The 56380-nt window shown below is 69.9% G+C and carries 50 protein-coding genes, 5 pseudogenes and 1 riboswitch (2 of these 56 only partly in view); of the genes and pseudogenes, 32 read left to right on the top strand and 23 right to left on the bottom strand.

All coding sequences use genetic code 11. The features are described 5' to 3' along the window. Positions 1-714, bottom strand: partial view of a MerR family transcriptional regulator gene (locus tag ACZ3IC_RS20870; RefSeq protein ID WP_467418068.1) — the 5' portion only. It extends 18 nt beyond the left edge of the window; the window shows 714 of its 732 coding nt (coding positions 1-714); it begins with the start codon at positions 712-714; its stop codon lies off the left edge, out of view. A 350-nt stretch (positions 715-1064) separates the two neighbouring features. On the opposite strand from ACZ3IC_RS20870, the gene ACZ3IC_RS20865 reads away from it, so the two are divergent. After that, the gene (locus ACZ3IC_RS20865) at positions 1065-1553 is read left to right on the top strand and encodes a macro domain-containing protein (protein ID WP_467418067.1); all 489 of its coding nucleotides are present in this window, start codon (positions 1065-1067) and stop codon (positions 1551-1553) included. 387 nt (positions 1554-1940) lie between these two features. Beyond that, on the top strand, positions 1941-2798 hold the full coding sequence (locus ACZ3IC_RS20860; RefSeq protein ID WP_467418066.1) for an oxygenase MpaB family protein: 858 nt from the start codon (positions 1941-1943) through the stop codon (positions 2796-2798). Between the two features lie 144 nt (positions 2799-2942). On the opposite strand, the gene ACZ3IC_RS20855 is transcribed toward ACZ3IC_RS20860, so the two are convergent. After that, positions 2943-4427: a M1 family metallopeptidase gene (locus ACZ3IC_RS20855; protein ID WP_467418064.1), complete on the bottom strand. Its 1485-nt coding sequence runs from the start codon at positions 4425-4427 to the stop codon at positions 2943-2945. A 273-nt stretch (positions 4428-4700) separates the two neighbouring features. Here ACZ3IC_RS20855 and ACZ3IC_RS20850 point away from each other — a divergent pair. From ACZ3IC_RS20850 to ACZ3IC_RS20835, 4 genes and pseudogenes are all read left to right on the top strand, one after another. Further along, positions 4701-5114 (top strand): annotated as a pseudogene (locus tag ACZ3IC_RS20850) (CocE/NonD family hydrolase C-terminal non-catalytic domain-containing protein); the annotation flags it as partial. A 117-nt stretch (positions 5115-5231) separates the two neighbouring features. Then, positions 5232-5909: pseudogene (locus tag ACZ3IC_RS20845) on the top strand (M14 family metallopeptidase); the annotation flags it as partial. 74 nt (positions 5910-5983) lie between these two features. Continuing rightward, positions 5984-7750: a BCCT family transporter gene (locus ACZ3IC_RS20840; protein WP_467418063.1), complete on the top strand. Its 1767-nt coding sequence runs from the start codon at positions 5984-5986 to the stop codon at positions 7748-7750. A 143-nt stretch (positions 7751-7893) separates the two neighbouring features. Beyond that, complete coding sequence (locus ACZ3IC_RS20835) at positions 7894-9534, top strand: ABC-F family ATP-binding cassette domain-containing protein (protein WP_467418061.1); 1641 nt, start codon at positions 7894-7896, stop codon at positions 9532-9534. A gap of 223 nt (positions 9535-9757) precedes the next feature. Here ACZ3IC_RS20835 and ACZ3IC_RS20830 read toward each other — a convergent pair whose 3' ends face one another. Both ACZ3IC_RS20830 and ACZ3IC_RS20825 read right to left on the bottom strand, forming a co-directional pair. Then, positions 9758-12151, bottom strand: a complete 2394-nt coding sequence (locus tag ACZ3IC_RS20830; protein WP_467418059.1) for a Tex family protein — start codon at positions 12149-12151, stop codon at positions 9758-9760. A gap of 134 nt (positions 12152-12285) precedes the next feature. Further along, positions 12286-13149 carry an SCO6745 family protein gene (locus ACZ3IC_RS20825; RefSeq protein WP_467418058.1) on the bottom strand — a complete coding sequence of 288 codons (864 nt, stop codon included), beginning with the start codon at positions 13147-13149 and terminating at the stop codon, positions 12286-12288. A gap of 63 nt (positions 13150-13212) precedes the next feature. Here ACZ3IC_RS20825 and ACZ3IC_RS20820 point away from each other — a divergent pair, with 63 nt between their 5' ends. After that, positions 13213-13368, top strand: coding sequence for a hypothetical protein (locus ACZ3IC_RS20820; protein WP_467418176.1), 156 nt, complete (start codon positions 13213-13215; stop codon positions 13366-13368). Here ACZ3IC_RS20820 and ACZ3IC_RS20815 read toward each other — a convergent pair. Beyond that, complete coding sequence (locus ACZ3IC_RS20815) at positions 13343-14104, bottom strand: enoyl-CoA hydratase/isomerase family protein (protein WP_467418057.1); 762 nt, start codon at positions 14102-14104, stop codon at positions 13343-13345. The genes ACZ3IC_RS20820 and ACZ3IC_RS20815 overlap by 26 nt on opposite strands. Before the next feature lie 80 nt (positions 14105-14184). Between ACZ3IC_RS20815 and ACZ3IC_RS20810 the strand changes: the two genes are divergently transcribed. Both ACZ3IC_RS20810 and ACZ3IC_RS20805 read left to right on the top strand, forming a co-directional pair. Further along, positions 14185-14814, top strand: coding sequence for an HdeD family acid-resistance protein (locus ACZ3IC_RS20810; protein WP_467418056.1), 630 nt, complete (start codon positions 14185-14187; stop codon positions 14812-14814). Positions 14815-14948: 134 nt separating this feature from the next. Continuing rightward, the gene (locus ACZ3IC_RS20805) at positions 14949-15404 is read left to right on the top strand and encodes an ATP-binding protein (protein ID WP_467418054.1); all 456 of its coding nucleotides are present in this window, start codon (positions 14949-14951) and stop codon (positions 15402-15404) included. Positions 15405-15437: 33 nt separating this feature from the next. Here ACZ3IC_RS20805 and idi read toward each other — a convergent pair whose 3' ends face one another. The 4 genes and pseudogenes from idi to galE form a co-directional block, all read right to left on the bottom strand. After that, entirely contained in the window at positions 15438-16031 is a 594-nt protein-coding gene (idi, locus tag ACZ3IC_RS20800; protein ID WP_467418052.1) for an isopentenyl-diphosphate Delta-isomerase, read from the bottom strand. A gap of 147 nt (positions 16032-16178) precedes the next feature. Further along, positions 16179-16703, bottom strand: a pseudogene (locus ACZ3IC_RS20795) (GNAT family N-acetyltransferase); the annotation flags it as partial. Between the two features lie 368 nt (positions 16704-17071). Beyond that, on the bottom strand, positions 17072-18013 hold the full coding sequence (locus ACZ3IC_RS20790) for a cation diffusion facilitator family transporter (protein ID WP_467418051.1): 942 nt from the start codon (positions 18011-18013) through the stop codon (positions 17072-17074). A gap of 166 nt (positions 18014-18179) precedes the next feature. Further along, the gene (gene galE / locus ACZ3IC_RS20785) at positions 18180-19160 is read right to left on the bottom strand and encodes a UDP-glucose 4-epimerase GalE (RefSeq protein ID WP_467418049.1); all 981 of its coding nucleotides are present in this window, start codon (positions 19158-19160) and stop codon (positions 18180-18182) included. A 275-nt stretch (positions 19161-19435) separates the two neighbouring features. Here galE and ACZ3IC_RS20780 point away from each other — a divergent pair, with 275 nt between their 5' ends. From ACZ3IC_RS20780 to ACZ3IC_RS20700, 17 genes are all read left to right on the top strand, one after another. Beyond that, the gene (locus tag ACZ3IC_RS20780) at positions 19436-21220 is read left to right on the top strand and encodes a DUF5941 domain-containing protein (RefSeq protein WP_467418048.1); all 1785 of its coding nucleotides are present in this window, start codon (positions 19436-19438) and stop codon (positions 21218-21220) included. Next, positions 21217-21969 carry a phosphocholine cytidylyltransferase family protein gene (locus ACZ3IC_RS20775; RefSeq protein WP_467418046.1) on the top strand — a complete coding sequence of 251 codons (753 nt, stop codon included), beginning with the start codon at positions 21217-21219 and terminating at the stop codon, positions 21967-21969. The genes ACZ3IC_RS20780 and ACZ3IC_RS20775 overlap by 4 nt, the downstream gene beginning before the upstream one ends. Beyond that, positions 21957-23018, top strand: coding sequence for an iron-containing alcohol dehydrogenase family protein (locus tag ACZ3IC_RS20770; RefSeq protein WP_467418045.1), 1062 nt, complete (start codon positions 21957-21959; stop codon positions 23016-23018). Before ACZ3IC_RS20775 ends, ACZ3IC_RS20770 begins: the two co-directional genes overlap by 13 nt. Next, complete coding sequence (locus ACZ3IC_RS20765; RefSeq protein WP_467418044.1) at positions 22996-23775, top strand: CDP-alcohol phosphatidyltransferase family protein; 780 nt, start codon at positions 22996-22998, stop codon at positions 23773-23775. Before ACZ3IC_RS20770 ends, ACZ3IC_RS20765 begins: the two co-directional genes overlap by 23 nt. An 8-nt stretch (positions 23776-23783) precedes the next feature. Beyond that, complete coding sequence (locus ACZ3IC_RS20760) at positions 23784-24656, top strand: glycosyltransferase family 2 protein (RefSeq protein WP_467418165.1); 873 nt, start codon at positions 23784-23786, stop codon at positions 24654-24656. Positions 24657-24763: 107 nt separating this feature from the next. After that, on the top strand, positions 24764-25696 hold the full coding sequence (locus ACZ3IC_RS20755) for an ABC transporter permease (RefSeq protein WP_467418042.1): 933 nt from the start codon (positions 24764-24766) through the stop codon (positions 25694-25696). Continuing rightward, entirely contained in the window at positions 25689-26474 is a 786-nt protein-coding gene (locus tag ACZ3IC_RS20750; protein ID WP_467418040.1) for an ABC transporter ATP-binding protein, read from the top strand. Before ACZ3IC_RS20755 ends, ACZ3IC_RS20750 begins: the two co-directional genes overlap by 8 nt. A gap of 444 nt (positions 26475-26918) precedes the next feature. After that, entirely contained in the window at positions 26919-27839 is a 921-nt protein-coding gene (hpnC, locus tag ACZ3IC_RS20745) for a squalene synthase HpnC (RefSeq protein ID WP_467418038.1), read from the top strand. Positions 27840-27847: 8 nt separating this feature from the next. Continuing rightward, positions 27848-28789 (top strand): presqualene diphosphate synthase HpnD, encoded by a 942-nt coding sequence (hpnD, locus tag ACZ3IC_RS20740; RefSeq protein ID WP_467418036.1) that lies wholly within the window; start codon positions 27848-27850, stop codon positions 28787-28789. Between the two features lie 118 nt (positions 28790-28907). Continuing rightward, positions 28908-30296, top strand: a complete 1389-nt coding sequence (gene hpnE, locus ACZ3IC_RS20735; protein WP_467418034.1) for a hydroxysqualene dehydroxylase HpnE — start codon at positions 28908-28910, stop codon at positions 30294-30296. Continuing rightward, complete coding sequence (locus ACZ3IC_RS20730; RefSeq protein ID WP_467418033.1) at positions 30293-31396, top strand: polyprenyl synthetase family protein; 1104 nt, start codon at positions 30293-30295, stop codon at positions 31394-31396. Before hpnE ends, ACZ3IC_RS20730 begins: the two co-directional genes overlap by 4 nt. Positions 31397-31503: 107 nt before the next feature. Continuing rightward, a complete protein-coding gene (gene shc / locus ACZ3IC_RS20725) occupies positions 31504-33504 on the top strand; it encodes a squalene--hopene cyclase (protein WP_467418031.1) in 2001 nt (666 codons plus the stop codon). Beyond that, complete coding sequence (locus ACZ3IC_RS20720) at positions 33504-34163, top strand: phosphorylase family protein (protein ID WP_467418030.1); 660 nt, start codon at positions 33504-33506, stop codon at positions 34161-34163. The genes shc and ACZ3IC_RS20720 overlap by 1 nt, the downstream gene beginning before the upstream one ends. A 5-nt stretch (positions 34164-34168) precedes the next feature. Continuing rightward, positions 34169-35188: an adenosyl-hopene transferase HpnH gene (gene hpnH, locus ACZ3IC_RS20715; protein ID WP_467418029.1), complete on the top strand. Its 1020-nt coding sequence runs from the start codon at positions 34169-34171 to the stop codon at positions 35186-35188. A 143-nt stretch (positions 35189-35331) separates the two neighbouring features. Continuing rightward, on the top strand, positions 35332-36729 hold the full coding sequence (locus ACZ3IC_RS20710; protein WP_467418027.1) for an aspartate aminotransferase family protein: 1398 nt from the start codon (positions 35332-35334) through the stop codon (positions 36727-36729). 86 nt (positions 36730-36815) lie between these two features. Then, on the top strand, positions 36816-37424 hold the full coding sequence (locus ACZ3IC_RS20705; RefSeq protein ID WP_467418025.1) for a helix-turn-helix domain-containing protein: 609 nt from the start codon (positions 36816-36818) through the stop codon (positions 37422-37424). 33 nt (positions 37425-37457) lie between these two features. Next, positions 37458-37625, top strand: coding sequence for a DUF6126 family protein (locus ACZ3IC_RS20700; RefSeq protein ID WP_467418023.1), 168 nt, complete (start codon positions 37458-37460; stop codon positions 37623-37625). A gap of 23 nt (positions 37626-37648) precedes the next feature. Here ACZ3IC_RS20700 and ACZ3IC_RS20695 read toward each other — a convergent pair whose 3' ends face one another. Next, complete coding sequence (locus tag ACZ3IC_RS20695; RefSeq protein WP_467418022.1) at positions 37649-38461, bottom strand: tyrosine-protein phosphatase; 813 nt, start codon at positions 38459-38461, stop codon at positions 37649-37651. 224 nt (positions 38462-38685) lie between these two features. Between ACZ3IC_RS20695 and ACZ3IC_RS20690 the strand changes: the two are divergent. The 3 genes and pseudogenes from ACZ3IC_RS20690 to ACZ3IC_RS20680 all read left to right on the top strand — a co-directional run. Next, positions 38686-39478, top strand: a pseudogene (locus ACZ3IC_RS20690) (alpha-galactosidase); the annotation flags it as partial. Between the two features lie 322 nt (positions 39479-39800). Continuing rightward, a riboswitch (cyclic di-AMP (ydaO/yuaA leader) is annotated at positions 39801-39957 on the top strand. Positions 39958-39960: 3 nt separating this feature from the next. Further along, entirely contained in the window at positions 39961-40908 is a 948-nt protein-coding gene (locus ACZ3IC_RS20685; RefSeq protein ID WP_467418020.1) for a M23 family metallopeptidase, read from the top strand. 187 nt (positions 40909-41095) lie between these two features. After that, positions 41096-41941 (top strand): SGNH/GDSL hydrolase family protein, encoded by an 846-nt coding sequence (locus ACZ3IC_RS20680; protein ID WP_467418019.1) that lies wholly within the window; start codon positions 41096-41098, stop codon positions 41939-41941. Between the two features lie 74 nt (positions 41942-42015). Here the strand turns inward: ACZ3IC_RS20680 and ACZ3IC_RS20675 are convergent, their stop codons facing one another. The 6 genes from ACZ3IC_RS20675 to ACZ3IC_RS20650 are packed head-to-tail and all read right to left on the bottom strand — an operon-like array spanning position 42016 to position 48185. Further along, on the bottom strand, positions 42016-42894 hold the full coding sequence (locus tag ACZ3IC_RS20675; protein ID WP_467418018.1) for an STM4011 family radical SAM protein: 879 nt from the start codon (positions 42892-42894) through the stop codon (positions 42016-42018). A 7-nt stretch (positions 42895-42901) separates the two neighbouring features. Continuing rightward, positions 42902-44266 (bottom strand): STM4012 family radical SAM protein, encoded by a 1365-nt coding sequence (locus ACZ3IC_RS20670; RefSeq protein WP_467418016.1) that lies wholly within the window; start codon positions 44264-44266, stop codon positions 42902-42904. Next, positions 44263-45078, bottom strand: coding sequence for an STM4013/SEN3800 family hydrolase (locus ACZ3IC_RS20665; protein WP_467418164.1), 816 nt, complete (start codon positions 45076-45078; stop codon positions 44263-44265). Before ACZ3IC_RS20665 ends, ACZ3IC_RS20670 begins: the two co-directional genes overlap by 4 nt. A 37-nt stretch (positions 45079-45115) precedes the next feature. Continuing rightward, complete coding sequence (locus tag ACZ3IC_RS20660) at positions 45116-46270, bottom strand: STM4014 family protein (protein WP_467418014.1); 1155 nt, start codon at positions 46268-46270, stop codon at positions 45116-45118. After that, positions 46251-47222, bottom strand: a complete 972-nt coding sequence (locus ACZ3IC_RS20655) for an STM4015 family protein (protein WP_467418013.1) — start codon at positions 47220-47222, stop codon at positions 46251-46253. The genes ACZ3IC_RS20660 and ACZ3IC_RS20655 overlap by 20 nt, the downstream gene beginning before the upstream one ends. Before the next feature lie 6 nt (positions 47223-47228). Then, positions 47229-48185, bottom strand: coding sequence for an STM4015 family protein (locus ACZ3IC_RS20650; RefSeq protein ID WP_467418012.1), 957 nt, complete (start codon positions 48183-48185; stop codon positions 47229-47231). A gap of 200 nt (positions 48186-48385) precedes the next feature. Between ACZ3IC_RS20650 and ACZ3IC_RS20645 the strand changes: the two genes are divergently transcribed. Next, positions 48386-48712 (top strand): hypothetical protein, encoded by a 327-nt coding sequence (locus ACZ3IC_RS20645; RefSeq protein ID WP_114247858.1) that lies wholly within the window; start codon positions 48386-48388, stop codon positions 48710-48712. Positions 48713-48798: 86 nt separating this feature from the next. Next, entirely contained in the window at positions 48799-49800 is a 1002-nt protein-coding gene (locus tag ACZ3IC_RS20640; protein ID WP_467418009.1) for a DUF6745 domain-containing protein, read from the top strand. Positions 49801-49830: 30 nt separating this feature from the next. Here the strand turns inward: ACZ3IC_RS20640 and ACZ3IC_RS20635 are convergent, their stop codons facing one another. The 7 genes and pseudogenes from ACZ3IC_RS20635 to ACZ3IC_RS20605 form a co-directional block, all read right to left on the bottom strand. Next, entirely contained in the window at positions 49831-49962 is a 132-nt protein-coding gene (locus tag ACZ3IC_RS20635; RefSeq protein ID WP_467418007.1) for a hypothetical protein, read from the bottom strand. A 223-nt stretch (positions 49963-50185) separates the two neighbouring features. Beyond that, the gene (locus ACZ3IC_RS20630) at positions 50186-50776 is read right to left on the bottom strand and encodes a TetR/AcrR family transcriptional regulator (protein WP_093893283.1); all 591 of its coding nucleotides are present in this window, start codon (positions 50774-50776) and stop codon (positions 50186-50188) included. A 160-nt stretch (positions 50777-50936) separates the two neighbouring features. Beyond that, positions 50937-51338: a hypothetical protein gene (locus ACZ3IC_RS20625; RefSeq protein WP_467418006.1), complete on the bottom strand. Its 402-nt coding sequence runs from the start codon at positions 51336-51338 to the stop codon at positions 50937-50939. A gap of 238 nt (positions 51339-51576) precedes the next feature. Then, a pseudogene (locus tag ACZ3IC_RS20620) lies at positions 51577-51654 on the bottom strand (hypothetical protein); the annotation flags it as partial. Further along, positions 51651-52001, bottom strand: a complete 351-nt coding sequence (locus tag ACZ3IC_RS20615; RefSeq protein WP_467418004.1) for a hypothetical protein — start codon at positions 51999-52001, stop codon at positions 51651-51653. The gene ACZ3IC_RS20615 and the pseudogene ACZ3IC_RS20620, both read right to left, overlap by 4 nt. 166 nt (positions 52002-52167) lie before the next feature. Next, entirely contained in the window at positions 52168-53388 is a 1221-nt protein-coding gene (locus ACZ3IC_RS20610) for a Glu/Leu/Phe/Val dehydrogenase dimerization domain-containing protein (protein WP_467418003.1), read from the bottom strand. Beyond that, positions 53385-55007 (bottom strand): thiamine pyrophosphate-binding protein, encoded by a 1623-nt coding sequence (locus tag ACZ3IC_RS20605; RefSeq protein ID WP_467418002.1) that lies wholly within the window; start codon positions 55005-55007, stop codon positions 53385-53387. Before ACZ3IC_RS20605 ends, ACZ3IC_RS20610 begins: the two co-directional genes overlap by 4 nt. Before the next feature lie 477 nt (positions 55008-55484). Here ACZ3IC_RS20605 and ACZ3IC_RS20600 point away from each other — a divergent pair, with 477 nt between their 5' ends. Further along, positions 55485-56380 carry the 5' portion of an MBL fold metallo-hydrolase gene (locus tag ACZ3IC_RS20600; protein ID WP_467418001.1) on the top strand. Its footprint extends 346 nt past the window's final position, so 896 of the gene's 1242 nt are visible here — the first part of the coding sequence; it begins with the start codon at positions 55485-55487; its stop codon lies beyond the right edge, outside the window.

The raw sequence follows: 56380 nt of genomic DNA, 5'->3' as shown, positions 1-56380 counted from the left end.
GGCCCGCAGTTCTTCCTTCAGCGACCGCTGGAAGGCGGTCACCAGGGCCTGCAGCACCATCGGCTGCATATGGGCCGACAGTGACTTCATCGCCGCCACATGCTCCGGGTCCGACTCCCGTTCCCGGTACGGATTCCACACCTCGTCCCTAAACAGCCGGGTCAATTCCTGCGCCGCGGACCGGGAGTGCTCCAGCAGAACCGTGCGAGCGGCCAGAATCGTCTCGTGCGCGATCGGTACGCCGAGCAACTCGACCCCGAGCCGCAGCAGCCCCGGGTCCACCCGGTAGCTGCCGTCGGCCGACTCCGCACGCTCCAGCACGCCCAACGCGGCCAGCCGCGCCATGTCCTGTTCGGTCAGCGCCCGGCCCGCACGCCGCTCCAGCTCCCCCCGCGTCACGTCCTCCGCCGAATCGGGCGCCCAGGACGCCACCAGCGCCCGGTGAATCGCCAGATCGTGCGCACTCAGATCCGGCGGCAACTGCTCCAGATAGCGTTCGATCGCGGCCAGCGTCATGCCCTGGAGCTGGAGCTCCTCGATGAGCGCGAGCCGGGACAGATGCTCAGGCCCGTAGTGCCCGACGCGACGCGGCCCGATCACCGGAGGCGGCAGCAGACCCCGGGTGCTGTAGAAGCGCACGGTGCGTACGGTGACACCGGCGCGCGCCGCCAACTCGTCGACGGTGAGCGTCGGCTCCTGGGTCCCGGTCGCCATGGCTGCTCCTCGCATTCCGACCCAGCGGTGAACTGCTGCGTCTGCACCGATCAGGTTCAACAGTATTGCTGTCTCACCACTGTTGTGAAAGTGTCCGGCACCATCCAAGCGCAGTCCCACTCCGGTACGGACCCGCACGGTCCGGCCGATGACGACAGGAGGCGGCCATGACCCCGGCTGCTGTCGGAGGAATGGGGCCCCGAGACGGGCGAACTGACCCCCTCGCTGAAACTGCGCCGACGCGTGATCCGCGACAAGTGCGATGAGTTGATCGAGGCGCAGTACGGGGTGGACGACCAGGACTGACCGGGCTCGGCACAGTTGTCGGTGGTGGCTCCTACGCTGGTGTCATGTCGGAGATCACGTACGTACGGGGCGACGCCACCGCCCCACAGGGCAAGGGCGTCAAGCTGATCGCGCATGTCTGCAACGACCTGGGCGGCTGGGGCAAGGGCTTCGTCCTGGCCGTCTCGCGTCGCTGGCCCGAACCGGAGACGGCCTACCGCCACTGGCACAGGGAGCGCGCGGGTAACGACTTCGGTCTGGGCGCGACGCAGTTCGTCCAGGTCAGCCCGTACATCTGGGTGGCGAACATGGTGGGCCAGCGGGGGATGCGTACGGGCAGCAAGGGAGCACCGGTGCGCTACGAGGCGATCGACACGGCCCTGGGAGCCGTGGCCGACCGGGCTGTCGAGCTGGGGGCTTCGGTCCATATGCCGCGGATCGGCTGCGGGCTGGCGGGCGGCAAGTGGTCCCGAATCGAGCCGCTGATAGAGAAGCGGCTGCTGAGCCGCGGGATAGCGGTGACGGTGTACGACTACGACCAGGGAGGCGACTAGGGTCCGCCGGCAGGTCGTGTGACCGGCCTTTTCCGCCCTGCCCGTGTCGCACGCATCCGTTCGGGTCCGCCCCGGCGCGCAGGCGGCGTCCGCGTGTCCTCCTCCGCTCCGGGCACCCCCTGCCGGGTGCAGCTCCCGGAGGGCAATCCACGACCGTGGTCGCGAGGACACAGCGGAAGTCCTCGTTCGGGCTGCGGTACTTGCCGTGGATCCGGTTGAGACGACGCGCCGGTTTGTTTCATCGACCGCGTCAACACCGGCGGTGCGGATGCGCGGAGGAAGGCGTCGCAGGGGGGCGCTGCGCACCGGCCCGGAAGCGATCGCATACTGGATCACACAAGGGTCGGGCACCGAGCCGCGCGCCCCGCCGATCGCCGGGAGCACCGCATGAGCACCGAAGCAGTCAGAGCCGGCACTCCCGCCCCGCCGCCGCCCGGCGGTGTGCTCTGGAGCCTCTCCGGCGACATCCGCGCCCTGTTGATGCTGCCTGCCGCGCTCACCCTGCAGGTCGCCCACCCGGCCGTCGGCGCGGGTGTCGACGAACACTCCGTCTTCCGTACGGACCCGTGGGGGCGCGGCGAGAGGTCCCTGCGCTCGCTCCAGCTCTGGGTGTACGGGGGCGAGGCGGCCGCCGAGGAAGGACGCAGGCTCCGCAAGCTGCACCGCACCATCCAGGGCACCGACACCCGTGGGCGCCGTTACCATGCGCTGTCGCCCGCGAACTATGCGTGGGTGCATGCCACAGGTTTCCCGATCTACCAGCACGCTGCGCGCTATCTCGTCCGTCCGCTCACCGCGGCGCAGGAGCGCGCCCTGTACCGGGAGTGGCTCCAGGTCGGCAGGATTCTCGGCATCCACGACCGGGACATGCCCCAGACGATCGAGGAGTTCTGGCCGTACTTCCGCAAGGTGCTCGCCGACGAGATCGAGCTGACCGTCGTCGTCGAGGACCTGATCGCCACCGACCGCCCCGTACCGCCGCCGGACCGGGGACCCCTGCCCCTACGGCTGCTGCTGAAAGCGCTGTGGCCGGTGCTGTTTCCTCCGTTGGCCAGGTTCCGCCGCTTCGTGACCATCGGGCTGATGCCGCCCGAGGCGCGGGAGGCGATCGGACTGGAGTGGACGGATGCGCAGGAGCGGAAACTGCGCCGGTTCTGCGGGGTGGTGCGACGCATCGTGCCCGTGCTCCCCGAGCGGCTGCGCTATCTGCCGTACGCGCGCAGAGCGCGGGCGGCGCATCGCTGAGGCTGTCCGGGGCGACGGGAGGCTAAGGTGCAACCCCGGCGCACCAGTTCGGTCAGCCCGACCGGCGTCCCCGGCCGTACGCCGGGCACCGTCGCCCCACGGAGGGGAGGGAGACGACGGAACCCGTACCCGATCCGCGGACCGTCAGCGGTGGTCGTGAATCGTGTTCGTCGCCGCGATCCGCTTCCACGACGTGGGCTGTGCGGGTTGCGCGGTCGCGTGCGTCCCGGCCGCCGCGGGTGTCTGAGGCCGCGTCGGCTGGTACAGCCAGGTGTCGAAGAAGTCGGCGAGCGGCCGGCCCGAGACCCGTTCCGCGTACGTCACAAAGTCCCCCACGCTCGCGTTCCCGTACGCGTGCTCGGCCGGCCATCCCTTCAGCAGCTCGAAGAACGTCTCGTCGCCCACCTTGTTGCGCAGCGCCTGGATGGCCAGCGCGCCCCGGTCGTATACGGCCGCGTCGAACTGGTTCTCGGGGCCGGGGTCGCCCGGCTTCACCGTCCAGAAGGCGTCGTCCGCCGGATGCTGGGCGTAGGTGTAGTCCGCCAGCTCCTGCGCGGTGCCCTCGCCCTCCTTCTCCGACCACAGCCACTGGCTGTAGCGGGCAAAGCCCTCGTTGATCCAGATGTCCTTCCAGCCCTTGAGGGACACGCTGTCGCCGTACCACTGGTGCGCCAGCTCATGGACGACGACCGAGACGTTCGCACCGTTCGCGAACTGCTTCGGGCTGTAGAACGGCCTGGTCTGCGTCTCCAGCGCGAACCCACTGGTCACATTGGGGGAGTATCCGCCGAGCGCGTCGAAGGGATACGGTCCGAAGACCTCCGTCAGCCACTCGGCGACCTCGGTGGTCCGCTCGATGCTGGCGCGCGCCGCACCGCCGTTGGCGCCGAGGTCCTTGCTGTACGCGTTGACGACCGGCAGCCCGTCCGACGTGGTGTCCGTGGTGATGTCGAACTTACCGATGGCCAGGGTGGTCAGATACGTCGCCTGCGGCTTGCCCGAGCGCCAGTTGAACCGGGTCCAGCCGAGCTTCGAACTCTGCGACTGGAGCACGCCGTTGCTGATCGCCTGGGTTCCGTCCGGCACGGACACCGAGATGTCGTATGTGGCCTTGTCCAGCGGGTGGTCATTGCCGGGAAACCACCACACGGCCGACTCCGGCTCCTGCGCGGCCACCGCGCCGTCCGGGGTGCGGACCCAGGAGGTCCAGCCGTTGATCTCCAGCTCGGACGGCTTCCCGGCGTACCGCACGACCACTGAGACGGCCTTGCCCTTCGCCAGAGGTGCCGCCGGGGTGATCTCGAGTTCCTGGTCGCCACTCTTGTTGTGACCGGCCTTCTTGCCGTTCACCCGCACCTCGGAGACGTCCAGCCCGAAGTCGAGGTTGAAACGGGAGAGTTCCTGGGTGGTCGTGGCGAGGATCGTCGCCGTGCCCTCCAGCAGATCGGTGGCGGGCTGATACTTCAGCCGCAGGTCGTAGTGGGACACGTCGTAGCCGCCGTTGCCGCTGGCCGGGTAGTAGGGGTCGCCGATGCCCGGGGCGCCTGCGGTGCCTTCGGCGGCCGAGGCCGGGATCGCCACCAGCAGGGAGGCCGCGAGTGCGCTCGGGACGATGAATCTGCGGTGCACGAATGCTCCAAGTCGTCGGGGCGAATGATCTTTCGAACCGTCACGTCGACGCTATTCAGCGACTGCCGCATCGGTCGTGTCCACGGCCGCAGCTGTCACACGATCGCCATGCGGCCGACATGGCACACGGTGATCATTGCGTCATGGGCACGCCATGTCCACCAGTGATCGCCCCCTGTTGCCCAGGAGTTGACCGGGTACCTTCCGCCCATGCCGATACGTGCGCGGAGCACCCGCTTGACGTACAGATCGCTGGTGGCGGCCGTCGCCACCCAGGAGACCCGGGCGAGCACCGCCGCGGTGGAACGGACCGTCGTCAGCCGCGCCCGGACCGACCTCGGCACCCACACCCGGGCCGAACACGGCCGGCCCCTCACCCCGGGCAGGGCCTACACGATCACCATCGGCCCGGCGGCCACCGACCATGTCGTCCCGGCCGGGCACCGCCTTGCCCTGATCGTCGCCGGCACCGACCGGGACCTGACCGATCCGCCGGACTCCACGCCCACACTCACCCTCGACCTGGCCCGTACGTCCGCGAAGCTGCCGTTCGTCGGCGGCGCCGGAGCATTCGTACGTGCCACCGCGGGTTCCGCGCCCGCTACAGCAACTCCCCGCGCAGTCCACTTCGAGGACGTGGCGCCGCCTCGTCCCGCCCACCGCATCCCGGGAGGCAGCCGCTCATGACGCCCCGTATCCCGACCGCCCGCCGGCCCATTCGCCGCCACCTGATCCTGACGGCCGCAGCCGCCGTCCTCGCCATCCCCCTGGTCACCGTGCCCGCCGAGGCCGCGCACACCCAGCCCCGGACCGGACAAGGACCTCTTCGTCCTGTGGCCCCGCAACCTCAACGCCTCCGACCAGGTACACGGCGAATCACAGACCCTGGCCGAACACCAGGAGGCCGGCTTCAGCAGCGGCCTCTACGGCATCTGGACCGACCCGGTCACCGGCGATCCGATCAAGCAGACAGCGGGTGACGGGCAGGAACGCATCCTGCGCAACACCTCCGGCATCAAGCACGCCGTCGGCCTGCTCATCGAATCCCGTGTCGATGCGCTCACCGGCGCTGAAAAGGCCGATCCGGCACTCAACAGCCGACGTCGCGTCCACTCGCAACTCGCCGCACTCGACTGCCTGTTCGCCTTCACCGAACAACGGCGCGGCCGGATCGAGGCCGCCACCTCCGCATCCCGCGCCGCGGGGTTCAAGGACCGCGGTCCCGTCTATCTCGGTGGCGCCGACAACGAGGCACCCGAAGCCGGCCAGGTCCTCCAGGACCCGCCGTGCGGATACCGGCTCACCAAGGCCCAGTCCGACGATGTCAAGGACGAACTCGCCCTGCACGGCGTCACCTCCCGGCGCGACGGTGACGGAGCGTATGTACCGCTGCGACAGTCGGCCCGGAATCTGATCCCGCTGCTCCTGGACGAGCGGGCGGCATATCACCTCGTAAATGGGCAAGCCGATACCGCTTGTTGATCCCATGAGATGAGCGGGGCGTGTGGTACTGCCTACGGAGAGCGAAATCAGAGCTTCCGTGAAAGGTGCCATTCATGTCGCAGGACGAACAGAGAACGGGTGGCCGGGGGGATCTGCCGGTGACGGCGGGCCTCCCCGGTGACTCGACCCAAGACCGGCACCCCACGACCGACCGGGTGGTGTTCGGAGTCACCGCCGTCCTCACCCTCGCCTTCGTGGCCTGGGGAGCCATCGCCACCGACTCGCTGGAGAAGGTCTCCAGCTCCATGCTCAACGGGCTCATCCACAACGGTGGTTGGGCCTTCGTGCTCGCCGCGTCCGGCTTTGTGGTCTTCGCTCTGTGGCTCGCCATCAGCCGCTACGGGAAGATCACCCTCGGCCAGGAGGGGGAGGAGCCGGAATTCCATACCGTTTCCTGGGTCGCCATGATGTTCAGCGCCGGTATGGGCATCGGCCTGATGTTCTACGGAGTCGGTGAACCCCTCGCCCATTTCACCAGCCCGCCGCCCGGCACGCACCCCGTCGACGCCGCCGAGGCGATGCAGACGGCGATGGCAACCACCCTGTTCCACTGGACCCTCCACCCCTGGGGGATCTACGCCGTGGTCGGCCTGGCCATCGCGTACAGCGCCTTCCGGCGCCGCAGAAGGCAGACGATCAGCGCCGTCTTCGAGCCGCTCATCGGTTCCCGGCGCGCCCACGGCGGTCTCGGCCGGCTGATCGACATCCTCGCCATCTTCGCCACCCTCTTCGGCTCCGCCACATCGCTGGGCCTCGGCGCCCTCCAGATCGGCAGCGGCTTCCATGTACTGCACTGGAAGGAGAAGACCAGTACCGGATTCCTGGTCCTGATCATCGGGGTTCTGACCGTCGCCTTCGTCGCCTCGGCGATCTCCGGCATCGAGAAGGGCATCCAGTGGCTCTCCAACACCAATATGGTGCTCGCCCTGACCCTTGCCGTCTTCGTCTTCATCGCGGGCCCCACCATCATCGTGCTCGACCTGCTGCCCACCTCGATCGCCGCCTACTTCGGCAATCTGGCCCAGCTCGCCGGGCGCACAGAGGCGACGGGCAAGGGCGAAGTGGCCGAATGGCTCGGCAACTGGACCGTCTTCTACTGGGCCTGGTGGATCTCCTGGACGCCCTTCGTGGGCATGTTCATCGCCCGCATCAGCCGCGGCCGGACGATCCGGCAGTTCATCGGCGGAGTCATCCTGGTGCCCAGCACCGTGAGCCTGGTCTGGTTCGCGATCTTCGGTGGCACGGCGATCAAACTGCAGGAGGCCGGCAAGCTCGGCACCGCCGTCACCCAGGAGGCCCAGCTCTTCGGAGTGCTGGAGCAGTTCCCGATCGCCACGGTGATGAGCCTGCTGGTGATGATCCTGGTCAGCATCTTCTTCGTCTCGGGCGCGGACGCCGCCTCCATCGTGATGGGCACGCTCTCCCAGAAGGGCATCCTCGAACCGGCCAAGTGGGTCGTCGTCTTCTGGGGCGTGGTCACCGGTGCGGTGGCGGCGATCATGCTGCTCATCGGCAACGGCAAGGGCGACGCGCTTGCCGGACTCCAAAACCTGACGATCCTGGTGGCCGCGCCGTTCACCCTCGTGATGCTCGGCATGTGTGTGGCGCTGATCCGGGACCTGCGCCAGGACCCGCTGATCGTACGACGTGAGTTCGGCGTGGAAGCCGTCGAATCCGCGGTCATCGAAGGGCACGCGAAGTACGCCGGCGACTTCGAGATCAGGATCGGCCCGGGCGGCAGCCAGATCACCACGAGACTCCACGAGGGCCGGGGCCCGGAAGGCGGCCCCTCCGGCCCGTCGGAGCCGCCGGGCGACTGACGGCGCTCGGCCCTCGACCACATTGCCCCGCCCGAGCGGCGGCCCGCTCTTGGCCTTCAGGGCCCCACCACCCGTACCGAACCAGGACCGGGACCGGCCGGGCTGCTCCGCACGCCTCGGCCGCGATTAGGATCGACACCCTGATGACTGCCACTCTCGTCGCCAAAGACCTCGCCGCCGGACATGGCGACCGCACACTCTTCGCCGGACTCGACCTCGTCGTCGGGCCCGGTGATGTGATCGGTCTCGTCGGAGTCAACGGCGCCGGTAAATCGTCCTTGCTCCGGCTGCTCGCCGGACTCGACCGGCCGGAGGAGGGCGAACTGCGACTCTCCCCGCCGACCGCCACCGTCGGCCACCTCCCGCAGGAGCCGGAGCGCCGTGCGGGGGAGACCGTCCGGGAGTTCCTGGCCCGCCGCACCGGCGTCGCCGACGCCCAGGCCGCGATGGACGCCGCGACGCAGGCCCTTGTCGACGGGGCGCCCGGCGCGGACGACGCGTACTCCGAGACGCTGGAACGCTGGCTGGCGCTCGGCGGCGCGGACCTGGACGAGCGCGCCGAGGAGGTCGCCGCCGACCTCGGGCTGACCGTCGGCCTCGATCTGCCGATGACCGCACTCTCCGGCGGCCAGGCAGCCCGAGCGGGCCTGGCCTCCCTCCTGCTCTCCCGCTACGACATCTTCCTGCTCGACGAGCCCACCAACGACCTCGACCTGGACGGCCTGGAGCGACTGGAGCGCTACGTCTCCGGGCTGCGCGCAGGCACGGTCGTCATCAGCCACGACCGCGAATTCCTGATGCGTACGGTCACCAAGGTCCTCGAGTTGGATCTGGCCCAGCAGCAGATCAATCTGTACGGCGGCGGGTACGCGGCCTACCTGGAGGAGCGCGAAAGGGCTCGTCGGCACGCCCGTGAGGAATTCGAGGAGTACGCCGACAAGCGCGCCGCCCTCGAAGGCCGCGCGCAGATGCAGCGCGGCTGGATGGACAAGGGCGTCAAGAACGCCCGCCGCAAGGCCACCGACAACGACAAGATCGGCCGCAAGTTCCGCAGCGAGTCGAGCGAGAAGCAGGCCGCGAAGGCCCGGCAGACCCAGCGCATGATCGAACGGCTCGATGTCGTCGACGAGCCGCGCAAGGAGTGGGAACTGCGGATGGAGATCGCCGCCGCACCCCGTTCCGGCTCGGTCGTCGCAACGCTGCGCGAAGCGCACGTCGTACGGGGCGACTTCCGCTTCGGCCCGGCATCCCTGCAGATCGACTGGGCGGACCGGGTCGCCATCACCGGTGCCAACGGAGCAGGCAAGTCCACCCTCCTCGCCGCACTCCTGGGCCGCCTCCCGCTGGACGCGGGCCACGCGACGCTCGGCTCGGGCGTGGTGGTCGGAGAGGTCGACCAGGCGCGCAAGCTGTTCCACGGCACGGAGTCGCTCCTGGAGGCGTTCTGCGCGGCCGTACCCGACACCGAACCGGCCGAAGTCCGTACGCTGCTCGCCAAGTTCGGTCTGCGCGCGGACCATGTGATGCGTCCCGCGACGACCCTCTCCCCGGGCGAACGCACGAGGGCGGCACTCGCCCTTCTTCAGGGCAGGGGCGTCAACCTCCTCGTGCTGGACGAGCCGACGAACCACCTCGACCTGCCGGCGATCGAGCAGCTGGAATCGGCGCTCGACTCGTACACCGGGACGCTGCTGCTGGTCACGCACGACCGGCGGATGCTCGAAGCCGTCCGCACGACCCGGCGGGTCGAGGTCACCGACGGCAAGGTCACGGAGACCGGCTGACCGCGAGGGACCGTCCGTCCCGGATGCCGTGACGGACGGGTCCGTCACGGTCCCGGAAAGGGGCCGCCTCAGAGCCCTGTCGGGTGACGCCGGCGGTGTCGCTCGGTCGCCGGGGGATGGGGGCAGGCAGGCATCGTGAGCCGTCGAAGAACGCGCCTCGGTCCCGGGAGCGGGGCGGGTCCGGCGGGGTGCCACCCTGCCGCGACCCGCCCCGCCCGCAGCCTCAGCGCTTTCTGCCGCCGTGATCAGGACCCATCAGGCCTGCCCGTCGCAGCGCATCCGCCATCGCACTGTTCGCCGGCGCCGCGGCGGCCTGACGCGAGCCGCCCGCACCCGCACCGCCACCACCGCGCCGGTCACGGCCCTGTCCGCCCTGCCCCTGACGCTGCCTCGGCGGACGGTCGCCCTGCCCGCCTCGTTCCCGCTTCTGGCCAGCACCTTCCGCGGTTTCGTCGTCCAGCCGCAGCGTCAACGAGATCCGCTTACGCGGAATGTCGACGTCCATGACCTTGACCTTCACGATGTCGCCCGGCTTCACGACATCCCTCGGGTCCTTCACGAACGTCCGCGACATCGCCGACACATGCACCAGGCCGTCCTGGTGCACACCGATGTCGACGAACGCACCGAACGCCGCGACATTGGTGACGACACCCTCCAGCACCATCCCGGACGCCAGATCGCCGATCTTCTCGACGCCCTCCTTGAAGGTGGCCGTCTTGAACGCGGGACGCGGGTCGCGCCCCGGCTTCTCCAGCTCCTTCAGGATGTCGGTGACCGTCGGCAGACCGAACTTCTCGTCCACGAAGTCGTCGGCCCGCAGCGTCCGCAGCACACTCGTGTTGCCGATCAGCGAGGCGACGTCACTGCCCGTGCGTTTCACCATCGCCCGCACCACCGGGTACGCCTCCGGGTGCACGCTCGACGCGTCCAGCGGATCGTCGCCCCGGATGCGCAGGAAGCCGGCACACTGCTCGTACGCCTTCGGTCCCAGCCGCGCCACATCCTTCAGCGCCTTCCGCGATCGGAAGGGACCGTTCGCATCACGGTGCGCGACGATGTTCTCCGCGAGCCCGGAACCGATCCCCGATACCCGCGAAAGCAGCGGCGCCGAAGCGGTGTTGACATCGACACCGACACCGTTCACACAGTCCTCGACAACCGCGTCCAAGGAGCGCGACAGCTTCACCTCGGACAGGTCGTGCTGATACTGGCCGACCCCGATCGACTTCGGGTCGATCTTCACCAGCTCTGCGAGGGGGTCCTGCAGCCGCCGCGCGATCGATACGGCGCCGCGCAACGACACGTCCATGTCGGGGAGTTCCTGCGAGGCGAAGGCCGAAGCCGAGTACACCGACGCGCCCGCCTCCGACACCATCACCTTGGTGAGCTTCAACTCCGGGTGCTTGTCGATGAGTTCACCGGCGAGCTTGTCGGTCTCGCGGGACGCCGTGCCGTTGCCGATCGCGATCAGGTCGACGTCATGGGCCTTCGCCAGCTGCTCCAGCCTGGCCAGCGACTGGTCCCATTTGTTCGCCGGGACGTGCGGGTGGATGACATCCGTCGCGACGACCTTGCCGGTCGCGTCGACGACGGCGACCTTCACCCCCGTACGGAAACCGGGGTCGAGCCCCAGCGTGGCCCTCGTGCCGGCCGGCGCGGCCAGCAGCAGATCGCGCAGGTTCGACGCGAAGACGCGTACCGCCTCGTCCTCCGCCGCCGTACGCAGCCGCAGCCGCAGATCGATGCCGAGGTGCACCAGGATCCGGGTCCGCCAGGCCCAGCGCACGGTGTCGCCGAGCCACTTGTCGCCCGGGCGGCCGCGGTCGCTCACCCCGAAGTGGCGGGCGACCATGTTCTCGTACGTCGAAGGGCCGGGCGTCTGGGACGGCTCCTCCGGCTCCAGGACCAGATCGAGCACGTCCTCCTTCTCACCCCGCAGCATCGCGAGCACCCGGTGCGAGGGCAGCGCGGTGAACGGCTCCGCGAAATCGAAGTAGTCGGCGAACTTCGCTCCTGCCTCCTCCTTGCCGTCCCGCACCTTGGCTGCCAGCCGCCCGCGCGACCACATGCGCTCACGCAGCTCACCGATCAGATCGGCGTCCTCCGAGAACCGCTCGGTGAGGATGGCGCGGGCCCCCTCCAGAGCCGCCGCACCGTCCGCGACGCCCTTGTCGGCGTCGACGAAGGCGGCGGCAGCGGCCAGCGGTTCCACGGACGGGTCGCCGAGCAGGCCGTCGGCGAGCGGTTCGAGCCCCGCCTCCCGCGCGATCTGCGCCTTCGTGCGCCGCTTGGGCTTGAACGGCAGATAGATGTCCTCGAGACGCGCCTTGGTGTCGGCGGCCCGGATCCGGGCCTCCAGCGCCTCGTCCAGCCTGCCCTGCTCGCGTACGGAGTCGAGGATCGCCGTACGACGGTCCTCCAGCTCCCGCAGATACCGCAGCCGCTCCTCGAGCGTGCGCAGCTGCGCATCGTCGAGCATCTCGGTCGCTTCCTTGCGGTAGCGGGCGATGAACGGCACGGTCGACCCGCCGTCGAGCAGCTCGACGGCCGCCTTCACCTGTCGCTCGCGTACGCCGAGCTCCTCGGCGATCCTGCCTTCGATGGACGTCGTCACGGTTCTACCGACTCGCCTTCTCGTACGGGCTGTACTGGCTGTGCTTACCGGGGCGGGGCCCCTTCGCCTGCATTGTGCCGGGTGGTCGGGCGCCGTGTCGCCCGACCACCCCAGTTGCCCGCCGGTCGGCGCACTCAGCCCTTGCCGATCAGGTCGGCAGGGAAGGCACCCGCCGAGGCCGCCGTGAGCAGGAAGCCGCGCGCCAGCTCGGTCAGCCGCGCCACGCCCTCCTCACCCAGATGCTCGTAGGGGGCCCGGTCCATCCGGTCCGTGGCGTCCTCCAGATCCTCCCGCAGTGCGACGCCCGCCTCCGTCAACTCGCCCTCACCGTCCAGGAGTCCACGCCCACGCAGTCGCTCGGTTGCCTCCTCCCAGTCGCTGCGGCGCCAGCCGCGGGTGGTCAGGACCCAGCGCGGGGACATTCCCTTGCCGGTCGCGGTATGGCTGACCAGGGCCTCCACTGGGTCGAGACCGGCGGCGAGGAGAGCGGCGAGATGGCCGTCGCCGCGGTGCTCGCGCAGCAGCGTGCCGGCGTGCCAGTACGCCAGATGCGGCTGCTCGGGCACCGGAAGATCGGCATGGGCGGCGTAGAGCGGCCGGGCGTGTCGGGTGCACGCCTCGGCGGCACGCAGCGCCAGCCCGGCAGCCTCGGCCAGTTCGGGTGAGGCGATGATCTCCTCGCCCAGCAGCCGGCGCAGCGTGGAGTCGGCGGCGCGCAGCCGGGCGTCCAGGACCGCCTGCGGCGAGGTGATCGACCACACGGCGGGCAGGTGCCGGGCGATGAGGTCGTGGTTGAAGTTGTAGAAGGCCGCCGTGACCGTGCCGGGGCCGACGGCGCCCAGTGCCGCCCCGCGCGCGACGAAGTAGGCGGCGTTCGAGTCCTCGATGCCGAGCTCCGCGAGCTCCTTGCCGAGGTCGGGGGAGAAGTAGACCGTCGAGTGCAGCGGGTTGATGGCGTTGTGGCAGCGGCGTCCGGCGCGCGGTGGCAGAGTGCTCATACCGGAAGGTTACCGACTGGTCGGTACGTCTCGTAAGCCCGGGACGACATCCAATTGCGCGCCATGGCCGTACAACTGCTGACCGAGTACGATCCGCAGCCGCCGTACGACGCGGGCTCACCGGCGAAGGCCCCGGCGGCACTGGTCGAGGAGTTCCGCACCGAGAGCCGCTTCCTCCTTCAGCAGACGCAGGTCAGCGCGGCCCTGCCGGCCAGGTGAAGCACGGTGCGCGCCGCTCCAGAAACGCGGCGACACCCTCCGCGGTGTCGCCGCTGCGGCGCGCCTGCTCCGCCCAGTACGCGTCCCGGTCCTCGCGCCCCGTGGCGAACTCCTTCGCCGCCGCCTGGGTCAGCCGCGAGCGCGCCGCCACAGTCCGTACGTACGAATCGACCCGCTTGTCCAGCTCACCGGCCGGCAGCACCTCGTCCACCAGACCGGTCCGCAGCGCCCGCGCGGTGTCGATCAGCTCGCCGGAGAAGAGCAGATGCTTTGCCGTGGCCGGGCCGGTCAGCGCCACCAGCCGCCGGGTCGACGACGCGGCGTACACGATCCCGAGCTTGGCCGGTGTCACGCCGAACGACGCACCCTCCTCGGCGAACCGCAGATCGCAGGCGGTCGCGAGCTGGCTGCCGCCCCCCACGCAGTAGCCGCGGATCGCCGCGAGCGTCGGCCGGGGGAACGCGGCCAACGCCTCCTCAGCAGCCACAGCGAGCGCCTGCGGATCGCCCGCCGGATCGCGGAGCGAGGAGATGTCCGCTCCGGCGCAGAAGGTGTCCCCGGCGCCCGTGAGCACCAGCACCCGGACCGCCGGGTCGGCGGCCAGCCGCTCCAGCAGACCGGGCAGCGCGCTCCACATCGCGGCTGTCATCGCGTTGCGTTTGGCGGGGTTGCTGATGACGACAGTGGCGACACCGTCCGCGACGGTGTGCTCCAGCCGGGGTTCCGTACGGTCCATGCGCCGGATGCTATCCGTACGGTTCGAACCTATGATCAAGAAGGGGTCGCCGAACAGGCACGCACCGTGAGGAGCTTCCCGTGGCCGACACCGATCCCGAAGCCGAGGGCAAGAAGCTGAGCCGCAGTTTCGGCTGGCTGGCCCTGCTCGGCGCCCTTCTCGTCCTGGCCGGTCTCGTCGGACTCGTCTACACCGGCGTCGCGACGCTCACCTCGATGCTCCTCTTCGGCTGGCTGCTGCTGATCGGCGGCCTCGTGGGACTGCTCCACGCCATCGAATCCCGCGGAACCAACTTCTTCTGGCTCGCCGTCGTGGTGGCCGCGCTGAACATCGCCGCCGGAGTCGTCGTCATCCGCCATCCGCACGGCACGGCCGAGGCGCTGACCATGTTCGCCGCACTGCTCTTCCTGACCGGTGGGGTGTTCCGGCTGGTGGGCAGTGTCGTGGTGCGTGGGCCGCAGTTCGGCTGGACGCTGGTGCAAGGAGCCTTCGGCCTGCTGCTGGGGCTGCTGGTGCTCTTCGACTGGCCGCACAGCAGCCTCTACGTACTCGGCCTCTTCTTCTCGCTGGCGCTGCTCTTCGACGGGCTCGGCCTGATCGCGATCGGGGTCGGCGGCCGCCGTATCGTCTCCATGGTCTCGGATCAACAGGCGACCGGGGAGCTGCCGGACACGCCCACCGGGGAGGATCAGGACCGGTCCGAGAACTGAAGCGTTCGTGCTGGTCCGGTCAAATCCTGTCGATAAAAGTCGATTTTTATTCAGTAGCACGGACCGGACCGACTATGCCCCGCACTCTGTACTCGACGTGCAGTCCCCACCGAGTCGAGAGCGGGTACCGGACTATGGAGAGCCGCGGGAGTGTCCCCGCCCGGCCCGTGTCGTACGAGGGAGTCTGGCGGTTCACCGCCCCGGCTGTGGACGTCTCCGTACCGCAGGCCAGGCACGCCGTACGTGATCTGCTGAACCGCCAGGGCGTGCCGATGGACGACGACATCGCCGAGGGCCTGCTGCTCATCGTCTCCGAGCTGGTCACCAATGCCGTGAAGCACGCGGCGCTGCTCTCGCCGGAGCTCGCCGTCGAGGTGGCCGTCGGTGCCGCATGGGTCAGGGTGTCCGTGGAGGACAACCACCCCTACCGGCCGACGGCCCTGGAGACGGACTACGCGCAGACCGGCGGGCGCGGCCTGCTGCTGGTCCGGGAGATCACCCGGGAAGCCGGCGGCGCCTGCGATGTGGAGCACACCGCAGGCGGCGGAAAGATCATCTGGGCGGCGCTGCCGCTGAGCCCGCAGCCCTGACCACCTGCCGAGGCTCCCGGTGCCGTCGGTCCGTCACCAGCCGGCGGACGGTCCGGTCAGCTCCCTGATGGCCGGCCGGGCGGCATCCAGCACCGTCATGAACCAGGCCGAGAACGGCGCCCGCGCATGCCGTTCCGCAAGCTCATCGGCCGTCACGAACGCGGTCTCGCCGACCTCCTCCGGGTCCGGGGCCGGTTGCTCCTGCGCCATTCCCACGAAGAGATGATTGAACTCCTGCTCCACCAGACCGGAGGCCGGGTCGGGGTGGTTGTAGCGGACCGTGCCCGCCTCGGCCAGCAGGGAGGGCGAGACCCCCAGCTCCTCGTACGTACGCCGGGCTGCGGCGGCGAAGGGCGCCTCACCCGGGTAGGGGTGGCCGCAGCAGGTGTTCGACCAGACACCGGGGGAGTGGTACTTGCCGAGCGCGCGGCGCTGCAGCAGCATCCTGCCCTGCTCGTCGAAGAGGAACACCGAGAAGGCCCGGTGGAGTTGACCGGGTGGCTGATGGGCGGAGAGCTTCTCCGCCGTACCGATGGTGGTGCCGTTTTCATCGACCAGTTCGAGCATGATCGCTTCTGCTGTGCCGTTCGACGAGCTGTTCGCCGCGGTGGCTGGTGTGGTCGGCATACCCATCCTTCGCTATGGTCCCGGCCTCGTGCGCCGGTCCCGTCGAGTCTGCTCAAGTCTGCCGTACAAAAGCCGCTTGTCCGCACTTCGGGTCCTGGCATGTCCGGCCCCGCAGCACCACGGGGTGCGGCGGGGCCGGACGGCACGTCAGACGCCGAAAGCCGCCGGGTAACGGATCGTGCCCCGCGGCACCGGCACGGAGTCGTCGAGCACCAGAGCCATCATCGATGCGTCCGGCACGTCGAAGCCCGGCCGGATGCCGAACCGGGACGCCGGTACGAAACCGAACTTCGGGTAGTACCCGGGATGGCCGAGCACCAGGACGAGCGATTCGCCCTGCAGCCGGGCCGCGTCGAGCACGGACCGCACCACGGCCTGCCCGGCACCCTGCCGCTGCCGGTCCGGGGCCGTCGCCACCGGGGCCAGCGCGAGAGCCGGCGCGTCCCCGACCCGGCACCGGGTCAGCAGCGCGTACGCCGCGATGTCCCCGTCGGGGCCGTCCAGCGCGACGTGTCCGAGGCCGGGCAGCCAGGCCGCCGGATCGGCGCGCAGCGCGTCGACGAGAGCGGCTTCGTCCGGCGTCGGGAACGCGGCAGCGTTGACCGTGCGCACGGCCGCCACGTCAGCCGCCGTCTCCGCCCGGGTTGTCCAGCGGGGGTCGGCGGGGCGCAGTCCGCAGCCCAGATCCAGCACGCGCGGACGGCGCGGCAAAGGGCCGGAGAGCTCCAGCAGCTGCCGGGTGGTGGCATCGGAGCCTGGGCTCCGCTGGGGCAGGGTGTGATGCAGCGAGAAGAACGCCTCAAAACGGACGGCGTGATCATTGTCGGTCAACGTGGGAACCCTTGTGTGCGAGGGCTCCGGCCAACGTGTCGACCCGGTGCGAGCCGGGGTGCTAGCCGAGAACCCGGGAGATGAGGAAGGACCGGATGCTGCGCCGGGCAGGCGCCGTCGCGACGGTCATCGACCTCAGCTCCTCTCGCGGACACGGGGAGGCTCATACGCCTCGCCGAACACCCTACACGGCTCTCCTGAACGGCAGTTCAGTGGCAGAGCTTGGCCTCGTGCTCGGCGTGGCCGCTCGGCTCCAGCTGGAATGTGCAGTGCTCCACGTCGAAGTGGACCCCGAGGCAGCCCTGCAGTTCATGGAGCAGCTTCTCGTGACCGATCGAGTCGAGCATGTCCTGGCGCACCACCACATGGGCGGAGAGCACCGGCATCCCCGACGTGATCGTCCAGGCATGCAGATCATGGACGTCCAGCACCCCGGGCAATGCGGTGATGTGGGCCCGCACCTCACCCATGTCGATGCCCTTGGGCGCCGCTTCCAGCAGCACATTGATCGTTTCCCTGAACAGCTTCACCGTACGGGGGACGATCATCAGGCCGATCACCAGCGAGGCGATCGGGTCGGCGGCCTGCCAGCCGGTGGCCAGGATGATTCCTGCCGAGATCAGCACGGCGAACGAGCCGAGCGTGTCCGCGAGCACCTCCAGATAGGCGCCGCGCACATTGAGGCTGTCCTTCTGCCCGCGGATCAGCAGCGACAGGGAGACCATGTTGGCGATCATGCCGACCAGGGCGAAGGCGATCGTCAGCCCGCCCCTGGTCTCGGCCGGGGTGATGAAGCGCTCGATCGCCTCGAAGAGCAGAAAGCCGCCCACGCCGAGCAGCAGCAGACAGTTGGCCAGGGCAGCGAGGATCTCGGCGCGGGCGAAACCGAAGGTGCGGTTGAGCCCGGCAGGGCGGTTGGCGAAGTGGATCGCCAGCAGCGCCATGCCCAGCCCCAGGGCGTCGGTCGCCATATGGGCCGCGTCGGCGATCAGGGCGAGGGAGCCGGAGAGCAGTCCGCCGACGATCTCCATGGCCATCACGGTGAGTGTGATGCACAGCGCGATCCGGAGCCGTCCCTTGTACGCGGCGGCTGCCGTGCCGGTGGGCGGCGGCCCGCCGTGTGTGTGCCCGTGGTCGTGCCCTGCCCCCATGGGGACGCCTCCCGGTCGTCTCGCGGGCTCGGACGCGATCAGCCCGAGCAATGCCAGTGAACTACGGGTGGGGGGTATCGGGCAACACGGTACTGAACACCGTTGTCATATGCCCTGACCTGCGGAAATGTCCGCAGGTCAGGGCGCCGTGGCGATCACAGATGGCTCAGTTGCCGACTGTCTCGGGATGATGCAGGCGCCAGCCTTCCCAGGCCGACTCGACCATTTCGCGTACCCCGCGCCGGGCCGTCCAGCCCAGCTCCTCGGACATCCGGGCGGCGGACGCGACGGCCTTCGCCGCATCGCCGGGGCGGCGCGCGTGGACCTCGGGCCCAATCGGGCGGCCGCTGATCTCGCCCACCAGATCGGCGAGCTCACGCACCGAGACGCCCTCGCCGCGGCCGATGTTCACCGTCAGGTCCCCGGCGCCCTGCCCGGCCAGCTTCCGGGCGACGGCGAGATGCGCGTCGGCGAGGTCCGCGACATGGATGTAGTCGCGGATACAGGTGCCGTCGGGTGTCGGATAGTCGGCACCGAAGATCCGGGGAGGCTCGCCGCGGGTCAGCCGGTCGAAGAACATCGGAATCACATTGAAGACGCCCGTGTCCGACAATTCCGGCGCGGCCGCGCCGGCCACGTTGAAGTAGCGCAGACAGCCGGTGGACAGGGAGTGCGCCCTTCCGGTCGCCCGGACCAGCCACTCCCCGGCGAGCTTCGTCTCACCGTACGGATTGATCGGGACGCAGGGAGTGTCCTCGGTGATGAGTTCCACATCCGGTACGCCGTACACCGCGGCCGAGGACGAGAGCAGGAAGCGTCGCACACCGGCGGCGACGACGGCCTCCAGGAGGACGGTCAGCCCGGCCACGTTCTCCCGGTAGTACAGCAGCGGCTTCTCGACGGACTCGCCGACCTGCTTCTTCGCTGCGAGATGCACCACACCCGTCACGGCATACCGGTCCAGTACCCGGTCCAGCAGCGCACGGTCGGCGGTCGAGCCCCGGACCAGCGGCACATCGGCCGGGAGCCGCTCGGCGAAACCGGTCGAAAGGTCATCGAGCACGACCACCCGCTCACCGGTACCAGCCATGGACCGCACCACGTGTGCACCGATATATCCCGCTCCGCCTGTGATCAGCCATGTCATGCGGGTCAGCCTAGGTCCACGCCATCGCGTTTTGGCAGCTGAGGCGGGGATCGACGATGATGATCGCGGACGGCGCCGCATGATGCCGGTCCACCCCGAACGGAGCACAAACGGGCAGTGAACTCCCGCTTCCGTTCATCCGATAGCCTCTGCCGACATGCCGCCGGCCCGCTTGTGGGCCGCACTGTCGCGCGCCGACCCCCGTCAGCACCAAGGAGTGAGTTCGTCTGTCGACCGCCATCCTCACCGGTGCGCCGGTACCCGGATCGTCGCTCGTGGACGATCTGCGGTCACTGGGCTTCGACGTACAGAGCGCCGCCGATGTGTCCGAGGCAGCACAGCTGCTCTCGACCGTCCCCGCCGACCGCCGCGTCGCACTGGTCGACCCCCGTTTCGTCGGCCATGTCCATGCCCTCCGGCTCGGACTGACCGACCCGCGCTTCCCCGCTGCCACCGTGCCCGGTGCGCTCACCGCGCAGCCTCAGGCACGCTCCGCGCTCGTCCGGGCCCTGAGCGCCACCGCCGCCGCAGTCGGCGCGGGCGTCCCCACCGGCCCGGTCGCGTCCGAGGCGCCGGTCGCCGACCGCACCGTGCCGGGCCGCCTCGCCGTCACCATGGACGCCGAGGGCACCGCTGTGCAGCGCCCCGAGCTCGGCTCCCTGGTCGCCGCCGTGCCGGTGGACGACGCGGCGCGCACCACCGCGCAGAGCGCCGTTGCCGCGGTCGATGACGAGTCGGTGCGGCTGCGCAGCGCGGTGAAGGCCCATGACGGCTTCTTCACCACGTTCTTCATCAGCCCGTACTCCCGCTACATCGCCCGCTGGTGCGCGCGCCGCGGCCTCACCCCGAACCAGGTCACCACCGCATCCCTGCTCACCGCGCTGATCGCGGCGGGCAGCGCGGCGACCGGTACCCGCGGCGGCTACATCGCCGCCGGACTGCTGCTGCTCTTCTCCTTCGTCCTGGACTGCGCCGACGGGCAGCTCGCCCGGTACTCGCTCCAGTACTCGACGATGGGCGCCTGGCTGGACGCCACCTTCGACCGGGCCAAGGAGTACGCGTACTACGCGGGCCTCGCGCTCGGCGCCGCCCGCGGCGGTGACGACGTATGGGCCCTGGCCCTCGGCGCGATGGTGCTCCAGGCCTGCCGCCATGTCATCGATTTCTCGTTCAACGAGGCGAACCATGACGCGGTGGCCAATTCGAGCCCCACCGCAGCCCTCTCCGACAGGCTCGACAGCGTCGGCTGGACGGTCTGGCTGCGCCGGATGATAGTGCTGCCGATTGGCGAGCGCTGGGCGATGATCGCGGTGCTGACCGCGGTGACCACACCCCGGATCGTCTTCTGTGCACTGCTCATCGGCTGCGCCTTTGCCGCCTGCTACACCACCGCCGGCCGCCTGCTGCGTTCACTGACCCGCAAGGCGGAGCGCACCGACCGTGCCGCCCGGGCACTCGCCGACCTCGCCGACTCCGGTCCCGTCGCCCAGATCGTCGCGGCACGGGGCCCCCGGATCAGGGGCGCCTGGAGCGCACCGGTGACCGCGCTCGTCGGCGCGGGGGCACTGATCGCCGCCGCTCTGCAGCAGCCGTTCGGCAGCAAGCAGATGATCTTCGCCGCAGTGTTCTACGCGATCTGCTCGGGGATAGCCGTGGCCCGCCCGCTCAAGGGCGCCCTCGACTGGCTCGTACCCCCGATATTCAGGGCGGCGGAGTACTGCACCATCCTCGTTCTCGCCGCCCGCAGCGATGTCGCGGGAGCCCTTCCCGCAGCCTTCGGACTGGTCTCGGCCGTCGCCTACCATCACTACGACACCGTGTACCGCATTCGCGGCGGTACCGGCGCGCCGCCCCAATGGCTGGTACGCACGATCGGTGGGCACGAGGGCCGCACCCTGGTGGTGGCCGTACTCGCCGCCGTATTCGCTCAGCATTCAGCGTTCACCGTGGCACTCACCGCTCTCGCGGTGGCTGTGGCACTGGTGGTGCTCGTGGAGTCCATCCGCTTCTGGGTGTCCTCCGGAGCACCCGCCGTACACGACGAAGGAGAACCCGCATGATCGGCCTCGTACTGGCAGCCGGTGCAGGACGGCGTCTGCGCCCCTACACCGACACGCTTCCGAAGGCTCTCGTGCCTGTGGGTCCTGAACAGGACGGTGCCGCGAAGACGGTCCTGGACCTGACGCTGGCGAACTTCGCGGAGATCGGCCTCACCGAGGTCGCCGTCGTCGTCGGGTACCGCAAGGAAGCCGTGTACGACCGCAAGGCCGAGCTCGAGGCGAAGTACGGCGTGACCCTCACCCTGATCGACAACGACAAGGCCGAGGAGTGGAACAACGCCTACTCCCTGTGGTGCGCCCGTGACGTCCTGACGCGCGGCGTCATCCTGGCCAACGGCGACACCGTCCACCCCGTCTCCGTGGAGAAGACCCTGCTCGCCGCCCGGGGCAACGGCCAGAAGATCATCCTCGCCCTCGACACGGTGAAGCACCTCGCCGACGAGGAGATGAAGGTCGTCACCGAGGGCGACAAGGGTGTGCGACGCATCACCAAGCTGATGGACCCGGCGACCGCGACCGGTGAGTACATCGGTGTCACCCTCATCGAGCCGGAGGCCGCCGCGGAGCTCGCCGACGCCCTGAAGGCGACGTTTCAGCGTGACCCCGACCTCTACTACGAGGACGGCTACCAGGAGCTCGTGAACCGCGGCTTCACCATCGACGTGGCCCCCATCGGCGAAGTGGCGTGGGTCGAGATCGACAACCACGACGACCTCGCGAAGGGCCGTGAGATCGCGTGCCAGTACTGACCCGGCTCATCCCGTCGCCCGTCGTCGTCGACATCCGTCGCGGCGCCCTGGACGATCTGGCCGGTCTCCTCGCCGACCAGCGGATCTCCGCCTCCGGCAAGCTCGCCGTCGCGATCAGCGACGGTTCGGGGCGTGGGCTGCGCGAGCGGCTGGCCCCCGCGCTGCCCGGCGCCCACTGGTACCCGGTCACCGACGGCACCCTCGACTCGGCCGTCAAGCTCGCCGACGAAATCAAGGGCAACCGGTACGACGCCGTGGTCGGCCTCGGCGGCGGCAAGATCGTCGACGTGGCGAAGTACGCCGCGGCGCGTGTCGGCCTGCCCATGGTCGCGGTGGCGACGAACCTCGCCCACGACGGTCTCTGCTCTCCGGTCGCGACACTGGACAACGACAACGGCCGGGGCTCCTACGGAGTCCCCACCCCGATCGCCGTCGTCATCGACCTCGACATCGTCCGCGAGGCACCGGCCCGCTTCGTGCGTTCCGGCATCGGTGACGCGGTCTCCAACATCTCCTGCGTGGCCGACTGGGAACTCGCCCACGAGGTCAAGGGCGAGGAGATCGACGGGCTCGCGGCGGCCATGGCCCGGCAGGCCGGCGAGGCGGTGCTGCGCCACCCCGGTGGGATCGGCGACGACGCCTTCCTCAAGGTGCTGGCCGAAGGCCTCGTGCTGACCGGTATCTCCATGTCGGTCGCCGGGGATTCCCGGCCGGCCTCGGGTGCCTGCCACGAGATCAACCACGGCTTCGATCTGCTGTACCCCAAGCGTGCGGCCAGCCACGGAGAGCAGGTCGGCCTCGGCGCCTGCTTCGCCATGCATCTGCGTGGTGCGCGCGAGGAGTCGCTGCTCATGGCGCTCACCCTGCGCCGCCACGGTCTGCCCGTCCTGCCCGAAGACATCGGTTTCACCGCCGACGAGTTCGTCCGGGCCGTCGACTACGCCCCGCAGACCCGTCCGGGACGCTTCACGATCCTGGAACACCTCAACCTGTCCACCGACCAGATCAGGGACGCGTACGCCGACTATGCAGAAGCCATCCATAGCTGAACTCCGTCCGGTCGTGCACCCTCCGGGTGTGAAGGACCGGCGTAGCGGCGAGCACTGGGCTGGTCGGCTCTACATGCGCGAGCTCTCGCTGCGTGTGGACCGCCACCTGGTGAACACCAAGGTCACCCCCAACCAGCTGACCTACCTGATGACGGTCGCTGGTGTGCTCTCCGCGCCGGCCCTGCTCGTGCCTGGCATTCCCGGTGCACTGCTCGGGGTCTTCATGGTCCAGCTCTACCTCCTGCTCGACTGCGTCGATGGCGAAGTGGCCCGCTGGAAGAAGCAGTTCTCCCTGGGCGGTGTCTACCTGGACCGGGTGGGCGCGTACCTGTGCGACGCGGCCGTGCTGGTCGGCTTCGGCCTGCGCGCCGCCGACCTGTGGGGCTCCGGACGGATCGACTGGCTCTGGGCCTTCCTGGGCACTCTCGCTGCCCTCGGCGCCATTCTGATCAAGGCCGAGACCGATCTGGTCGGGGTCGCACGCCACCAGGGCGGGCTGCCGCCGGTCCAGGAGGCCGCGTCGGAGCCGCGCTCGTCCGGCATGGCACTCGCCCGCCGGGCCGCCGGGGCGCTCAAGTTCCACCGGCTGATCCTCGGCGTCGAGGCGTCCTTCGTCATCCTGGTGGCGGCCGTCCTCGATGCGGTCAGGGACGATCTGTTCTTCAGCCGTCTCATGGTCGCGGTCCTGGCCGGCATCGCGCTGCTGCAGACCCTCCTGCACCTCGTGTCGATCCTGGCGTCGAGCAGGCTGAAGTGAGTACCCCCATGAAGCTCGGTGCGGTCATCATCACGATGGGCAACCGCCCCGAAGAGCTGCGCGCCCTCCTCGATTCGGTCGCCGAGCAGGACGGCGACCGGATCGAGGTGGTGGTCGTCGGCAACGGCGCCCCCGTACCGGACGTCCCCGCGGGTGTGCGGACCATCGAGCTGCCCGAGAACCTCGGCATCCCCGGTGGACGCAACGTCGGGATCGAGGCCTTCGGCCCGTCCGGCGCCGATGTGGACGCCCTGCTCTTCCTCGACGACGACGGACTGCTGCCGCTCACCGACACCGCAGAGCTGTGCCGGCAGGCGTTCGAGGCCGACCCGGAGCTGGGCATCATCAGCTTCCGTATCGCCGACCCCGACACCGGTGTCACCCAGCGCCGCCACGTGCCGCGGCTGCGTGCCTCCGACCCGATGCGCTCCTCGCGCGTGACGACCTTCCTCGGCGGCGCCAATGCCGTACGCACCAAGGTCATCGCCGAGGCGGGGCCGCTGCCCGGCCAGTTCTTCTACGCGCACGAGGAGACCGATCTCGCCTGGCGGGCACTGGACGCCGGCTGGATGATCGACTACCGCGCGGACATGGTCCTCAACCATCCGACGACCGCCCCGTCGCGGCACGCGGTGTACCACCGCATGGTGGCCCGCAACCGGGTCTGGTTGGCCCGGCGCAATCTGCCCGTGCCGCTGGTCCCTGTCTACCTCGGTGTGTGGCTGCTGCTGACCCTGCTGCGCAAGCCCTCCGGGCCGGCCCTGAAGGCTTGGTTCGGAGGCTTCCGGGAAGGCTGGTCCACGCCGTGCGGAACCCGCCGTCCGATGAAGTGGCGCACAGTATGGCGGCTGACCAGACTCGGCCGACCTCCCGTGATCTGAGAAGCTCTCCTCTGAGAGCATGGAACGTACGTTTTCTCCACGGGACCTGTCCGCTCCGAGCCGCGCCCGCGAGTGGCTGCGCATCTTGAATACGAGAGTTTCATCTGGTGAGTGACACAACCCCCCATGATGGTGCGGTCGCACTGAGCACCCCATCATCCGCCGACGGCGGCCTGAGCTCGGCCGAGCTGGCCGCCAAGTACGGCCTGACGGTGAGCGGCGCCCGGCCAGGGCTCTTCGAGTACGTCCGGCAGCTCTGGGGCCGCCGCCACTTCATCATGGCGTTCTCCAGAGCGAAGCTGACCGCCCAGTACAGCCAGGCGAAACTCGGCCAGCTGTGGCAGGTGGCCACCCCGCTGCTCAACGCTCTGGTCTATTACCTGATCTTCGGGCTGATCCTGGGCACCAGGAAGGGAATGACCCAGGAGGTCTTCATCCCGTTCCTGGTGACCGGCGTCTTTGTCTTCACCTTCACCCAGAGCTCGGTGATGGCCGGTGTGCGGTCCATCTCGGGCAACCTGGGACTGGTCCGGGCGCTGCACTTCCCGCGTGCCTCGTTGCCCATCTCGTTCGCGCTCCAGCAGCTTCAGCAGCTGTTGTTCTCGATGATCGTGCTCGCGATCGTAGCCGTAGCCTTCGGCAGCTATCCGACTCTCTCCTGGCTGCTGATCATCCCGGCGCTGGCCATGCAGTTCCTGTTCAACACCGGCCTGGCACTGATCATGGCCAGGCTCGGCAGCAAGACCCCCGACCTCGCCCAGCTGATGCCGTTCGTCATGCGGACCTGGATGTACGCGTCGGGCGTCATGTTCTCCATCCCCGTGATGCTCGAGGACAAGCCGGACTGGATCACCGACGTGCTGCAGTACAACCCGGCGGCCGTCTACATGGACTTGATCCGCTTCGCGCTGATCGACGGGTACGGCTCGGAGAACCTGCCGGCGCATGTCTGGATCGTGGCGCTCGCCTGGGCGGTCCTCGTCGGCGTTGTGGGCTTTGTGTACTTCTGGAAGGCAGAGGAACGGTACGGCCGTGGCTGACGACAACACTCCGGGGCGTGTCCCCACCGTCATCGCCGACGATGTGCACATCGTGTACCGCGTCAATGGCGCTGGCGGAGGCAGGGGCAGCGCCACCGCTGCGCTGAGCCGGATACTGCGCCGCGGCAAGGGCGAGCCGCGCGGGGTGCGGAAGGTCCACGCCGTCCGTGGTGTCTCCTTCACCGCCTACCGCGGCGAGGCCATCGGCCTCATCGGGACCAACGGCTCCGGCAAGTCGACCCTGCTGCGGGCCATCGCCGGACTGCTGCCGACCGAGCACGGCAAGGTGTACACCGACGGCCAGCCGTCGCTGCTCGGCGTGAACGCGGCGCTGATGAGCGATCTGACCGGCGAGCGCAATGTGGTGCTCGGCGGCCTCGCGATGGGTATGTCGCGCGAGGAGATCCGCGAGCGCTACCAGGACATCGTCGACTTCTCCGGCATCAACGAGAAGGGCGACTTCATCACGCTGCCGATGCGGACGTACTCCTCCGGCATGGCCGCCCGTCTGCGTTTCTCCATCGCCGCCGCGAAGAACCATGACGTCCTCATGATCGACGAGGCGCTGGCCACCGGTGACCGCAAGTTCCAGATCCGCTCCGAGAAGCGCATCAGGGAGCTCCGCAAGGAAGCGGGCACCGTCTTCCTGGTCAGCCACAGCAACAAGTCCATCAGGGACACCTGCGACCGGGTGCTGTGGCTGGAGAAGGGCGAGCTGCTGATGGACGGTCCGACGGACGAGGTCCTCAAGGCGTACGAGCGCGAGACCGGCAAATAGTCGATCTCCCGGTCCCGTGGCACCGAGGCGGCCTCCGCCGGAACTCTCCGGCGGAGGCCGCCTCGGTGCTCGGATCGTGGACTCCCGCGGCGCCCATCGCGCCGGCGGCATGCCCTGCACAAGATCTCCTCCCGTCGGATGACGTCAATTTCCTTGCGCGCGGGGAAGGTTGGCGGGGCAGGGTGCATTGTTCTTCTGCGGGTAACACCCCGACGTATCGATGAGGGTTGTACAACGTAAGCTGTACCAGTGCTGATTCGTTGCAAGTGGGGCGATACCGCCTGGCCATACGGCCTGTAGGCGTCCTCCGCACTCGGTAGAGCGGGCGGCGTGTCCGGAATGGGATGTTTTGGGTCAGCAGTGTAGAACGGGAGATGTGACGGCAATGACGGAAAATCTCCAGCTCCGAGGTGCTCACGCCGTCCCAGCGCCGGGCGGTCCGAGGTGACCCGTACCCGGCAGGCGCATCCCGATGCCGCCGTGCCCAGCACCCTCGACAAGGCGGCGGACGAGAATTTCCCCGTAGCTCCCTTCTTTCTGCCGCGCGCCTGGCGCGACGACCTGATGGCCGTCTACGGCTACGCCCGCCTGGTCGACGACATCGGCGACGGCGATCTCGCCCCCGGTGGCGAGGACGCCCGCCACCTCGGTCTCGACCCCGCGCAGACCGAGGACCGGCTCGCCATGCTCGATGCCTTCGAGGCTGATCTGCACCGGGTCTTCGACACCACGGGCGACGGCCCGCACCACCCCCTGCTGCGCGCGCTGCGCCCCACCGTGCGGCGCTGCGCGCTCACCCCCGAGCCCTTCCTCGGCCTCATCGAGGCGAACCGGCAGGACCAGAAGGTCCGCCGCTACGGGACCTACGAGGAGCTCGCCGCCTACTGCGAGCTCTCCGCCAATCCCGTGGGTCGTCTGGTCCTGCAGATCACCGGAACCGCCAGCCCTGAACGCATCCGCCGCTCCGACGCCGTCTGCACGGCCCTGCAGATCGTCGAGCACCTCCAGGACGTCACCGAGGACCTCGGCCGCGACCGGATCTACCTGCCCGCCGACGACATGGCACGGTTCCATGTCCGTGAAACCGATCTGGCCGCCCCCGCGGGGGGCGCATCGGTGCGGTCACTGGTTGCGTACGAAGCGGAACGCGCTCGGGAACTGCTGGATGAAGGCACCCCTCTGGTGAGTAGCGTCCACGGCAGGCTCAAGCTGCTTCTCGCCGGATTCGTGGGAGGGGGGCGTGCCGCCCTCACCGCGATCGCGGCCACCGGGTTCGACGTACTGCCCGGACCGCCCAAGCCCACCAAGCCCAGCCTGCTGCGCGAAGTGGGAGTTGTCTTGCGAAGAGCGCGTAGAGAGGGGTGAGCCTGACCATGGAGGGACAGACGACGTATATGTCGGCACCGGTACAGGCCGCGTACAGTTACTGCGAGGTGGTCACCGGACAGCAGGCGCGTAACTTCGCGTACGGCATCAGGCTGCTGCCGGCCGAGAAGCGACAGGCCATGTCGGCGCTGTACGCCTTTTCCCGTCGTGTCGACGACATCGGTGACGGCGAGCTGGAGCCGGAGATCAAGCGGACCCGCCTGGAAAGCACCCGCACGCTCCTGGACCGGATCAGGAACGGCGAGATCGAGGAGGACGACACCGACCCGGTGGCCGTCGCGCTCGCCGACGCCGCGCGCAGATTCCCGCTCCCGCTCGGCGGGCTCGACGAACTCATCGACGGCGTGCTGATGGATGTGCGCGGTGCGACATACGAGACCTGGGACGACCTCAAGGTCTACTGCCGCTGTGTCGCGGGCGCCATCGGCCGCCTCAGCCTGGGCGTCTTCGGTACGGAACCGGGCGCTCCCGGCGCCGACCGCGCCGCGGAGTACGCCGACACGCTCGGCCTCGCGCTCCAGCTGACCAATATCCTGCGCGACGTCCGCGAGGACGCGGGCAACGGGCGTACGTATCTGCCCGCCGACGACCTCGCCAAGTTTGGCTGCTCGGCCGGTTTCCACCGGGCCACCCCGCCGCCCGGCGCCGACTTCGCGGGCCTGGTCCACTTCGAGGTCCGGCGCGCCCGCACCCTGTTTGCCGAGGGGTACCGGCTGCTGCCGATGCTGGACCGGCGCAGCGGCGCCTGTGTCGCGGCCATGGCGGGCATCTACCGGCGGCTGCTCGACCGGATCGAGCGCGACCCCGAGGCGGTGCTGCGCGGCCGGGTCTCGCTGCCGGGCCACGAGAAGGCGTATGTCGCGGTGCGTGGACTCTCGGGTCTCGATGCGCGACACATCTCCCGGCGGACGGCCAGGGGGCGTGTCTGATGCGCCGTACGGACATCCCGCGCACCATGTGCATCACGGACACGCGTTTCGATCAGTGGTCAACCCCCTGGTGTGCTGACGCGTCCTTTACTGAAGTGACCCTGCGAAAGGAGGGTGCATGACGGACGACGCCCTGCGTTCCTCCCGCGCGGTTGTGATCGGCGGCGGACTCGCCGGTATCACCGCCGCTCTGCGTCTCGCCGACGCCGGGCTTGACGTGACCCTGCTCGAAGGGCGGCCCCGACTCGGCGGACTCGCCTTCTCCTTCCGTCGCGGTGAACTGACCGTCGACAACGGACAGCATGTCTATCTGCGCTGCTGCACCGCCTACCGCTGGTTCCTCGACCGCGTCGACGGGACACGTCTGGCACCTCTGCAAAGCCGTTTGGACGTGCCCGTTCTCGATGTCGGCCGTCTCTCGGGCCCCCGGCTGGGACGGCTGCGCCGCAACGCACTGCCGGTGCCGTTCCACCTCGCCGCGGGACTCGCCGGCTATCCGCATCTCTCGCTCACCGAGCGGGCGAGCGTCGGACGCGCCGCACTGGCGCTGGGCCGCCTGGACCCCGACGACCCCGCGCTCGACGCCACCGACTTCGGTAGCTGGCTCGCCCGGCACGGTCAGTCGCAGCGCACCATCGAGGCACTCTGGGACCTGGTCGGCGTCGCCACGCTCAACGCCACCGCGCCCAACTCCTCGCTGGCCCTCGCCGCGAAGGTCTTCAAGACCGGACTCCTCTCCGAGCCCGGCGCCGCCGACATCGGCTGGGCGAGCGTGCCGCTCGGCGAGGTGCACGACACGCTGGCCCGCAAGGCCCTCGACTCCGCCGGGGTACGCACCGAGCTGCGCACGAAGGCCTCCTCGGTCACCCGTACGGAGGATGGCTGCTGGATCGTGGACACCGGCAGCGAACGGATCGAGGCGGAGAGCGTCGTCCTCGCCGTCCCGCAGCGCGAGGCCCACGACCTGCTGCCCGAGGGCGCGCTCGACGAGCCGGAGCGGCTGCTCGACATCGGCACCTCGCCGATCCTCAATGTGCATGTCGTCTACGACCGCAAGGTGCTGCGCCGCCCGTTCTTCGCCGCGCTCGGCTCCCCTGTCCAGTGGGTCTTCGACCGCACGGACGCCTCGGGTCTCACCGGACCCGGGCAGTACCTCGCGGTGTCCCAGTCCGCGGCCGACGAGGAGATCGACCTCCCGGTCGCCGCGCTGCGAGAGCGCTACCTGCCCGAGCTGGAGCGGCTCCTTCCGGCCGCCCGCGGGGCCGGTATCAGGGATTTCTTCGTCACCCGGGAGCGTGCGGCGACCTTCGCCCCCGCCCCCGGCGTCGGCCGTCTGCGGCCCGGAGCCCGCACCCGTGCCCCCGGCCTCGGTCTGGCCGGAGCTTGGACGGCCACCGGCTGGCCCGCGACGATGGAGGGTGCCGTCCGCAGCGGGTTCAGCGCAGCGGACGCCGCACTCCGGGCGCTCGGCCGCTCCCATGAACATCCGCTGCAGGAGGCGGCATGAGCAGTACCACCGGAACAAGAGGAGAGTCAGTGACCCCGGCGAATCCGGCTTTCGACACCGTGGCCGACACCACGGACGTCACCGCGCTTCTGGAGCGCGGACGGGCCCTTTCCACGCCGGTGCTCCGGGCCGCCGTTGACCGGCTCGCACCGCCCATGGACACCGTCGCCGCCTACCACTTCGGCTGGATCGACGCCCAGGGACGGGCCTCCGTCGGCGACGGCGGCAAGGCCGTGCGCCCGGCGCTCGCCCTGCTGTCCGCGGAGGCGGCCGGAGCCGCCGCCGAGGCCGGCGTCCCCGGAGCCGTGGCCGTCGAACTCGTGCACAATTTCTCGCTGCTGCACGACGACCTGATGGACGGCGACGAACAGCGCCGCCACCGCGACACCGTCTGGAAGGTGCACGGCCCCGCTCAGGCGATCCTGGTCGGCGACGCGCTCTTCGCGCTCGCCAACGAGATCCTTCTGGAGCTCGGCACCGTCGAGGCGGGCCGGGCGGCCCGCCGGCTGACCGTCGCCACCCGCAAGCTCATCGACGGGCAGGCCCAGGACATCTCCTACGAGCACCGCGAGCGGGTCACCGTCGAGGAGTGCCTGGAGATGGAGGGCAACAAGACCGGCGCCCTGCTCGCCTGCGCCTGCTCCATCGGCGCGGTCCTCGGTGGCGCCGACGACCGTACCGCCGACACCCTGGAGGCGTACGGCTACCACCTCGGCCTCGCCTTCCAGGCCGTCGACGATCTGCTCGGCATCTGGGGCGACCCCGAGTCCACCGGCAAGCAGACCTGGAGCGATCTGCGTCAGCGCAAGAAGTCCCTGCCGGTCGTCGCCGCGCTCGCTGCGGGCGGACCGGCCTCGGAACGTCTCGGCGAACTGCTCGCCGCCGACGCCAAGAGCAGTGATTTCGACAGCTTTTCCGAAGAGGAGTTCGCCGCCCGCGCGGCGCTCATCGAGGAGGCGGGCGGCCGCGAATGGACCGCGCAGGAGGCCCGTCGACAGCATGCGGTCGCCATCGAGGCACTGCACCGGGTCGACATGCCGCAGACCGCTCGGGCGCAGCTCACAGCGCTCGCGGACTTCGTCGTCGTACGAAAGAGATGATCACCATCTGCTCCATATGACTCGCAGTCGCCGGCCGGTGCCCGTCCGGGCGCCGGCCGACGGAGACCCCAGCACAGCAGAGGACCACACTGCACGAAGGGGAAGCCATGACAGCGACGACCGACGGAAGCACCGGGGCTGTGAACCCCCGCGCAGCCTCGGCCAGTAATCCGACCGACACAACCATCGCCGCGGACGACGTACTCGCCGCCGCGCGGCGGGCCGCGGAACGCTCGGTGGAGCATCTCCTCGGCAGACAGGACGAGCAGGGCTGGTGGAAGGGCGACCTCGCCACCAACGTCACCATGGACGCCGAGGACCTGTTACTCCGTCAATTCCTCGGCATCCAGGACGAGGCCACCGTTCAGGCGGCCGGCCGTTTCATCCGCGGCGAACAGCTCGACAACGGCACCTGGGCCACCTTTCACGGCGGCCCCGGCGAGCTCTCCACCACCATCGAGGCTTACGTGGCACTGCGGCTGGCCGGAGACCGGCCGGACGAACCGCACATGGTCCGCGCCGCGGGATGGATCAGAGAACAGGGCGGAGTCGCGGCGAGCCGCGTCTTCACCCGGATCTGGCTCGCCCTCTTCGGCTGGTGGAAATGGGAGGACCTGCCGGAACTACCGCCCGAGCTGATGTTCTTTCCCACATGGGTACCGCTCAACATCTATGACTTCGGCTGCTGGGCCCGCCAGACCATTGTGCCGCTCACCATCGTTTCGGCGAAGCGGCCGGTACGCCCGGCCCCCTTCGCACTCGACGAGCTGCACACCAATCCCCTCCGCCCGAACCCGCCCAGGCGCGCCGCTCCGGCGGCGAGCTGGGACGGAGTCTTCCAGCGCCTCGACAAGGCGTTGCACATGTACCACCGGATCGCGCCGCGCACGCTGCGCCGGACCGCCATGAACGCCGCGGCCCGCTGGATCATCGAACGCCAGGAGAACGACGGCTGCTGGGGTGGCATCCAGCCGCCCGCCGTGTACTCCGTCATCGCCCTGCACCTGCTCGGCTACGACCTGGACCACCCGGTGATGCGGGCCGGACTCGCCTCGCTCGACCGGTTCGCGGTCTGGCGCGAGGACGGCGCCCGGATGATCGAGGCCTGCCAGTCACCGGTCTGGGACACCTGCCTCGCCACCATCGCCCTCGCCGACGCCGGGGTCAGCCCCGACCACCCGGCGCTCGTGAAGGCCGCGGACTGGATGCTCGGCGAGGAGATCGTCCGGCCCGGCGACTGGTCCGTGCGTCGCCCCCGACTCAACCCGGGCGGCTGGGCGTTCGAGTTCCACAACGACAACTACCCGGACATCGACGACACCGCGGAGGTGGTCCTCGCACTGCGCCGGGTCCGCCACCCCGACACGGCACGCGTCGAGGCCGCCATCAGACGCGGAGTGCGCTGGAATCTCGGCATGCAGTCCCGCAACGGGGCCTGGGGCGCGTTCGACGCGGACAACACCAGCGCGTTCCCCAACCGGCTGCCCTTCTGCGACTTCGGGGAGGTCATCGACCCGCCGTCCGCCGATGTCACCGGACACGTGGTCGAGATGCTCGCCGTCGAGGGGCGGTCCGGGCACCCCGCCACCCGGCGCGGTATCGAGTGGCTGCTCGCTGAACAGAAGGCGAGCGGAGGCTGGTTCGGCCGCTGGGGCGTCAACTACGTATACGGAACAGGATCGGTGGTCCCCGCGCTGGTGGCCGCCGGACTGCCCGTCACACATCCGGCGATCCGCCGGGCGGTCGGCTGGCTGGAGTCCGTACAGAACGACGACGGCGGCTGGGGCGAGGACCTGCGCTCCTACCACGAGGACAAGTGGATCGGGCACGGCGCCTCGACCGCCTCCCAGACCGCTTGGGCGCTGCTCGCGCTGCTTGCAGCGGGGCAGCGGGACAGCAGGGCCGTGCAGCGCGGAGTGTCCTGGCTCACCGAGACCCAGCAGGCCGACGGCTCCTGGGACGAGCCGTACTTCACCGGCACCGGCTTCCCCTGGGACTTCTCCATCAACTACCACCTCTACCGGCAGGTGTTCCCGCTCACCGCACTCGGGCGGTACGTGTACGGCGAACCGTTCGCCGACCGCACGGCCACCCGCAGGGGGGCCTGATGGGCGATGGCCCGGGGTCGGCCGGCCCCGCCGCGCCCCTGTTGATCGCCTGTGCGCTCGGCATCGAGCAGTTCGCCCTGCGCAGCGGTAGAGGCAGGGCGGGAGACGCTCCGGGCCCGGTGACCGTACTCCGTACGGGCATGGGCCCCAGGGCCGCGGAGGAGGCCGTGTCACGGGCGCTCGGTCAGGACCGGTTCCCCGGCACGGCGGTCCTCGCCTCCGGGTTCTGCGCCGGGCTGTCACCCGGTATGCACCCCGGGGACCTGGTGGTCGCCGACGAGACCCGGGAAGCCGGGAACTCGACGGTCTGCACCGGCGCGGGCCTGCTCGCCGAGGCCCTTGCCAGGGCGGTGCCCGGCCGCACCGTCCACACCGGTCCGCTGACCGGCTCCGCCCACGTCGTACGCGGACATGAGCGGGCCGAGCTACGGGCCACCGGAGCGATCGCGGTGGACATGGAGTCCGCCGTAACTCTCCGCGCCGCCCTGCGGTCCGGGCCACGCCCGGTTGCCGCCGTACGGGTGGTCGTGGACGCTCCGGAGCATGAGCTCGTCCGCATCGGCACGATACGCGGTGGAATATCGGCTTTCCGTGTTCTCCGTGCCGTCCTGCCGGCTTTCTACGAATGGCACCGATCTCTGCTGCTCCCCAGGAGGTGAGCTAGATGGCCATGCCGCTCCGTCAGACCATCAAGGTTGCGACGTACCTCATTGAACAGAAGCTCCGCAAGCGGGACAAGTTCCCGCTCATTGTCGAGCTGGAGCCTTTGTTCGCCTGCAATCTGGCGTGCGAGGGCTGCGGGAAGATCCAGCATCCGGCCGGAGTTCTGAAACAGCGCATGCCGGTGGCCCAGGCCGTCGGCGCGGTACTGGAATCGGGCGCCCCCATGGTTTCCATCGCGGGCGGCGAACCCCTGATGCACCCGCAGATCGACGAAATCGTGCGGCAGCTGGTGGAGAAGAAGAAGTACGTCTTTCTCTGCACCAATGCGATGCTGCTGCGCAAGAAGATCGAGAAATTCACCCCCTCGCCGTTCTTCGCCTTCGCTGTGCACATCGACGGGCTGCGGGAACGGCACGATGAATCGGTCGCCAAGGAAGGCGTGTTCGACGAGGCGGTGGCGGCGATCAAGGAGGCCAAGCGGCGCGGCTTCCGGGTCACCACGAATTCCACCTTCTTCAACACCGACACCCCGCAGACCGTCATCGAGGTCCTCAACTACCTCAATGACGACCTGAAGGTCGACGAGATGATGATCTCGCCCGCCTACGCGTACGAGAAGGCACCCGACCAGGAGCATTTCCTCGGCGTCGAGCAGACCAGGGAGCTGTTCAAGAAGTCGTTCGCGGGCGGCAACCGGTCCCGCTGGCGGTTGAACCACTCGCCGCTCTTCCTGGACTTCCTGGAGGGCAAGGCGGACTTTCCGTGCACCGCGTGGGCGATCCCGAACTACTCGCTCTTCGGCTGGCAGCGGCCCTGCTATCTGATGAGTGACGGGTACGTCCCGACGTACCGCGAACTCATCGAGGAGACCGACTGGGACAAGTACGGGCGCGGCAAGGACCCGCGCTGCGCCAACTGCATGGCGCACTGCGGCTACGAGCCCACCGCCGTCCTCGCCACCATGGGATCGCTGAAGGAATCCCTGCGCGCCGTGCGCGAGACCGTCTCCGGGAACGGGTGACGTCATGTCCGCCGGTTTCTCGCCCACGGCAAGCGCGCCGCGGGGCCGGTCGGCATCGGTCTCACACCGGTCGAGATCGCCGGACGGATCAGCGCCGCACCGGCCGCCGGGGAAGCAGCCGAAAGAACCTGGGAGAGCGGGGAATGAAGGACAACGGGCCCAAGGGCTTCGATCTGGCGCAACTCCTCGCGGAGCGCGGCGCCGAGCGCTACGAACTGCACGCGAAGTACCTCAACCATCAGCTGCCCCGCATGCTGCACACCATCGGCTTCGACAAGGTCTACGAACGGGCCGAGGGCGCCCATTTCTGGGACGCGGACGGCAACGACTACCTCGACATGCTCGCCGGATTCGGGGTGATGGGCCTCGGCCGACACCACCCCGTCGTACGCAAGGCCCTGCACGACGTCCTCGACGCCTCGCTCGCCGACCTCACCCGCTTCGACTGCCAGCCGCTGCCCGGACTGCTGGCCGAGAGGCTGCTCACGCACAGCCCGCACCTGGACCGGGTCTTCTTCGGCAACAGCGGTACGGAGGCCGTCGAAACCGCCCTGAAGTTCGCCCGGTACGCCACCGGCAGACCCAGGATCCTCTACTGCGCCCACGCCTTCCACGGGCTGACGACCGGCTCGCTCTCGGTCAACGGGGAGAGAGGCTTCCGGGACGGCTTCGCACCGCTGCTGCCGGACACCGCCATCGGGCTCGGTGATCTCGACGCCCTGCGCCGTGAGCTCAAGCGCGGAGACGTGGCGGCCCTGGTGGTCGAGCCGATCCAGGGCAAGGGCGTCCACGCCGCGCCGCCCGGCTTCCTGCGAGCCGCGCAGGACCTGCTGCACCAGCACAAGGCGCTGCTCATCGCCGACGAGGTGCAGACCGGCCTCGGCAGAACCGGCGACTTCTACGCGTACCAGCACGAGGAGGGCGTCGAACCCGATCTGGTCTGCGTCGCCAAGGCACTCTCCGGCGGCTATGTTCCGGTCGGGGCGACCCTCGGCAAGGACTGGATCTTCAAGAAGGTCTACTCGTCGATGGACCGGGTCCTGGTCCACTCCGCGAGCTTCGGCTCCAACGCCCAGGCGATGGCGGCGGGGCTCGCGGTCCTCGCGGTGATGGAGAACGAGGGGACCGTCGCGGGCGCACGCCGCACCGGTGACCTGCTGCGTGAGCGGCTGGCCGCGCTGGTGGACGGCTATGAGCTGCTGCACGAGGTGCGCGGGCGCGGGCTGATGATCGGCATCGAGTTCGGCCGGCCGTCGTCACTGAAGCTGCGCAGCCGCTGGACCATGCTGCAGGCGGCCCGCAAGGGCCTCTTCGCACAGATGGTGGTGGTGCCCCTGCTGCAGAAGCACCGCATCCTCACCCAGGTCTCGGGCGACCATCTGGAAGTGATCAAGCTGATCCCTCCGCTGGTGATCGGGGAGCCGGAGGTCGACCGGTTCGTCACGGCGTTCACCGCGGTGATGGACGACGCGCACAGCGGCGGCGGGCTGATGTGGGACTTCGGCAGGACCCTGGTGAAACAGGCCGTCGCCAATCGCTGATTCCGCGGGCTCTGGAGGGTTGGGTGCCCGTTTGCCTCTGAGGTAAGAAATTTGCCTCAGAGGAAAGATCCTGGCCCAATGGGTACATGAACACTCCAGACGGGGGGTCGGCCGACGAGCTGCCCGGAGTCGCGCCACGTCTGCGCGATCTGCGCCGCAACCGTGGTCTCACCCTGGAGACCGCCGCACAGCGGGCGGGGCTCTCGCCCGCCCATCTGTCCCGGCTCGAAACGGGTCGTCGGCAGCCTTCACTGCCGATGCTCCTCGGTCTTGCCAGGATCTACGGTACGACGGTTTCCGAACTGCTCGGCGAGACCCCTCCGGAACGTGAGGCGATCATCCGCGGCGGTAGGTTCGAAGGGGCCGAGGCCGACGGCTGGATGTATCAGCAGGCCGGGGGATCCGGCCGGGCGATGCAGGCGCTCCGTGTCCGGGTTCCGTACGGCGCACAGGGTGATCTCGTGCGCGTCCATCCCGGCGAGGAGTGGCTGTATGTGCTCGTCGGGCACCTCCGGGTCACACTCGGGGAGACCGTGCACGATCTCCTCCCTGGCGACAGTGCGCACTTCGACTCGCTCACCCCGCACCGGATCGCGGCCGTCGACCGCGACGGTGCCGAGTTGCTCTTCGTCCACACCCTGCTGCAGAGCCCCGCTGCCGAGCTGTGTCTCGGCAGCGGCATCCACCGTCGCTGAGACCGGGTTCCCCGGTCGCCAGAGAGGACTGTCATGTCCGATTCAGAAAACTTCGACCCGCTCGGGTCCAAGAAGACATACGAAGCCCAGGAGCGGAAGTTTCCGCGCGGCGTGGTGATCCGGCTGTTCGCCTATCTCATCGCCGGACACATCTTCGCCGCCTTCCTCTACCTGCTCTTCGCGGTGGCCGGCGAGGGCTGACCACCGCCGACGGGCGGGTCCGGCTACGCCTCGTCGAGGAGCCGGTCACGCAGCCGCTCACGGGTCTGCGGAGCGAGCTTCAGGCCCTCGGAGAAATAGCGCTCCGTGCCGCCCCAGGTCTCCTCGATGGTGGCGAAGACCGCGGCGAGGTAGTCGGCATGGGCGCCGAAGAGCGGATTGAGCAGCTCCATCACCTCGGCCGACATGCCGTCCGCCGAGGTGTCGCTGCGGTGCACCTTGTAGCGGCGGTGGGCGTCGTTGGACTTGAGGTAGTCGGCCTCGATGGCGTCGCGCTCGACGCCGACCGCGAGCAATGACACCGCGATCGACAGACCGGCCCGGTCCTTGCCCGCCGCGCAGTGCATCAACGCCGGAACACTGTCCTCGGCCAGGGCGTGCAGGACCCGGCTGTGCTCAGCGGTACGGTCTCGGATGATCGCGCGATACGAGGCGATCATCCGGTTCGTTCCCTTGCCGCCGGCGAGGATGGAGCGCAGCTGGTCGAGGTCGCCGTCGCGGACCATCCGCCAGAACTCGGCGCCGTCCGCGGGGTCGGAGAGCGGGATGCTCAGATTCCGTACGCCCGGCAGCTCCACGTCCAGGCCGTCGAGCCGGTGGTCGGCCGCATTGCGGAAGTCGAAGACCGTGTGCAGACCGAGGCCGCCGAGGAAGGCGGCGTCCTCGGCGGTGGCGTGCGCGAGGTGACCGCTGCGGAAGAGCCGTCCATGCCGCACCCGCCGGCCGTCCACGGTGGGCAGCCCGCCCACATCACGGAAGTTGCGGACACCCGTCAGCTCGGGTTCCGCCGACGGGACCTGCGGCAACTGCTGCGTCACAGTGACTCCTGGAGTGTCTGGCGTCGACGCGAGTCGCCGACGAGGCCACTTCCGCGACGATACGACATTGATTCCTCAGGCAATCATCTCGGCCTTCGCTTGTCGACACTTCCGTGAACCCCGGTGCCCCTGCGGCGAATTTGCCCGGTGAATTCCGTGCAGGGTCATTGCCCGCCATCCCGGCGATGATCGATGATGTGCGAAAATGTTGGAATGTGGGGGTGATGGTCAAGGCTGGCGACAAGGGCTGGACCTGGTTGCTCGCCGGGGCGAGCAGCAGTACGCACTGCGCCCTCACCGAACGGGATGAGCTGGTCCATCTGCACCGGGGGTCGCGGATCCCCCACGCCGCCGCCGAAGCCCCTGACCGCAGCGCCCGAGTCGCCCTTCAGGGGTTTTGAATCCCCGCTCGACGGCCGTGAGGAGTACCCGGTGGAGGGTGGCCCCGGTTGCGCTCGGCTGGTCCGGGGCGTGGCGGATCTCCGTACAGCGGCTCTCCGACGGGCTGGTGCAGATCACCGGTGGTGCCGGCTGCGACGACGCGGGGCTGCTGCTGCTCGCACCGGGGGAGTCGTACGTCACACCCGTCTTCGCCGGCCTGTGGAGTGTGGAGGGATTCGGCGGGGCGAGCCGGGCCTGGCATGTCTGGCAGCTGGCCCATGTGGCCCGGACGCGGAGAGTTTGCGGCCGGTGCTCTACAACTCCTGGGAGGCGACCGGCTTCGACATCTCGCAGGAGCAGCAGCGCGCCCTCGTCGAGCGCGCCGCCGTGATGGGCGTCGAGCTGTTCGTCGTGGACGACGCATGGTTCGGGCAGCGCGCCAGCGACCGGGCAGGGCTGGGCGACCGGACGCCGAATCCACACCCCTTTTCCGGCGGACTGAAGCCGCTTGCCGACGAAGTGCACGGGTTCGGAATGCAGTTCGGTATCCGGGTAGAGCCGGAAATGATCAATGCCGACAGCGATCTCTGTCGCGCGCACCCTGACTGGGTGCAGCGCTTCCCCGGGTGTGCGCGAGGGTGCTGAGGCTCCGGCGCGGATGACGGGCATGACGTGTCCGTAATAGGCCGATTTGGCATAACTTGCCCCGCCGGCGCGGGAGATGGTCGCCCTGTCGTGAGCGGGATCATATCCGTGACGGTGCGTGCAGGAGGGGTGGTCGGGTATTCCATGCGTGGCGCGGAAATTCAAGATCCTTAATCCACGGAGTGTGACCGGAATTCCGCGCCGATTTCCCGGCGCGGATTCCGGTACGGAACCAGTGGCTTGTTCTTGCCGTCCCGACTCGCTTACGGTCGCCGTCAATCCGGACGGACCGCCTAATCCTGCCGCCGTCCGGAATTCACATCCACTCATCGTGTGGCAGGAGCGGGGGAACCAGGTAAGCCGCCGATCGGAGAATTCCGGCCGGCTCGGGGTGAAGCCGCGTTCAGCGCGGCCGGGCATCTCCAGCCCGAACCCGACAGCTCACCTCGTAGGCGCCGGAGAGGAAGCACCACATGCCCATATCGGGTAAGCACCGTCGTACGAAGTCCAGCACCATCGCCCGTGGCGTCGCCGCCGCAGCCACCGGCGGCGCCGTCATCGCACTGCCGCTGCTCGGTGCCACCGGCGCCGCCGCCGCGGAGCAGGCCGCCCCCGCCGCCCCGCAGTCGGCCTCCGCAGCCCCGGCCAAGCCGGTCGCGCAGAAGCAGGACGCCACCACGACGTACTCCGTCGTCTCCGGTGACTACCTGTCAAAGATCGCCGACGAGCAGGGGATCGAGGGCGGCTGGCAGAAGCTGTACCAGGACAACCGCGAGGTCGTCGGCGAAGACCCCAGCCTGATCTTCCCGGGCATGGAGCTGACGCTCGACGGCAAGGCGGGGGGCCACTCCGCGCCCACCGGTGCCGGTACGGACTCGTCCCTCCCGTCGAAGGCTCCGTCGGCGCCTTCGTCGGCCGCGGAGAAGTCCGTCCCGGCCGAGTCCGCCCCGGCCGAGGCCTCTACGGCCACGGAGTCCCAGGCCTCGACCTCCGCCCCGGCCGACCAGAACAACAGCTCCGGCTACAGCCACCCGGTCCCCGGCAACCACACCACCGGATACCGTGCCTCCGGCTCGAACTGGTCCAGCGGCAGCCACACCGGGATCGACTTCCCCGTCTCCACCGGCACCAGCGTGAAGGCCATCACCTCCGGCACCGTCGTCAGCGCCGGCTGGGGTGGCGCGTACGGCAACGAGGTCGTCATCAAGCACGCCGACGGCCACTACTCGCAGTACGGCCACCTGTCCTCGATCTCCGTCTCCGAGGGCCAGACCGTGAGCAACGGTCAGCAGATCGGCCTTTCCGGCGCCACCGGCAACGCCACCGGACCGCACCTGCACTTCGAGGTCCGCACGGGCCCGGCGTACGGCTCGGACATCGATCCGATCGCCTTCCTGGCTTCGCACGGCATCTACGTCTGAGCCGAACGGCAGGGACGCTGAGCAACAAGGCATGACCTGAGAAAAGCGGAAGGGCGGTGCGCGGCGGCGCACCGCCCTTCCGCTTATTCCCTCTTTACCAAAGCCTTACAGGGTGGCCCATCTCACCACCCGTCAACCCTTTATTACGGTCGCGTAGGTCACATTCGGCGGTGCAGGATAAGCGTTTATGGCAGACGATTCGAGAAAAAACCAACGTGGCGTCATCAACCGACAATGCGTCATCGGGTCGTACGCAGCGATTGGCGACAGCTTCACCGAGGGAGTCGGTGACCCCGGCCCGGACGGGACCTTCGTCGGCTGGGCGGACCGTTTCGCGGTACTTCTCGCGGACCAGCTCCCGGACTCCGATGCGGCGACGAGCACCGAAGGCTCCGCTCACGGGAATTTCAGGTACGCCAATCTCGCCGTACGCGGACGCCTCCTCGACCAGATCGTCGAGGAGCAGGTGCCGCGCGCCAAGGAGCTCGCACCCGACCTGGTGAGCTTCTGCGCGGGCGGCAATGACATCATCAGGCCCGGCACCGACCCCGACGACGTGGCCGAGCGCTTCGAGCGCGCGGTCGCCGAGCTGACCGCATCGGTCGGCACCGTCCTGGTCACCACCGGCTTCGACACCCGTGGTGTTCCCGTGCTGCGCCATCTGCGCGGCAAGATCGCCACCTACACCGCCCATGTGCGGTCCATCGCCGACCGACACGACTGCCCGGTCCTCGACCTGTGGTCGCTCCGGTCCGTTCAGGACAGGCGCGCCTGGGACGACGACCGGCTCCATCTGTCGCCCGAGGGACACACCAGGGTCGCGCTGCGCGCCGCCCAGGTCCTCGGCCTCGATGTGCCTGCCGACCCCGACCAGGAATGGCCCCCGCAAGCACAGCGCGGCACGCTCGAAGTACGGCGCGACGACATCCACTGGGCGCGCGAGTACCTGGTGCCGTGGATCGGGCGACGGCTGCGCGGTGAGTCCTCCGGCGACCACGTCGAGGCGAAGCGGCCTGACCTGCTGCCGCTTTAGGGCGTGTTTCGCCGGACAGACCCTGGCGGGCGTCCACCACCGCAGTGCCCTCGCTCGCGGGACGGGCCTGAACCTCAGGCCCGTCCCGCGAGCGACGACAGCGGCGGCGCCGGTATCCGCTCCAGCACACCGCCCGCGAAGACGTCGTACAACGGCAGCGTCTCCAGATGCACATAGCCGATGTGGCAGTCGCAGACGGCCAGTGGACAGGCGCGCGGGCCGAGAGCGCGCCGGTAGCTCCCGTCGTAGAGATTGCCGAGCTCCGCCGGGACGAAGTGGCAGCGCCGCACCGTGCCGTCACCGTCCACCGAGATGACCGACTCGCCCGTCCGGCAGGGCAGCCCGGCCGACCGGTGCGGTTGCCGGCTGTAGGGGAAGAGCGGGTCAAGGGCCGTCCAGCGGTCCGCCTCCTCGTCCGTATAGGTGTGTCCCTCCGCCGCGTTCACCCAGAGGTAGACCTCGTCCGGCAGAGCGGCACGCAGCCGCCTGGCCTCGTCGAGATGGTCGTCGAGACCGACGACACCGACGCTGTGGCGGACGCCGAGCGCGGCCAGCTCCCGGCACTTGGTGAGGAACCGCTCGTACGGCGTCTGCCCCGGGTGGTACGTGCACCAGAGCGCGATCTTCTCGCGGCCGGCGTCTCCGGCCTCGGCCAGCCACCCCGTGCGGCTGCTGAGGTTGGTCTGGATCGCGACCCTTCCGATGTGCGGCAGCTGCGCCAGCTCGACCAGGGCACGCCGGTACCAGGAGCGGACCAGACCCTCCCCCCACGGGGTGAACAGGACCGAGATCCGGTCTCCGGTCTGCGCCGCGGCCCACGCCGTGAACCGCTCCAGCGCGGCGCGGTCGGCCCGCAGCTGTTCCCGGCTGTCGCGCCGCTTGGCGAACGGGCAGTACGGGCAGTCGTAGTCGCAGGACGCGAGCGGACCGCGGTAGAGGATGGTCAGGTCCATGCCGTGCTCACTTCAGTTCGTACGCGGCCATCGCGGCCCGCACGCCGGGGGAGAAGAGTTCGGGGCCCAGCGCGTCGGAGTGGGCCAGGCCCTCGGGGGAGAGCCGCAGCAGGCCGGACGCCCCGGCCGTATTGTCGAGCCAGCCGCGCGCCTCGAACCGGGCCAGTTCAGCAGGGAAGTCATCGGCCGGGGAGGTGCCGAACCGCTCCCGGTAGTCGGCCGGTCGCAGCCCCTTGGCCTGGAGGACGGACTGCAGGAGGTGGCGGCGGCGCGCCTCGTCGCCGTCGACGTGCCGTCCGACCTCGGCGCGCGAGAAGTCCTCGGTCGCGGTGTAGCCGTCGATGATCGCCCGCACCTCCCGCATCTCCACCGCGTAGTCGAAGGAGTAGTGCAGCTTCGAGGTGTACGAACGGGCGCCGCACCCCAGGCCGATCATGCCGTCGGTCTGGCAGGCGTAGTCGTCGGGGCCGTCCGTCCGTGGGGCGTCGGCGCGGCGGAACATCCGCATGGACACCTGTTCGTAGCCGTGGGCGAGGAGATGGTCCCGGCCCGTGCGGTACAGTCGCAGCCGCTGTTCGTCCCAGGCGGCGTCCGCCGCTGCTTCGCCGTCCGAGCCGAGCCGCCCGAGACCGGTCAGCGGGCGGACATACAGCGGGTAGAGGTACAACTCCTCCGGCTGCCAACCGAGCGCCGAGTCCAGCGAGGTGCGCCAGCTGTCCTCGGTCTGTCCGTCGATGCCGTAGATCAGGTCGATGTTCAGGACCGGGATGCGGGCATCACGTATCCGGTCCAGCGCCGCCTCCACATCGGCGCGGCGCTGCGGGCGCACTGCGGCACGCGCTTCGGCTTCGACGAAGCTCTGCACACCGATGCTGATCCTGGTCGTCCCGCGGTCGGCGAGGACGGCCAGCCGGTCGGCAGTCGCGGTCGACGGCGACGTCTCGACCGACAGCGGAACGGACCGCAGATCGGCACCCATTCGCTTCTCCGCGATGTCGCAGAGCCGCTCCAGCTCCGCCGCGGTCAGGAATGTGGGCGTGCCCCCGCCGAACGCTGCCGCGGCGAAACGCACCGGCCCGTCGTCGCCCAGCGCGTCGCGGACTGCGGTGGCCTGCCGGTCCAGCGCGTCGAGATACCGGGTCGTCAGCTCATCGGGAGCGCCGATCCGGGTGAAGAGATTGCAGAAGCCGCAGCGGACCTCGCAGAAGGGTATGTGGAGATAGAGCGAGAGTGCCTCCTTGCGCTCGGCCGCCCACAGCTCGCGCAGCGCCGGCCGGTCGGCGAGGGGGCGATAGGCGGTCTTGTGCGGATAGGCGTAGACATAGCTCTGGTACGGGCGGGTGGTGTGCGCGACGGTCGTGGTGCGGCTCATGGTGCGGTGGTCCCCGGTTCCAGGAAGAAGTGGGCGTACGGAACGGTCCAGACGGACTCGTGTCCGAGCCGGTGACCGGTGTAGCCGTCGTCCCCGTACGCCGTGCCGTGGTCGGAGCAGACGATGGCGAAACAGCGGCGGCGGCTGCTTGCGGCGGCGAAGAGCCGGCCGATGTGTGCGTCGACGTACTCCAGGGCGGCGGCATGGGTGGCGCGGGAATCTCCCGCCTCACGCGTGGCCCCCGGCTGGTGGAACCAGTTGGGCTGGTGCAGGGCGGCCACGTTGACGAAGAGGAACAGCCGCTGCTCGGCGGGGAGCTCGGCGACGACCTGCTCGGCGCGGGCCACCTGAGCCTCGAAGGAGGTGGGCGACGCGACGCCGAACTCCGGTTCCCAGTGGCTCTCCTGGAACATGCCGGGCAGTACGGAGCCGAGCGGCCCCTGCCGGTTGAAGAAGCCGACGCCGCCGATGCATACCGTGCGGTAGCCCACATCGGCGAGGCCGGACAGCAGATCGGGGGTGTCGAAGACAAAGGTGCCCGAAGCGGTGGACTCGCTGCCCGCGAAACGTGCCGCGAACAGCCGGGGGTGCGGGCCGGGGCCGGCCGGGGTCGGCAGGAATCCCGCGAAGATCGCCTGGTGGGAGGCGTAGGTGAAGCTGCCGGGCGCATGCCGCTTCTCCCAGACACCGCCGGGCAGATGGCGTGCCAGATGCGGTATGCGTCCGGCGGCGGCGAGCTCCGCCGCCACGTCGTAGCGCAGCGTGTCGAGGGTGATGAGCAGGAGATCGTGGCTCCCCACGATCTCGCTCATGTCCGGGTTCCGGGCGCCCACGGAGGCGGGCGCGGTGTCAGGGAGTGGCGGTTGCACGGTGGTTCCTTGCTCTGTTCAGTACGGCGGCGACCTGCGCCGCATAGGTGTCCAGGTCCTCGGCTCCGCTGCCGGGAAGTCCGGTCAGCCGTGGCAGCAGATCGCCGAAGGCGTTGACCTCGCCGACGGCGAAGCGCCGCCAGCCGGTCGCGGGCAGCAGATCGACGCCCACACACAGTGTGTTCGGGAAACAGGCCGCGGCCCGCTCGCACACGGCAAGGGCCTCGGCCCAGCTGCCGCCCGCGGCCTCGACGGCCGCACGGACGCCGTCGAGACTTCCGCGCTCGCCGCCGAGGTGAAGATTGGTCATGGGGGAGTGGCTGGTGCGTACGACGGCGTGGGTGGCCCGGCCGGCCACCACCACGACCCGCAGATCCGCTGCCCGGCCGTGCTGGGAGGCCTTGGGCAGCCAGCGCTCGATGTGCAGGCCGTCCGGAGCGAGCGCGTCGACGATCGCCGCGACCTCCCGCTCCGCCGTGCAACGACGCACCCGCAACGAGTTGAAGAGCCGGCCGGCCGTGTCCCGCTCGACCGACGTGGTCGCCCTGACCCGGCCGGGCCCGGCTGTCTCCACGGCCAGGACCCCCGAGGCGGACGAGCCATGTGCGAGCTTCACAAAGGCCCGGGGCATGCCGTGCGTCGCCATGCGCTCGCGTACATCCGCCCAGTCGCGCACCACGGGGGCCGCGGCTCCCGAGGTCGGCGACGCGGGTACGGGCACTTTGGCGCTGTCCAGCGCGGCATGGCAGAGCCGCTTGTCGAAGAGCACCGCGACCTCGCCGGGGTCGTCGAGCAGCACGGCACCGGAAGCGGCAGCCGCATGCGCCACCGCCCGTACGGCCGTGGTGAACCGGGCGTACCACAGGGCGGTCCCCTCGACCCTGGTCGGATCGTCGACCGCCCGGAGCAGCCGCTCCACCTCGGCCTCCTCGCCGGGCGAGTCCATCCGTACGGTCTCGCCCGGCCGGAAGGCGGCCTTTCCGCGCAGGACGTCCAGCCAGGGCACGACCCGCGCGGGCGGCAGCCCGGCGGCGCGCACGGCGTCCTGGAAGAGCGCGACCCTGCGGTTGCCGGGCACACCCACGACGGCGAAGCGCGGCGCCGGGCCGATTGTGCTATTCGCTGACGGCGACATAGCGGTCGTCGTCCTCTTCCGGATCCCAGTACTCGGTCTCATGGAGCCCGCCGTTCACCCGGTCGGAACCGAGCAGGTTCCTGAGGCGGTCCACCAACGGGTCGCTGATGTAGTGATGGTGCAGATCCAGCGAGGCCAGGTGGGTGAGCGGCTGGCCCGAGAGCAGCGCCTCGGCGCCTTCGTCGCCCAGGGTTCCCATCGCGAGGGAGAGCGACTCCAACTGGGCCACGACAGGGGCGGACGCAATCGCGGCCGCGATCTCGTCCTGGATCTCGCTGTTCTGCAGCCCGAGATGGCGCAGCGCCGGGAACGCCGCCCCCGACAGCAGCGGCGCGAGGTCCTCGACCGTAGCGTCCCCGCCGTACTCAATGACGCCGAGCCAGAGTTCGAGGCGCTCCAACGCGGGCAGCTCCGACGCTCCGATCGCCTGAACGATGCCGGACGGCAGTCCGCCCGACTCGAACCGCAGCGACTTGAGCGCCTTGTGCCGCACCGGCTGCAGGCCGAGCGTCTCCATGCCGTCGATCGGCTCGCCGCACCCGCGTACCGTCAACTCCTCCAACTGTCCGAACGCCTCGATCACCGGGGTGATGTCGGACATCTCAAGCCACGACAGTTCGCACTCCTCGCCGACGACATCGGCGAGGAAGAGCGCCTTCAGGGCCGGAAAGCGGTCCGCATGGCCGGCCAGCAGCTCGACGACGGGTGCGAAGGATTCGTACTCCTCCTGCCACCAGGGACCGATCAGCAGCGCCCGTACCCGCGAAGTGTCGACCGTGTCGAGAAAGTGCTGCCACAGTGCGGCGAACGTCAGATCGCCCTGCCAGGCGCTCTCCAGCCGCCACGCGACCGAGTCGGCGGCAGGGAGAGGGCCGGTGCGCGACTGGTCCGGTCCCGGCAGGGTCAGGACGCGCAGGCCGTGGAACGTCTCCGGGTGTTCGATCTCAGTCATCGCGCATCACTCCGAAATCGCGGTGTAGCGGCCTTCGGCACCGCGACCGCCCCAGGGCTCCTCGCGCTCCGACACATCGACCTGCACCCCATGGGGTTCCAGCGCCTGAGTGATCCGGCGCTCCATCGGCTCGGACATGAAGTGGTGGTGGAGATCCAGCCGTTCGAGATGGGTGAGCGGCTGGCCGTCCAGCAGCGCCGCCGCGCCCTCGTCACCCAGCGTGCCGTGCGACAGGTCGAGGGTGCGGAGCTGGGCGACGACCGGGGCACCCCCGACGGCCGCCGCGATCTCGTTCTGCACCTCGCTGTTGCGCAGACCGAGGTGGTGGAGGCGGGGGAAGCGGGAGCCGGAGAGCAGGGGTGCCAAGTCCGCCACATCGGCGTCGCCCCCGTACGCGGAGACGCCGAGCCAGAGATCGAGCCGCTCCAGCGCGGGCAGTTCGCTGTCCAGGATGCCGCGGATCACTCCGACCGGCAGGCCGCCGGTCTCGATGGTCAGCGAACGCAGCCGCTCGTGCTTCGTGGGGGAGAAGACCAGATCCGTGCCGCCGCGCACGCCCAGCTCCAGCAGGCCGGGGAACGCGGTCAGCAGCGCGGTGACATCGGACTGCTCGATCCAGGAGATCTCGTTCTCCTCCGGCGTGATGTCGCCGACGAAGACGGCCTCCAGCGAGGTCAGCCGGTCGGCCGCGGCGATGACCAGATCGATCGGGTAGGACGAGGTCTCCTCGTAGGACTCGCCCCACTGACCGATGATGAGCGCCCGCACACCGGCCGGGTCGACCGCCGTCAGAAACGCCTGGAACGCTTCCTCCCAGGTCATCTCGCACTCGTCGTCGTACGGATCGACCGAGATGCGCCAGGCCGCCGCATCGGCGGCCTGCACCGGTGTTTCCTTCGTCGCGTGCTGGAAGTCGACAGCGGGAAGGCCGAGCAACTCGTGCAGATGGTCCACACCGGACATGACCCTGGGCTCCTGGTACTGGGGGACGGCTGATGTCCGCAAGGTTTATCAAGCCGCACTGACAACGGCGCGACCGGGGACCGTCCGTGGCATGTCCACCGACACCCGTGGGAGCCGGTCGTCGGTCGATTGTCAGACCCTCCCCTTAGCGTTTTCTTCGTGGCCGGCACAGCGGGTGCGGCCATCGAGGGGAGACGTCTGTGTACCGGCAGGGCGATGTACTGATCGTGTCGTTGGAGGAGTCGGCGGTGCCCGCGCACCTTGTGGACGCGCCGGGTGAACCGAGGGACGGCCGAGGGCGGATGATCCTCGCGCTGGGCGAGGTCACCGGTCATGCCCATGCGGTTCAGGGGCCGGGTCGGCTGATGCGCGAGGCGGGTGCCTTCGGGCCGATGCTGCTCCATCTCCCCGAAGGCGGGCGGGTGGTGCACGAGGAGCACGCGGCGATACCGCTGTCGAAGGGCTGGTACCGCGTGGTGCGCCAGCGGGAGTACGCCCCGGGCGCGGTCCGCATCGTTGCGGACTGACGCTGCCGGGCCCGCCCGGCCTGCAGCACTGAACAGCACAGAACACCGACGACGCAGAACACAGAATCAGAGGACGGGGAAAACCGATGCAGTACGTGGACTCATGGCGGGCCGTGGCAGCGGCGACCGGCGCGGCGGACCGGGCCGCGGCCGAGGACGGGCTGCGGCTCGCCTACCGAAGCGCAGGACTTGCCGAGCCGGAGCGGATCGTCTGGGTCGAGTCGCCCAGGGCCGCAGTGGAGGTCGTCGAGAAGCTCGTCGACGCCGGACGCTCGGTGCGTGACGAGGTACGGACCCGGCCCTGGGCGCAGGAGCGGCGCCGGATGTACGACGAGCTGGGCCCGGCGGGCTGGTCCGCCCTGTGGTCCGCGACAGGGGCCCAGCTCTGGGAGACCACGGCGGCGCTCGCCGAGCGGATCAGGGCCGGTGTCGTCGCGGACCTGACGGAGCGCCCGGAGGACGAGTCCGATGTCCGGCTGGTTCTGCTCGACGCGGTCCTGGGACAGCACGACGCGGCCTGGCTCGCGGCATTCGACGGCCGGGGCGACCGGCTGAACGGGCTTGCCGAGGTGGCCCGGCACGCGGGCTGGTGGTGGCCCTTCGAGCGCGTCGTGGTGATAAGCGAGCGCCCCGAAGCGCTCCACCGGGACGAGGCCGGGCGGCTCGACCGCGGGGACGGCCCGGCGCTCGCCTACCGCGACGGCTTTGCGCTCCACGCCTGGCGGGGCATGCCCGTGCCCGCCGAATTCCTCGCGGAACTCAACTCCCTGACCCCCGAGCGGATACGTGAGGAGGAGAACGCGGAACTGCGCCGCGTGATGCTGGAGTTCTACGGCTACGACCGCTACCTCACCGAGTCCGGCGCCGAGCCGGTCCATCGGGACGAGACGGGCATCCTCTGGCGGATCGCGCTGGACGGCGACGAGGACGTGGTGATGGTCGAGGTCGTCAACTCCACCCCGGAGCCGGACGGAACCCACCGCACCTACTGGCTCCGGGTGCCGCCCGGCACGAGGACCGCGAAGGAGGGCGTGGCCTGGACGTTCGGACTCCAGGGGGAGGCGTACGCACCCCTGCGCCAGACCTGACCTTCGTCGGCCGAGCAGGCGGAGCGCCTTTCAGATCCCGGCGTCGAGGTGGGCGCCGATCCGTATGAAGGCCTGGACCAGCGGCGCCGGGGGGACCGAGGGCGACATGACCTGGGAGGCGAAGTGCGCGACGACCAGGTCCAGTTTGGGGGAGATGAACATGCGCTGTCCCCCGCACGCCGCCTCGGCTCCTTGGGGGTCGAGGATGTAGTAGGCGTCCTCCTCCGTCCCCAGCCTTCCTCAGCGCTGCCGCGGTCATGCTCACCGCCGGGGTCTTCGGCGTCGCCGCCATCCGGCCCGAACGCGACGCCGTACGGCTCGGTGTCCTCCACCCGGACCGCGGGGAAGCCGGCACGCCGGGGTGATCCCGGCGGGGGTACGCGATTCAGGCCGTCAGTGCCGCACGGTCGATGCCGAGTTCGCGAGCGAGGGCCTCGTCGGTCCAGGCCAGCATCGTGGCCCGGGAGAGCGGACCCGCGTACGACGTCATCTGCACGGCCAGACCGTCCAGCAGGGCGGTCAGCCGCCAGGCCACGGACATCGGGTCGTCGCAGTGGAACTCACCCGCGGCGGCGCCCTCTTCGATGACCTCGGCCAGCTCCGCCTTCCACTGCTGGTCGAGATCGCCGGCCACATTGCGCAGCGCCGGGTCGCGCAGTGAGGCCGCCCAGCCCTCGATCCACAGCCGCCAGCCCTTGGCCTGGCCCGTCGGGGCGTACCAGCGGACGGCGGCGCGCAGCCGTCGTACGGCACTGGTGCGGCGGCTCAGCAGCTTGCGCAGATGGGCGAGGTCGGCCTCGGCGGCATGCGCGAAGGCGGCCGCGACCAGCTTCTCCTTGGTCGAGAAGTGGTAGAGCACGAGTGCATTGCTCACACCGAGCACGGCGGCCACGTCGGCGATCCGTACCGCTGCGACCCCCCGCACCTCGATCTGTTCGACGGCAGCGCGCAGGAGCTCCTCGCGTCGTTCCGCCACGCTCAACCGCACTCTTGCCACCGCGTCACCCTAGCGAATGTGCGGGGCCCGGGCAGGCCGGGGGCGGAGCCGCGTGCGGCCCCGCCCCCGGGGCCTGTCCGACCCTGAACCGTCGGACAGGCTCTGCCTCACCCGACGCCCGGGGCGCCGACCTGCACCGTCAGCACCAGATGTCGGCGCAGCCGGAGTTGTACGCGTCGATCAGGGTCTCCGTCAGCGAAGCACCGGAGGTGTCCGTGACGGTGGACTTCAGATCGACCTTGGCGGTCTCGAGGGCCGGCACGGTGACCTTCCAGCGGCCGTCCGCCCCACGAGCCGCCGCGGCCTGCTTCCAGTCGGTGCCGTCCGTTGCGTACCAGACCTTCAGCGAGGCGATGGGCAGCGCCTTCCGGCTGCCCTGTGCGGAGAGACCGACCGTGTAGTCGAGCGGTTTCGCGGGGTCGGCCGCGTTCTCGCCGGTGAGCGGCAGCCGGTACTCGAGGTCCAGCAGCCGGGCCGGTGCGGCCGACTGCTCGTGCCCGGAGCGAAGACGCCACTCGCTGGTGACCCTGGTCCCGAGCATCCAGGTCACCGGATCCGGCGACGTACGCGTGGCATCGACGGTCAGCCGGTACCAGTCCTGCGCGGCAGGTCGAATGTGGCGCGTCCCGGTGCGGCATTGCGGGCCAGCACCTTTCCGTTGTCGTCCGCCAGGACCGTGCTCCCGCTTTCCGCACCCGGTGCCGTCTCGGCCCGGTGCCCGCGACACCCGCGTACCGGCCCTCGGAGGCGGCCCCGGAGCCGGCGGTGATCGAAGACACATGGGTGCCGTGGCCCTGCATGTCCTGCACGTCGCCGTCTCCGGTGAAGTCCCGCGAGGCGACGACGGCGCTCTTCAGATCGGGGTGGTCCCGGTCGTAGCCGGTGCCGAGAACGGCAACGAGATCTGGCCCATGGCGTCGATCGGTACCGCGTACTCGTGGCCCCCGGCCCGGAAGCGGGTGAAGCCCATGCCTTCGCGGCCGGTTCCCGGCACGATCGAGCTGATCTGTACGTCGCCCCCACGGCCGGAGTACGTCACCACGTCGCCGGTCAGCAGGGTGACGGTGCCGCTCGCGCCGCCCGCCTCCGAGGATGTGGACGGGGCGGCGAAGGCGGGTGTGTTGTCGGCGGCGGGCAGTGTTCCACCGGCAAGGGCGGCGGCAAGTGCGGTGGCGCAGACCGCCGCCCATCTGGTCCGTCTCATTCTCAGCTCGTGAACTCGTATGTTTTCAGGGGGTGGTGAGGTGAGCATGTCAGGAGCATGACTGCCTTGAGCTGGAGGTCGGGGCTGGCGGGTAGCTGCCATGGCAGCTACCCGCCGTACACCTGGGTGATCGCCGTAACGGCCTTGAGCGCCGGTGCAGTTGGATTCAGTGGTACCAGCCGAACCGCTGCGCCATCACCGGCAGCCGGTCGGCGACGATGGCATGCGCGGCGGCCCGCGGGGTGCAGACGTCGGCCTCGGCGCGGGCCAGCATCAGGTCGATCAGGGCCCGCATCGAGCGGCGGGTGTGTTCGAACGCCTCGTCGGCGTCAGCGCCGATGTCACCGAACAGTGTCCACCACCACCAGGCGTTCGTACCGGAGTTGACGACCACATCCGGCAGCACCGTGATCCCGCGCGCCGCGAGCAGTGCCTCCGCCTCCGCGAGCACCGGCATGTTCGCCGCCTCGACGACCCAACGAGCCCGAATCCGCGCCTGGTTGGAAGCGTCGATCGCGTACGAAACGGCTGCTGGTACCAGCATCTCGGCCTCCTGCTCCAGCCATGCGTCCGCGGGCAGCTCCCGGTCCCCGTCCCGGAGCGCGCCGCGGTCCACCGTCCCGTACCCGTCCCTGGCGGCCAGCAGCGCCTCGACATCCAGGCCGGCCGGATTGGCGATCGTGCCCTTGATGTCGGCCACGGCGACCACGGTCAGCCCGGCCCGCGCCAGGAAACGCGCCGTCGCCCCGCCCATGGTGCCGAGCCCCTGTACGGAGACCCTTGCCTCCCGGTACGGGACGCCCGCCCGGTCCAGCGCCGCGAGCGCCGACTCGGCGACCCCGCAGCCGCCGACCAGCGCGTCGAGCCCGATGCCGTCCACCTCGACGGCGAATGCGTCGGCGAGACGCTGCCGGGCCGCCGTCTCGTCGTCGAGCAGCGGATGGACGGCCTGGACCGTGGAGACGAGCCCGGCCTCGGCCGCCGCCCGGTCCACGAGGTCCTGGGTGAGTCCCAGGTCCTCGCCCGTCGTCCACATGTTCTCAATGTACGGGCGCACGGCCCGCAGATAGCGCACCAGTACGCCGTAGGCCTCCGGGGCGCGCGGGTCGCAGTCGATGCCGCCCTTGGCGCCGCCCAGCGGTATGTAACGGGCCCCGATGTCATCGGCGTCGAAGTGGAGGGCCTCCTTCATCGTCATGCCGCGGGCCAGCCCCGCCACCTCGTCGAGGGTGCAGCCAGCCCGCATCCGCAGTCCGCCGCTGGACACCCCGCGCACCAGCCGGTCGATCACCAGGTGCCCCTGGCGGCCGGTGACGTGGTCGGTCCAGGTGAGCGAAACCAGCGGGGCGGACGGGGCGGCGGGGCGGGACACCGGAGGTGTCGTCATCGGGGGGTCTCCTCGGTCACGGTGATCACGGTGGGCCCAGGAGTGGTCAGGGCCTGGGACAGGGCGCGGGCGAGCGCCTCGGGGGTGTCGGCACGGGCGCCGTGGCCGCCGTACGCCCGCGCCAGCGCGGGCAGGTCGACGGACGGCAGATCGACGCCCGTGGGGGTGTCGCCGCGCGCCGTCATCTCGGCGCGGATCTCCCCGTAACCCCCGTTGTCGAACACCACGACGGGCAGCGGCAGCCCCAGCTGGGCAGCGGTGGCGAGCTCCTGCACGGAGAACTGCAGCCCGCCGTCCCCGCTGAGCGCCACGACCTGCCGGTCGGGGTACGCGGTCTTCGCGCCGATCGCCGCGGGCAGCGCGTAGCCGAGCGTGCCGAAGCCGGTCGGGTGCAGATAGCGCCCTCGCGGGCCGATGGGCAGATGGGGCAGGGCGCCGTAGTAGCAGCACTGCGCACTGTCCGAGGTCCAGATCGCGTCGGCGTCCAGCACGGCCCGTGCGGCGCGCAGATACGGCACCCAGCGGGCGTCGCGCTCGGCGGTCTCGGCATCCCGCGCGGCGCGCAGCGCCCGGACCGCGGCGGCACTGTCCGGCGTACCCGAGTCCCCGGTTGCTTCCTTCAGCGCCTTCCGCAGTGCCTCCAGCGTGGGGTGCGCCGCGCCGACCAGCGCCAGATCGGCGGGCAGTCCCGCGTACATCTGGGCGGGGTCGATGTCGACCCGGATCAGCGTGCCGCTCAGCGCCGGCGGCGCGGCCCACAGATCGGACTCGGCCAGCTCGGTGCCGACCGCGAGCACCGCGTCGCAGTCGGCCAGCCACTTCTGTACGGACGGGCTGTGCAGTGACACCCCGAGCGACAGCGGATGCGTCTCGTCGACGATCCCCTTGCCGTTGGCGGTGGTGACGACCGGGGCGGCCAGCGCCTCGGCGAGCGCCCTGCACTCGACGGACGCGGACCGGGCTCCCCCGCCGAGGACCAGCGCGGGCCGCCGGGCCGACCGCAGGAACCGGGCCGCGTCCCGGACAGCGTTCCGGTCCGGGCCCGGGGCGGACAGCGGTGGCGTGAGCCGCACCGGACCCGCCGACTGAGCCGTCTCCAGCAGATCCAGCGGCACCTCGACATGGACCGGCCGCGGCCGCTGCGTACGGAACAGGGTGAACGCCCGCGCCACCGCCGAGCCGATCTCCGCGACCGAAGACACCCGGTGGCTGAACGCCGCGACCGCGCGCAGCGCCTCGGTCTGGCTGCGCATCTCGTGCAGCAGACCGGTCGGCAGGCGGGGATGGCGCAACGGCATCCCGGGCGACACGACCAGCAGCGGCACACTGTCCGAATACGCCTGGCCGACCGCTGCCGTGATGTTCAGGAGGGCAGGCCCGGTGGTGGTGATCGCCACCCCGGGCCGCTCGGTGACGCGGGCGTACGCATCGGCCGCGTATCCCGCGCCCTGTTCGTGCCTTGGTGTGACATGCGCGATCCCGTACGGGGCCAGGTGCCGGTAGATCTCCAGGTTGTGCGTTCCCGGAATCCCGAACGCCCTGGTGACCCCGTGTGCTGCCAGGGCGCGGACCACGGCCTCGCCACCGGTGGACGACGCGCTTCCCGTCTGCTCGGACACGCTGCCTCCCTTCACTGACCGGTCGATACCAACAGGTCGATTTACTGAACCGCCGGTCAGTATCGGGAGCTGGGAGGACCCCTGTCAACGCGGCCACTGCTGAACCGTCGTTCAGTGGCCGGACCGCGTCGGTCGGTACGGCTCGGATGCCGTCCGGCGGCGCCGTGGGACGCCGTCGACGGGCTGCGTTCACGGGTGTGACGGGCGTGGGCCCCTCGGATGTGACACGGAAGTGCGGCCGGGCGCGGAATCCTGTGGAGGGTGCGGGTGCGGGTGCGGGTGCGGGTGCGGGTGCGGATGTCGGATGTCGGATGCGGCATGACGGGATTCGACGCACAGCAGGACGCGCTGCTCGGGCTGCTCGGCGAGGAGAACGGACAGCACCCGGCCCGGCGATCAGCCCGTCGGCCGTTCCGGTCTCGCGGTGTCGCACCCGCCGCCCATAATGAGACGACACCGACTCCCGCAGGAGATGTTGTGACCGGCGCTGACCCCTTTTTTCCACTCCGCACCCGAATGCGTTCGCTTCGCCCCGCCGCATTCGGCGCCGATCCGGGCGGTGCCCGCATGCAGCGCATCCGCCGCTCGCCCAACTTCGCCGACGGCGTCTTCCAGAACCCGGTGGGGGAACGGACCAGGCCGTCCCAATCCGCCCTGGAGTTCGCGAAGGTCTACTTCCGCAAGGAGGAGCGGGCACGCAGGGCGCCGGTCGGTACCGTGCCCGTCCACGCCACCACCTACGCCGACCTCGGCGAGCCGCCCGTCTCCGGGCTGCGGCTCACCTGGATGGGTCATTCCAGTGTGCTCGCAGAGATCGATGGCCGGCGGGTGCTTTTCGACCCGGTGTGGGGCGAGCGCTGTTCGCCCTTCGCCTTCGCCGGGCCCAAACGGCTGCACCCCGTGCCGCTGCCGCTCGCCGCGCTGGGCCCCGTGGACGCGGTGGTGATCTCCCACGACCACTACGACCACCTCGATCTGCCGACGATCCGGGCCCTCGCGGGCACGGACACGGTGTTCGCCGTCCCCCTCGGAGTCGGTGCCCATCTGGAGCGGTGGGGAGTGTCCGCCGACCGGATGCGCGAACTGGACTGGAACGAGACCACGAAGATCGCCGGGATCAGCCTCACCGCCACCCCGGCCCGGCACTTCTGCGGCCGCGGTCTGCGCAACCAGCAGCACACACTCTGGGCGTCCTGGGCCGTCGCGGGACCCGAGCACCGGATCTACCACAGCGGTGACACCGGCTATTTCCCCGGCTTCAAGGACATCGGCGCCGACCACGGCCCGTTCGACGCGACGATGATCCAGATCGGTGCGTACTCCGACTACTGGCCCGAGAATCACACGGACTGTACGCCGATGCCGGGCGCGTG

The sequence above is a fragment of the Streptomyces sp. NPDC002958 genome, assembly GCF_055563255.1.
This window is presented reverse-complemented; position numbering and strand designations above follow the sequence as displayed.

Bases quoted from the DNA above. Each gene is read 5' to 3' on its own strand.
- ACZ3IC_RS20860 (WP_467418066.1), top strand. From the start codon at position 1,941: ATGAGCACCGAAGCAGTCAGAGCCGGCACTCCCGCCCCGCCGCCGCCC.
- hpnD (WP_467418036.1), top strand. From the start codon at position 27,848: ATGGAGGGACAGACGACGTATATGTCGGCACCGGTACAGGCCGCGTAC.
- ACZ3IC_RS20660 (WP_467418014.1), bottom strand. From the start codon at position 46,270: ATGTCGCCGTCAGCGAATAGCACAATCGGCCCGGCGCCGCGCTTCGCC.
- ACZ3IC_RS20625 (WP_467418006.1), bottom strand. From the start codon at position 51,338: ATGCTCGGGACCAGGGTCACCAGCGAGTGGCGTCTTCGCTCCGGGCAC.
- ACZ3IC_RS20665 (WP_467418164.1), bottom strand. From the start codon at position 45,078: ATGAGCGAGATCGTGGGGAGCCACGATCTCCTGCTCATCACCCTCGAC.
- idi (WP_467418052.1), bottom strand. From the start codon at position 16,031: ATGCCGACCACACCAGCCACCGCGGCGAACAGCTCGTCGAACGGCACA.
- ACZ3IC_RS20840 (WP_467418063.1), top strand. From the start codon at position 5,984: ATGTCGCAGGACGAACAGAGAACGGGTGGCCGGGGGGATCTGCCGGTG.
- ACZ3IC_RS20820 (WP_467418176.1), top strand. From the start codon at position 13,213: ATGGCCGTACAACTGCTGACCGAGTACGATCCGCAGCCGCCGTACGAC.
- ACZ3IC_RS20610 (WP_467418003.1), bottom strand. From the start codon at position 53,388: ATGACGACACCTCCGGTGTCCCGCCCCGCCGCCCCGTCCGCCCCGCTG.
- ACZ3IC_RS20790 (WP_467418051.1), bottom strand. From the start codon at position 18,013: ATGGGGGCAGGGCACGACCACGGGCACACACACGGCGGGCCGCCGCCC.
- ACZ3IC_RS20615 (WP_467418004.1), bottom strand. From the start codon at position 52,001: ATGAGACGGACCAGATGGGCGGCGGTCTGCGCCACCGCACTTGCCGCC.
- ACZ3IC_RS20635 (WP_467418007.1), bottom strand. From the start codon at position 49,962: ATGTTCATCTCCCCCAAACTGGACCTGGTCGTCGCGCACTTCGCCTCC.
- galE (WP_467418049.1), bottom strand. From the start codon at position 19,160: ATGACATGGCTGATCACAGGCGGAGCGGGATATATCGGTGCACACGTG.
- ACZ3IC_RS20640 (WP_467418009.1), top strand. From the start codon at position 48,799: ATGCAGTACGTGGACTCATGGCGGGCCGTGGCAGCGGCGACCGGCGCG.
- ACZ3IC_RS20760 (WP_467418165.1), top strand. From the start codon at position 23,784: ATGAAGCTCGGTGCGGTCATCATCACGATGGGCAACCGCCCCGAAGAG.
- ACZ3IC_RS20825 (WP_467418058.1), bottom strand. From the start codon at position 13,149: ATGAGCACTCTGCCACCGCGCGCCGGACGCCGCTGCCACAACGCCATC.
- ACZ3IC_RS20865 (WP_467418067.1), top strand. From the start codon at position 1,065: ATGTCGGAGATCACGTACGTACGGGGCGACGCCACCGCCCCACAGGGC.
- ACZ3IC_RS20720 (WP_467418030.1), top strand. From the start codon at position 33,504: ATGGGCGATGGCCCGGGGTCGGCCGGCCCCGCCGCGCCCCTGTTGATC.
- ACZ3IC_RS20700 (WP_467418023.1), top strand. From the start codon at position 37,458: ATGTCCGATTCAGAAAACTTCGACCCGCTCGGGTCCAAGAAGACATAC.
- ACZ3IC_RS20805 (WP_467418054.1), top strand. From the start codon at position 14,949: ATGGAGAGCCGCGGGAGTGTCCCCGCCCGGCCCGTGTCGTACGAGGGA.
- ACZ3IC_RS20650 (WP_467418012.1), bottom strand. From the start codon at position 48,185: ATGTCCGGTGTGGACCATCTGCACGAGTTGCTCGGCCTTCCCGCTGTC.
- ACZ3IC_RS20710 (WP_467418027.1), top strand. From the start codon at position 35,332: ATGAAGGACAACGGGCCCAAGGGCTTCGATCTGGCGCAACTCCTCGCG.
- ACZ3IC_RS20675 (WP_467418018.1), bottom strand. From the start codon at position 42,894: ATGGACCTGACCATCCTCTACCGCGGTCCGCTCGCGTCCTGCGACTAC.
- ACZ3IC_RS20765 (WP_467418044.1), top strand. From the start codon at position 22,996: ATGCAGAAGCCATCCATAGCTGAACTCCGTCCGGTCGTGCACCCTCCG.
- ACZ3IC_RS20685 (WP_467418020.1), top strand. From the start codon at position 39,961: ATGCCCATATCGGGTAAGCACCGTCGTACGAAGTCCAGCACCATCGCC.
- ACZ3IC_RS20835 (WP_467418061.1), top strand. From the start codon at position 7,894: ATGACTGCCACTCTCGTCGCCAAAGACCTCGCCGCCGGACATGGCGAC.
- ACZ3IC_RS20680 (WP_467418019.1), top strand. From the start codon at position 41,096: ATGGCAGACGATTCGAGAAAAAACCAACGTGGCGTCATCAACCGACAA.
- ACZ3IC_RS20670 (WP_467418016.1), bottom strand. From the start codon at position 44,266: ATGAGCCGCACCACGACCGTCGCGCACACCACCCGCCCGTACCAGAGC.
- ACZ3IC_RS20815 (WP_467418057.1), bottom strand. From the start codon at position 14,104: ATGGACCGTACGGAACCCCGGCTGGAGCACACCGTCGCGGACGGTGTC.
- ACZ3IC_RS20775 (WP_467418046.1), top strand. From the start codon at position 21,217: ATGATCGGCCTCGTACTGGCAGCCGGTGCAGGACGGCGTCTGCGCCCC.
- hpnH (WP_467418029.1), top strand. From the start codon at position 34,169: ATGGCCATGCCGCTCCGTCAGACCATCAAGGTTGCGACGTACCTCATT.
- shc (WP_467418031.1), top strand. From the start codon at position 31,504: ATGACAGCGACGACCGACGGAAGCACCGGGGCTGTGAACCCCCGCGCA.
- hpnE (WP_467418034.1), top strand. From the start codon at position 28,908: ATGACGGACGACGCCCTGCGTTCCTCCCGCGCGGTTGTGATCGGCGGC.
- ACZ3IC_RS20705 (WP_467418025.1), top strand. From the start codon at position 36,816: ATGAACACTCCAGACGGGGGGTCGGCCGACGAGCTGCCCGGAGTCGCG.
- ACZ3IC_RS20655 (WP_467418013.1), bottom strand. From the start codon at position 47,222: ATGACTGAGATCGAACACCCGGAGACGTTCCACGGCCTGCGCGTCCTG.
- ACZ3IC_RS20730 (WP_467418033.1), top strand. From the start codon at position 30,293: ATGAGCAGTACCACCGGAACAAGAGGAGAGTCAGTGACCCCGGCGAAT.